The 56,664-nt window shown below is 71.0% G+C and carries 50 protein-coding genes (2 of these 50 running past the window's edge); 23 read left to right on the top strand and 27 right to left on the bottom strand.

All coding sequences use genetic code 11. The features are described 5' to 3' along the window. Window positions 1-896: the 5' portion of a D-alanyl-D-alanine carboxypeptidase gene (locus JOF43_RS11775; protein WP_209902239.1), read on the bottom strand. Its footprint begins 514 nt before the window's first position; 896 of the gene's 1,410 nt are visible here — the first part of the coding sequence; its start codon is at window positions 894-896; the stop codon falls past the left edge of the window. Between the two features lie 82 nt (window positions 897-978). Here JOF43_RS11775 and JOF43_RS11770 point away from each other — a divergent pair, with 82 nt between their 5' ends. After that, a complete protein-coding gene (locus JOF43_RS11770) occupies window positions 979-1,491 on the top strand; it encodes an inorganic diphosphatase (protein ID WP_209902237.1) in 513 nt (170 codons plus the stop codon). Between the two features lie 116 nt (window positions 1,492-1,607). Here the strand turns inward: JOF43_RS11770 and JOF43_RS11765 are convergent, their stop codons facing one another. Beyond that, window positions 1,608-2,348 carry a hypothetical protein gene (locus JOF43_RS11765; protein WP_209902235.1) on the bottom strand — a complete coding sequence of 247 codons (741 nt, stop codon included), beginning with the start codon at window positions 2,346-2,348 and terminating at the stop codon, window positions 1,608-1,610. 90 nt (window positions 2,349-2,438) lie between these two features. Beyond that, window positions 2,439-3,152 (bottom strand): peptide deformylase, encoded by a 714-nt coding sequence (locus JOF43_RS11760; RefSeq protein WP_209902233.1) that lies wholly within the window; start codon window positions 3,150-3,152, stop codon window positions 2,439-2,441. Between the two features lie 214 nt (window positions 3,153-3,366). Between JOF43_RS11760 and JOF43_RS11755 the strand changes: the two genes are divergently transcribed. The 3 genes from JOF43_RS11755 (at window position 3,367) to yczE (ending at window position 6,574) form a co-directional block, all read left to right on the top strand. After that, window positions 3,367-4,452 carry an ABC transporter ATP-binding protein gene (locus JOF43_RS11755; RefSeq protein WP_209902232.1) on the top strand — a complete coding sequence of 362 codons (1,086 nt, stop codon included), beginning with the start codon at window positions 3,367-3,369 and terminating at the stop codon, window positions 4,450-4,452. A 159-nt stretch (window positions 4,453-4,611) separates the two neighbouring features. After that, window positions 4,612-5,853, top strand: coding sequence for a DUF4032 domain-containing protein (locus tag JOF43_RS11750; RefSeq protein WP_209902229.1), 1,242 nt, complete (start codon window positions 4,612-4,614; stop codon window positions 5,851-5,853). Between the two features lie 16 nt (window positions 5,854-5,869). Then, on the top strand, window positions 5,870-6,574 hold the full coding sequence (yczE, locus tag JOF43_RS11745; protein ID WP_245354087.1) for a membrane protein YczE: 705 nt from the start codon (window positions 5,870-5,872) through the stop codon (window positions 6,572-6,574). Window positions 6,575-6,640: 66 nt separating this feature from the next. On the opposite strand, the gene rlmB is transcribed toward yczE, so the two are convergent. From rlmB to JOF43_RS11725, 4 genes are all read right to left on the bottom strand, one after another. After that, entirely contained in the window at window positions 6,641-7,603 is a 963-nt protein-coding gene (gene rlmB / locus JOF43_RS11740) for a 23S rRNA (guanosine(2251)-2'-O)-methyltransferase RlmB (protein ID WP_209902228.1), read from the bottom strand. A 62-nt stretch (window positions 7,604-7,665) separates the two neighbouring features. Beyond that, window positions 7,666-9,105 carry a cysteine--tRNA ligase gene (gene cysS, locus JOF43_RS11735; protein ID WP_209902226.1) on the bottom strand — a complete coding sequence of 480 codons (1,440 nt, stop codon included), beginning with the start codon at window positions 9,103-9,105 and terminating at the stop codon, window positions 7,666-7,668. A gap of 89 nt (window positions 9,106-9,194) precedes the next feature. Beyond that, on the bottom strand, window positions 9,195-9,677 hold the full coding sequence (locus tag JOF43_RS11730; protein WP_209902224.1) for a phage holin family protein: 483 nt from the start codon (window positions 9,675-9,677) through the stop codon (window positions 9,195-9,197). Window positions 9,678-9,736: 59 nt separating this feature from the next. Beyond that, on the bottom strand, window positions 9,737-10,927 hold the full coding sequence (locus JOF43_RS11725) for a LacI family DNA-binding transcriptional regulator (RefSeq protein WP_209902222.1): 1,191 nt from the start codon (window positions 10,925-10,927) through the stop codon (window positions 9,737-9,739). Window positions 10,928-11,085: 158 nt separating this feature from the next. Between JOF43_RS11725 and JOF43_RS11720 the strand changes: the two genes are divergently transcribed. Genes JOF43_RS11720 through JOF43_RS11710 form a run of 3 tightly spaced genes read left to right on the top strand, consistent with a single transcriptional unit; the run spans window position 11,086 to window position 13,987 of the window. Next, entirely contained in the window at window positions 11,086-12,423 is a 1,338-nt protein-coding gene (locus tag JOF43_RS11720; protein ID WP_209902220.1) for a sensor histidine kinase, read from the top strand. After that, a complete protein-coding gene (locus JOF43_RS11715; protein WP_209902218.1) occupies window positions 12,420-13,076 on the top strand; it encodes a response regulator in 657 nt (218 codons plus the stop codon). The genes JOF43_RS11720 and JOF43_RS11715 overlap by 4 nt, the downstream gene beginning before the upstream one ends. Continuing rightward, window positions 13,073-13,987: a DUF4097 family beta strand repeat-containing protein gene (locus tag JOF43_RS11710; protein ID WP_209902216.1), complete on the top strand. Its 915-nt coding sequence runs from the start codon at window positions 13,073-13,075 to the stop codon at window positions 13,985-13,987. Before JOF43_RS11715 ends, JOF43_RS11710 begins: the two co-directional genes overlap by 4 nt. A 78-nt stretch (window positions 13,988-14,065) precedes the next feature. Here JOF43_RS11710 and acs read toward each other — a convergent pair whose 3' ends face one another. From acs to JOF43_RS11695, 3 genes are all read right to left on the bottom strand, one after another. Next, window positions 14,066-16,045: an acetate--CoA ligase gene (gene acs, locus JOF43_RS11705; RefSeq protein ID WP_209902214.1), complete on the bottom strand. Its 1,980-nt coding sequence runs from the start codon at window positions 16,043-16,045 to the stop codon at window positions 14,066-14,068. A gap of 227 nt (window positions 16,046-16,272) precedes the next feature. Beyond that, the gene (locus JOF43_RS11700) at window positions 16,273-17,097 is read right to left on the bottom strand and encodes a VOC family protein (RefSeq protein WP_209902212.1); all 825 of its coding nucleotides are present in this window, start codon (window positions 17,095-17,097) and stop codon (window positions 16,273-16,275) included. Between the two features lie 10 nt (window positions 17,098-17,107). Further along, the gene (locus tag JOF43_RS11695; RefSeq protein ID WP_209902210.1) at window positions 17,108-17,293 is read right to left on the bottom strand and encodes a ribbon-helix-helix domain-containing protein; all 186 of its coding nucleotides are present in this window, start codon (window positions 17,291-17,293) and stop codon (window positions 17,108-17,110) included. A gap of 160 nt (window positions 17,294-17,453) precedes the next feature. On the opposite strand from JOF43_RS11695, the gene JOF43_RS11690 reads away from it, so the two are divergent. From JOF43_RS11690 to JOF43_RS11680, 3 genes are read left to right on the top strand one after another with little or no spacing between them, the layout of a single operon-like run. Then, window positions 17,454-18,560, top strand: coding sequence for an NADH:flavin oxidoreductase/NADH oxidase (locus JOF43_RS11690; RefSeq protein WP_209902209.1), 1,107 nt, complete (start codon window positions 17,454-17,456; stop codon window positions 18,558-18,560). Window positions 18,561-18,579: 19 nt separating this feature from the next. Continuing rightward, window positions 18,580-19,380 (top strand): SDR family NAD(P)-dependent oxidoreductase, encoded by an 801-nt coding sequence (locus JOF43_RS11685; RefSeq protein ID WP_209902207.1) that lies wholly within the window; start codon window positions 18,580-18,582, stop codon window positions 19,378-19,380. Further along, the gene (locus JOF43_RS11680; RefSeq protein ID WP_209902205.1) at window positions 19,377-20,495 is read left to right on the top strand and encodes an AMP-binding protein; all 1,119 of its coding nucleotides are present in this window, start codon (window positions 19,377-19,379) and stop codon (window positions 20,493-20,495) included. Before JOF43_RS11685 ends, JOF43_RS11680 begins: the two co-directional genes overlap by 4 nt. Here JOF43_RS11680 and JOF43_RS11675 read toward each other — a convergent pair. After that, window positions 20,476-21,870, bottom strand: coding sequence for an L-serine ammonia-lyase (locus JOF43_RS11675; protein ID WP_342592161.1), 1,395 nt, complete (start codon window positions 21,868-21,870; stop codon window positions 20,476-20,478). The two genes, JOF43_RS11680 and JOF43_RS11675, sit on opposite strands and share 20 nt — an antisense overlap. Then, window positions 21,867-23,459, bottom strand: coding sequence for a DEAD/DEAH box helicase (locus JOF43_RS11670; protein ID WP_209902203.1), 1,593 nt, complete (start codon window positions 23,457-23,459; stop codon window positions 21,867-21,869). The genes JOF43_RS11675 and JOF43_RS11670 overlap by 4 nt, the downstream gene beginning before the upstream one ends. 70 nt (window positions 23,460-23,529) lie before the next feature. On the opposite strand from JOF43_RS11670, the gene panD reads away from it, so the two are divergent. Further along, a complete protein-coding gene (panD, locus tag JOF43_RS11665) occupies window positions 23,530-23,955 on the top strand; it encodes an aspartate 1-decarboxylase (protein WP_209902202.1) in 426 nt (141 codons plus the stop codon). Window positions 23,956-24,086: 131 nt separating this feature from the next. Next, window positions 24,087-25,013 carry an AEC family transporter gene (locus tag JOF43_RS11660; RefSeq protein ID WP_209902200.1) on the top strand — a complete coding sequence of 309 codons (927 nt, stop codon included), beginning with the start codon at window positions 24,087-24,089 and terminating at the stop codon, window positions 25,011-25,013. A gap of 78 nt (window positions 25,014-25,091) precedes the next feature. Here JOF43_RS11660 and JOF43_RS11655 read toward each other — a convergent pair whose 3' ends face one another. After that, complete coding sequence (locus JOF43_RS11655) at window positions 25,092-26,306, bottom strand: ROK family transcriptional regulator (RefSeq protein WP_245354086.1); 1,215 nt, start codon at window positions 26,304-26,306, stop codon at window positions 25,092-25,094. A gap of 440 nt (window positions 26,307-26,746) precedes the next feature. Here JOF43_RS11655 and JOF43_RS11650 point away from each other — a divergent pair, with 440 nt between their 5' ends. The 6 genes from JOF43_RS11650 (at window position 26,747) to JOF43_RS11625 (ending at window position 36,016) form a co-directional block, all read left to right on the top strand. Then, window positions 26,747-27,529 carry a carbohydrate ABC transporter permease gene (locus JOF43_RS11650; protein ID WP_342592160.1) on the top strand — a complete coding sequence of 261 codons (783 nt, stop codon included), beginning with the start codon at window positions 26,747-26,749 and terminating at the stop codon, window positions 27,527-27,529. A 19-nt stretch (window positions 27,530-27,548) separates the two neighbouring features. Next, entirely contained in the window at window positions 27,549-28,472 is a 924-nt protein-coding gene (locus JOF43_RS11645) for a carbohydrate ABC transporter permease (RefSeq protein ID WP_209902197.1), read from the top strand. Continuing rightward, window positions 28,469-29,881: an extracellular solute-binding protein gene (locus JOF43_RS11640; protein ID WP_209902195.1), complete on the top strand. Its 1,413-nt coding sequence runs from the start codon at window positions 28,469-28,471 to the stop codon at window positions 29,879-29,881. Before JOF43_RS11645 ends, JOF43_RS11640 begins: the two co-directional genes overlap by 4 nt. Before the next feature lie 175 nt (window positions 29,882-30,056). After that, on the top strand, window positions 30,057-31,457 hold the full coding sequence (locus tag JOF43_RS11635; RefSeq protein ID WP_209902194.1) for an extracellular solute-binding protein: 1,401 nt from the start codon (window positions 30,057-30,059) through the stop codon (window positions 31,455-31,457). 289 nt (window positions 31,458-31,746) lie between these two features. Next, the gene (gene leuS / locus JOF43_RS11630; RefSeq protein WP_209902192.1) at window positions 31,747-34,686 is read left to right on the top strand and encodes a leucine--tRNA ligase; all 2,940 of its coding nucleotides are present in this window, start codon (window positions 31,747-31,749) and stop codon (window positions 34,684-34,686) included. A gap of 184 nt (window positions 34,687-34,870) precedes the next feature. Continuing rightward, window positions 34,871-36,016, top strand: coding sequence for a hypothetical protein (locus JOF43_RS11625; RefSeq protein ID WP_209902190.1), 1,146 nt, complete (start codon window positions 34,871-34,873; stop codon window positions 36,014-36,016). A 28-nt stretch (window positions 36,017-36,044) separates the two neighbouring features. Here the strand turns inward: JOF43_RS11625 and JOF43_RS11620 are convergent, their stop codons facing one another. Further along, on the bottom strand, window positions 36,045-38,711 hold the full coding sequence (locus JOF43_RS11620; protein WP_209902188.1) for an ATP-dependent Clp protease ATP-binding subunit: 2,667 nt from the start codon (window positions 38,709-38,711) through the stop codon (window positions 36,045-36,047). Between the two features lie 255 nt (window positions 38,712-38,966). On the opposite strand from JOF43_RS11620, the gene JOF43_RS11615 reads away from it, so the two are divergent. Continuing rightward, entirely contained in the window at window positions 38,967-40,364 is a 1,398-nt protein-coding gene (locus tag JOF43_RS11615) for a PrsW family intramembrane metalloprotease (protein WP_209902186.1), read from the top strand. Between the two features lie 81 nt (window positions 40,365-40,445). On the opposite strand, the gene JOF43_RS11610 is transcribed toward JOF43_RS11615, so the two are convergent. From JOF43_RS11610 to JOF43_RS11595, 4 genes are read right to left on the bottom strand one after another with little or no spacing between them, the layout of a single operon-like run. After that, on the bottom strand, window positions 40,446-40,859 hold the full coding sequence (locus JOF43_RS11610; protein ID WP_209902184.1) for an RNA-binding S4 domain-containing protein: 414 nt from the start codon (window positions 40,857-40,859) through the stop codon (window positions 40,446-40,448). Next, the gene (locus JOF43_RS11605) at window positions 40,856-42,313 is read right to left on the bottom strand and encodes an amidase (protein WP_209902182.1); all 1,458 of its coding nucleotides are present in this window, start codon (window positions 42,311-42,313) and stop codon (window positions 40,856-40,858) included. Before JOF43_RS11605 ends, JOF43_RS11610 begins: the two co-directional genes overlap by 4 nt. Further along, window positions 42,310-42,816: a low molecular weight protein-tyrosine-phosphatase gene (locus tag JOF43_RS11600; protein ID WP_209902180.1), complete on the bottom strand. Its 507-nt coding sequence runs from the start codon at window positions 42,814-42,816 to the stop codon at window positions 42,310-42,312. Before JOF43_RS11600 ends, JOF43_RS11605 begins: the two co-directional genes overlap by 4 nt. Continuing rightward, window positions 42,813-43,175, bottom strand: coding sequence for a GNAT family N-acetyltransferase (locus JOF43_RS11595; protein ID WP_209902178.1), 363 nt, complete (start codon window positions 43,173-43,175; stop codon window positions 42,813-42,815). The genes JOF43_RS11600 and JOF43_RS11595 overlap by 4 nt, the downstream gene beginning before the upstream one ends. A gap of 24 nt (window positions 43,176-43,199) precedes the next feature. On the opposite strand from JOF43_RS11595, the gene JOF43_RS11590 reads away from it, so the two are divergent. Both JOF43_RS11590 and JOF43_RS11585 read left to right on the top strand, forming a co-directional pair. After that, window positions 43,200-43,565, top strand: a complete 366-nt coding sequence (locus tag JOF43_RS11590; protein ID WP_209902177.1) for a DUF952 domain-containing protein — start codon at window positions 43,200-43,202, stop codon at window positions 43,563-43,565. 51 nt (window positions 43,566-43,616) lie between these two features. Beyond that, the gene (locus JOF43_RS11585; protein ID WP_209902175.1) at window positions 43,617-44,252 is read left to right on the top strand and encodes an L-threonylcarbamoyladenylate synthase; all 636 of its coding nucleotides are present in this window, start codon (window positions 43,617-43,619) and stop codon (window positions 44,250-44,252) included. Between the two features lie 60 nt (window positions 44,253-44,312). On the opposite strand, the gene JOF43_RS11580 is transcribed toward JOF43_RS11585, so the two are convergent. Next, a complete protein-coding gene (locus tag JOF43_RS11580; protein ID WP_209902173.1) occupies window positions 44,313-45,614 on the bottom strand; it encodes an MFS transporter in 1,302 nt (433 codons plus the stop codon). Between the two features lie 90 nt (window positions 45,615-45,704). On the opposite strand from JOF43_RS11580, the gene deoD reads away from it, so the two are divergent. Beyond that, window positions 45,705-46,430 carry a purine-nucleoside phosphorylase gene (gene deoD / locus JOF43_RS11575; RefSeq protein WP_209902171.1) on the top strand — a complete coding sequence of 242 codons (726 nt, stop codon included), beginning with the start codon at window positions 45,705-45,707 and terminating at the stop codon, window positions 46,428-46,430. 100 nt (window positions 46,431-46,530) lie between these two features. On the opposite strand, the gene JOF43_RS11570 is transcribed toward deoD, so the two are convergent. The 7 genes from JOF43_RS11570 to gcvT form a co-directional block, all read right to left on the bottom strand. Then, window positions 46,531-46,770 carry a hypothetical protein gene (locus tag JOF43_RS11570; protein ID WP_209902169.1) on the bottom strand — a complete coding sequence of 80 codons (240 nt, stop codon included), beginning with the start codon at window positions 46,768-46,770 and terminating at the stop codon, window positions 46,531-46,533. A 78-nt stretch (window positions 46,771-46,848) separates the two neighbouring features. Continuing rightward, complete coding sequence (locus tag JOF43_RS11565) at window positions 46,849-47,595, bottom strand: gamma-glutamyl-gamma-aminobutyrate hydrolase family protein (protein ID WP_209902167.1); 747 nt, start codon at window positions 47,593-47,595, stop codon at window positions 46,849-46,851. 189 nt (window positions 47,596-47,784) lie between these two features. Next, the gene (locus JOF43_RS11560; RefSeq protein WP_209902165.1) at window positions 47,785-48,930 is read right to left on the bottom strand and encodes a glycosyltransferase family 4 protein; all 1,146 of its coding nucleotides are present in this window, start codon (window positions 48,928-48,930) and stop codon (window positions 47,785-47,787) included. Window positions 48,931-49,035: 105 nt separating this feature from the next. Continuing rightward, a complete protein-coding gene (locus tag JOF43_RS11555) occupies window positions 49,036-50,247 on the bottom strand; it encodes a cobalamin-independent methionine synthase II family protein (RefSeq protein WP_209902163.1) in 1,212 nt (403 codons plus the stop codon). A 72-nt stretch (window positions 50,248-50,319) separates the two neighbouring features. Further along, window positions 50,320-53,295 carry an aminomethyl-transferring glycine dehydrogenase gene (gcvP, locus tag JOF43_RS11550; protein ID WP_209902161.1) on the bottom strand — a complete coding sequence of 992 codons (2,976 nt, stop codon included), beginning with the start codon at window positions 53,293-53,295 and terminating at the stop codon, window positions 50,320-50,322. 60 nt (window positions 53,296-53,355) lie between these two features. Beyond that, entirely contained in the window at window positions 53,356-53,727 is a 372-nt protein-coding gene (gene gcvH, locus JOF43_RS11545) for a glycine cleavage system protein GcvH (protein ID WP_209902159.1), read from the bottom strand. Between the two features lie 60 nt (window positions 53,728-53,787). Then, window positions 53,788-54,921, bottom strand: coding sequence for a glycine cleavage system aminomethyltransferase GcvT (gcvT, locus tag JOF43_RS11540; RefSeq protein WP_209902157.1), 1,134 nt, complete (start codon window positions 54,919-54,921; stop codon window positions 53,788-53,790). Between the two features lie 236 nt (window positions 54,922-55,157). Here gcvT and JOF43_RS11535 point away from each other — a divergent pair, with 236 nt between their 5' ends. After that, the gene (locus JOF43_RS11535; protein ID WP_342592159.1) at window positions 55,158-55,730 is read left to right on the top strand and encodes a GNAT family N-acetyltransferase; all 573 of its coding nucleotides are present in this window, start codon (window positions 55,158-55,160) and stop codon (window positions 55,728-55,730) included. Between the two features lie 24 nt (window positions 55,731-55,754). Here the strand turns inward: JOF43_RS11535 and JOF43_RS11530 are convergent, their stop codons facing one another. Further along, window positions 55,755-56,664, bottom strand: the 3' portion of a protein-coding gene (locus JOF43_RS11530) for an arginine deiminase (protein ID WP_209902155.1). It continues 323 nt past the right edge of the window; only the last 910 of its 1,233 coding nucleotides appear in the window; its start codon lies beyond the right edge, outside the window — the gene reads right to left on this strand; the stop codon is at window positions 55,755-55,757.

Below are 56,664 nucleotides of genomic sequence, written 5' to 3'. Positions count from 1 at the left end.
GTGTTGTCGGAGATCAGCAGGGTGTGGCGCACGAGCTCCGAGAGCGGTTCGGAGTGCACCTCGGCGCTCGGCGCCTCGGCGGGGGCCTCACCGGCGGTGACCTCGCCGCGCACGGTCAGGCCCTGCTCCGTCAGCAGCTGGGCGAACAGCTCCGCCGCCTCGCCGGCGGGGTCGGTCGACTTCGGGCCGTACTGCTCGCCGTCGAGCCAGCCCTCGCCCACGGCGAGCGAGGCGGTGGGCGTCACCCAGCCTCCGGCCGGCCCGTTGTCACCCCATGCGGGATTCGAACCGCCGGTGAGATAGGAGTCGTCCAGGGCCAGCGAGACAGTGGAGGTGCCCTGCTGCGCCGCGAGCTCCGCGGTCCGGGCCGCGAGATCGCGCAGCTGCTCCTCGCTGAGAGTCATGTCACCACCTCCCTGCAGGGTGACCACACCGTCCTCCACGGTGGCGCGGGTGGTGAGCACCTCGTCGCCGGTGTAGAGGCGCAGCGCGGCGGCAGCGGTCAGGAGCTTGAGGGTGGAGGCGGGGGTGCGAGCGGTGTCGGCGTCCCTCTCCGCGAGGGTCCCGCCGGTCTCGGCATCGACCACGCTGAACGCCAGGTTCCCGCCGACCACCGGCAGATCAGCGTGTGCGGACATGTGTTCCTCCAGGTCATCGGCCTGCTCGGGGCTCGTCGACGGGGCGGCCTCCGGTCCCGGGGCAGGAGCGGAGGTCCGCTCCCAGTCCTCCGCCTGCGCCCCGGGACCGGCGCCGGGGGACTCCTGCGAGGACCGGATCGTCAGCACGCCGGGGAAGGCATCGGTCAGGTCCCCGAGGAGGTAGAAGCTCGCGGGCACGGCGGCGCACAGCACCATCGCCGTGGTGCGCCAGATCCGTTCGGATGCCCGTGTCGCCATGACCTCACGATAAGGTGTTCGGGTCAGAACCAGTGCCCACTGGAAACAGAGCCCACAGGGCCGGAGCAACGGAGCGGCTGTCGTGGAATTCGACGTGACCATCGAGATCCCTCGCGGGAACCGGAACAAGTACGAGGTGGACCACCACAACGGGCGCATCAGGCTGGACCGGATGCTGTTCACCGCCACGCGCTATCCGGACGACTACGGATTCATCGAGGGCACCCTCGGTGAGGACGGTGACCCGTTGGACTGCCTGGTCCTGCTCGAGGAACCGACGTTCCCGGGGTGTCTGATCCGCTGCCGGGCGCTGGGCATGTTCCGCATGCGCGACGAGGCCGGGGGCGATGACAAGATCATCGCGGTGCCCGTCGGCGACCGCCGCCAGGTGCGTCGACAGGAGCTCACCGATGTCTCGGAGTTCCACCGCCTGGAGATCCAGCACTTCTTCGAGGTCTACAAGGATCTCGAGCCCGGCAAGAGCGTCGAGGGCGCCCACTGGGAGGGCCGCAGCGACGCCGAGGCCGAGATCCGCGAGTCCCACCGTCGCGCCGTGGGCACCGAGCACGCCAACGAGTTCACGCAGGACGTGTGAGCCCCGGCGACCGCTGAGCGGTCGACCGCAGAGGCCACCGGAGGCGCCGGACATGAGGAGAGGGCCGACCCCGCGGGGTCGGCCCTCTCCTCATGTCCGGTCCCGGAGGTCCTCAGTCAGCCCTCCAGTGAGGGCCGGTCGTCCGCGAGCTCCCCGTCGAGGGTGGGGGCCTGGGAGAAGATCTCCAGCATCGCCTCGACGACGGAGCGGGAGACCGCCCGGGCGCCGAAGCCGCCGATCACGGCGCCGATCCCGAAGGGCAGCAGACGGCCGAGCCACAGCTTGGACGTACGGGCTACCACGCGGCGGCGGACGTAGCGCGAGACCTGCTTGCTGACCAGACCCGGGAGGAAGCCGCCGCCCCCGCCGAGGACCGCGTTCCACTGCAGGCCCTGCTTGCCCATGGCCTTGGCGACGATCTCGGCGCCCCGCTCACCGCTGAGCACGCCCATCAGGACCAGGCGGCGGGTGTGTCGATCGCCCATGTCCACGTCGTGGATGTCCGCGGCGGCCAGGGTGAGGAAGGCGCAGGCCTCGGCGAAGGAGACGCCCTCGCCGACGGTGAGGCCGAGGGCCGCGGCCGTGCCCAGCCCCGGCAGGGCGGCCACGCCACCGATACCGGCACCGGTCGCGGTCATCAGCAGGGTGAAGCGGCCGGTGGCCCGCTCCAGCAGCTGGCGCTGCGTCTCCTCGGGGTGCTGGGCGCGCAGACGCTCGACATAGCTGTGGGCGAGAGGCGTCTGCACCTTCAGCGCGGCGTCGATCACGTCCAGCCAGCGCTCGTCGAGCTGTTCGCGGAACTCGCCGCTCTCCTCCTGCTCGGGTCCCGGGGTGTTCGGGTCGCTCGTGCTCACCATCGGCTCCGTTCTGTCTGAGGTCGTGATCAGGGTCAAACTATCGCGCCCGTCCGGGCGGACGAGGGAGGTGAGTGGTCCAGCCCACGAGGCTCAGCGGGCGATGATCTCGCCCGGGCCCAGCTCGGCGATCTCGCCGCGCAGTCCGAGGAGGCGCACGGCCTCGCCGAGGTCGGCGTAGTGGACCGTGTAGCCGGCCTCGACGAGGGAGCGCGGCACCATCAGGTCGTGGCACAGGGTCCCGTCCAGGTGCCCGGTCTCGTGCTGCAGGATCCGCGCGGTCCAGCCCTTGTGCTCCTCGTCGACCTCACGCACGGCCCCGTCGCCCAGCAGCTCGGTCGCGCGCAGGCGCAGCCGTCGGGCCCGCGGGACGATCGACTGCCAGCCGCTGACGGACAGGCATCCCTCCCAGGCGTAGACACGCTCGGTGCCCAGCAGCTCGATCTGCGGATCGAGCAGGACGCGCAGCGGAAGGGGCCGACGCTCGAGCAGGTCATCCTCCTCCTCGCGCCCCAAGTCCTCGACGCCGTCACCGTCCTCGTCCGGGGCGCCCGCGACGCGGTCCTCCGCCACGTACAGCGACAGGGGCAGGCCGATCTGCGGGGCGGCCAGACCCACGCCGGGGGCCTCGCGCATGGTGATCGTCATGGCGTCGACCAGCTCGAGCAGCAGCTCGGTCTCGAGCTTGCCGCGGGCGGCGACGGCGCGACGGCGCAGCGCGGGGTGGCCCGCCTGCACGATCCGCAGCGGGTCCGTCCTCTTCGCGCGGCGGTCGAGGATCTTCCGGGTCAGTTCGCTGGTGTCCACCCCCTCAGTATCCCGCAGCCGTGCACGGGTCCGCGCCCCGGTCCGGCGGGGCCGGACTCGCCGGGCGGACAGCGTTCACCGACGAGATGAGACGTGGGATACACTTCCCTTCGCCGGTGCAAGGGAGCACCTCCTCGCGAGAGCGACCGAGACCGGTGAACATCACTTCACAACGGACCGTCCGGCACGTACCTGCCGGTGAAGGAGTACCACCATGGCAACCGTCACGTTCGACAGTGCCTCGCGCATCTACCCGGGCCAGGAGCGCCCGGCTGTCGACAACCTGAACATCGAGATCGGCGACAGCGAGTTCCTCGTCCTCGTCGGCCCCTCCGGCTGCGGCAAGTCGACCTCGCTGCGCATGCTCGCCGGCCTCGAGGAGATCGACGCCGGTCGCATCCTCATCGGCGATCGCGACGTCACCGACGTCCCGCCGAAGGACCGCGACATCGCGATGGTGTTCCAGAACTACGCGCTGTACCCGCACATGACGGTGGCCGACAACATGGGCTTCGCCCTGAAGATCGCCGGCAACCCGAAGGCCGAGATCCGCAAGCGCGTCGAGGACGCCGCGGAGATCCTGGACCTGACCGAGTACCTCGACCGCAAGCCGAAGGCGCTCTCCGGCGGTCAGCGTCAGCGTGTCGCCATGGGCCGTGCGATCGTCCGCTCGCCCCAGGTGTTCCTGATGGACGAGCCGCTGTCCAACCTCGACGCCAAGCTGCGTGTGGCCACCCGTACCCAGATCGCCTCGCTGCAGCGTCGCCTGGGCGTCACCACCGTCTACGTGACCCACGACCAGACGGAGGCCATGACGATGGGTGACCGCGTGGCGGTGCTCGACCGCGGCGTGCTCCAGCAGATCGACACCCCGCGCCGCATGTACGACCACCCGCAGAACGTGTTCGTGGCCGGCTTCATCGGCTCCCCGGCGATGAACCTGTTCGACTCGAAGCTCACCGATCAGGGCGTCGAGTTCGGCGGCGCCGTGCTGCCCGTGGACCGCGCCACCCTCTCCGGCACCGATCAGAGCACGGTCACCGTCGGCGTGCGCCCCGAGGACCTCGAGCTGGTCGGTGACGAGCAGGGCGTCCCGGTGGAGATCGACCTCGTCGAGGAGCTCGGCGCCGATGCCTTCATCTACGGCCGTCGTGCCGGCGCCGACGAGACGTCCAAGCCGTTCATCGCCCGCGTCGACGCGCGTCGTCCCCCGGCCAAGGGCGAGACGGTCTACTTCCGTCCCGCCGAGGGCCACGTGCACCTCTTCGACGCCGCGAACGGCCAGCGTCTGGGCGACTGACCCTCCCCGCACGACAGCGCGACGGGCGTCCGGCCGAGAGGCCGGGCGCCCGTCGTCGTGCGCGCACCCTCACGCACCCGACGTGAGGTTCGTGGCGCAGTGCGGTCAAAAAGCTTCCAGAGGTGGGCACGTCGGCCCGGTTCAGGAGAGAATGGCGCAATGGCACCCCTGGAGATCACCGCCTCCCGGGCAGATCCCGCGCTGCTGGACCTGCCCTGGGACCAACCGCTCGAGGACTGGCCCGAGGACATCCTCGCCGCCCTCCCCCGCGGCATCTCTCGTCATGTCGTGCGCTTCGTACGCGTCTCCGGGCGGGTCCTGGCGCTGAAGGAGATCAACCATCACCTCGCCCGGCGCGAGTACGAGATGCTGCGCCTGCTGGGTCGCATCGGCGTGCCCTCGGTGGCTCCCTTCGCCGTGATCTCCGGCCGCACCACGCCGAGCGGGGAGCCGCTGGACGCGATGCTCATCACCCGTCACCTGCAGTTCTCCCTGCCCTACCGGGCCGTCTTCAGCCAGGTCTCGCGCGAGGACACCGCGCAGCGGCTGCTCGACGCTCTCGCGGTGCTGCTGGTGCATCTCCATCTCGAGGGCTTCTACTGGGGTGACGTCTCGCTGTCGAACACGCTGTTCCGCCGCGACGCCGGAGCGTTCGCCGCCTACATCGTCGATGTCGAGACCGGCAGCCTGTACGAGACGCTCACCGACGGTCAGCGTCGCTACGACCTCGACCTCGCCCGCACCAACATCATCGGCGAGCTGATGGATCTGCAGGCCGGCGAGATGTTCGACCCCGACTCCGATCCGGTCGAGGTCGGCGACCAGCTCGTCAGCCGCTACGAGAGCCTGTGGTCCGCCCTCACCGAGCGCGAGCTGTTCTCGGCCGACGAGCGGTGGCGGGTCTCCGAGCGCATCGAGAAGCTCAATCGCCTGGGCTTCGATGTGGGCGAGCTCGAGATCACCACCGACCTCGACGGCACCACGCTGTCGATCCGTCCGAAGGTGGTCGACGCCGGTCACCACGCCCGGCGCCTGATGCGTCTGACCGGGATCGACGCGCAGGAGAACCAGGCCCGCCGGCTGCTCAACGACCTCGATCAGTATCGAGCGTCGACGGAGCAGCAGGCTGAGGACGAGGAGTTCGTGGCCCACGAGTGGCTGCAGAACCAGTACGAGCCCGTGGTCCGCGCGATCCCCCGGTCGATGCGTTCCAAGCTCGAGCCGCCGGAGTTCTACCACGAGGTGCTCGAGCACAAGTGGTTCCTGTCCGAGAAGGCCGGGACCGACGCCAGCCTGGACGAGACCGTGCGGCACTACATCCTCAACGTCCTCATCCATCGTCCGGACGAGAAGTCCCTGGTCACGACCGAGACATCGGCGTTGCCGATCGCCGAGAGCTGAGCGAGCCGACCGGGACATGGGCGCGCCCCCCGACCCCCTGCTGGCGAACCTCTCCCTGCGCGCTCAGCTGCGCGTGGACCGGCTGCCACTGCGTCTGGCCCAGATGATGGTGGGCCTGACCGGCTTCGGCTTGTCGCTGGCGATGCTGCTGCGCTCCGGTCTCGGCGGTGCGCCCTGGGACGTGCTGCATGCGGCGCTTGCCGATCGGGCCGGACTGAGCGTGGGCACCCTCAGCATCACCGTGAGCTTCGTGGTGCTGCTGGCCTGGATCCCGCTGCGGGAACAGCCGGGCATCGGCACCTTCGCCAACGCGGTCTGGGTGGGGCTCAGCATGGATCTCGGGATGGCGCTGCTGCCTCCGGCGCCGGGCCCGCTGCCCGCCGCGGTGCTCATGGTCGCCGGCGTGGTGATCAACGGCGTCAGCGCCGCGGTGTACATCGGGGCGCAGCTCGGACCGGGCCCGCGCGACGGCCTGATGACCGGGCTCGGCCGGGTGCTGGCTCGTCCCGTCGGCCCGGTGCGGATCGTGCTGGAGGTGCTGGTGCTGCTCACCGGCTGGGCGCTCGGCGGCCCCGTCGGAGTGGGGACCCTGCTGTACGCGTTCGGCCTGGGCCCCGTGATCCAGCTGACCCTGCCGCACGTGGTCGTCCCCGTGCGCCGCCCGGCCGGCGCGGCGAGGGACGAGAGGCTCGAGGAGATCCCGCCGCCGGATCCGGCCTGACCTGCGGCGCGCCACGGAATCGACGCGCGCGGGCTTCAGGTGGGCCGGGCCGAGCGCTCGAACGGCTCAGGCGCGTCCCTGCTCGGCGCGGACGCCGGAGATCTCGTACAGGGCGATGGCAGCGGCGACCGAGGCGTTCAGCGATTCGGCGCGGCCGGCCATCGGGACCGAGACCACCTGGTCGCTGATCTCGCGGGCAAGGCGCGAGAGCCCCTTGCCCTCCGCGCCGATCACGAGCACGGTCGGCTGCGTGCCGAGCTCGAGCCCGCGGGTGGAGACGTCGCCGTCCGCGTCCAGGCCCAGCACGAAGACACCCTTGTCCTTGAGGGAGGTCAGGGTGCGGTTGAGGTTGGTGACCTGCGCGACGCGGACCCGGCCGGCGGCACCGGCGGCGACCTTCCACACGCTCGCGGTCATCGAGACGCTGCGCCGCTCGGGGAGGATGACGCCGTGCGCCCCGAAGGCGTCGGCGCTGCGCAGGACAGCCCCGAGATTGCGCGGGTCGGTGATCCCGTCCAGGGCGATCAGCAGCGGCGGCTCGAAGGCGTCGGCCGCGATCCGCAGCAGCTCGTCGACCTCCGCGTACTCATAGGGCGGCATGGTCAGCGCCACGCCCTGGTGGACGGCGTGATCGGTCATCCGGTCCAGATCGGTCCGGGAGGCCTCCGTGACCGGCAGGTCCTGCGCCGTCGCCAGCCGCATGATCTCACCCACCCGCTCGTCGGCGTCGAGGCGGACCATGACCGTCAGCTGCGTGGCCGGCACCTGCTCGCGCAGCGCCTCCAGCACCGCATTGCGACCGGCGACCTGGTCGGAGCCGGGCGACTTCCTGGCGCCCTTCCCGCCGGGCCCACCTCGACGGGCGGGGGCACCGGAGGCTCCCGCATACTTCTTGTGCGCGGGGCGGTCCTCGGCCCGGGGAGTCGGCCCCTTGCCCTCGAGGCCGCGGCGGCGCACTCCGCCGGAACCGGCGGTCGCGCCCTTCTTGCCCTTGCGCACCGCGCCGCGGCGCGAGCTGTTGCCTGCCATCAGGTCGGCTCCTCAGTCGTCATCAGTCGTCATCAGTCGTCATCGGTCGGGACACGGTGCGATCAGTCCTGGGTCCCGAGGCTCCAGCGGGCGCCGTCCTGGCCGTCCTCGATGCGGATCCCGGCAGCGCTCAGCGCGTCGCGCAGGGCATCGGCCCGGGCCCAGTCCTTCTCGGCGCGGGCCGCCGCGCGGGCTTCCAGCTGGGTGGTGATCAGGGCGTCCAGAGCCGCGTGCTCGGCACCGTCGGACCCCGCGGTGCTCGCCCACCGGGCCGACAGCGGGTCGAGCCCCAGCAGGTCCAGCATGGCGCGCAGTCGTCCGAGCCCGTCGGCGACGGCGGCACGGTCCCCACCGCCGGCCAGCAGCGTGTTCAGAGCGGACTGCTCGCGGTGGATGACCGCGAGCGCCTCGGGCACCGCGAGGTCGTCGTCCATCGCGGCGGTGAAGTCGGCGGGCAGCTCCACGGCACCGAGTTCCGCGTCGGGCCCGGCGAGCGGGTCCTCGCCGAGCAGCTCGGCGGCGCGCCGGGCGGTCGCGGAGAACCGCTCCCAGACCACCTCGGCCTCGCGCATCGCGGTCGCGTTGTACTCGACGGTCGCGCGGTAATGACCGCTGACCAGCGCGAGTCGCACGGCCGGCGTGGGGTGTTCGGCCAGGGCGCGGGCCGCGGTGACGAAGTTGTCGAGGCTCTTGCCCATCTTCAGGCCGTCCACCGTGAGCACCCCGGCGTGCATCCACTGCCGGGCGAAGCCGTAGCCGGCGGCATGGGACTGGGCCTGCTCGTTCTCGTGGTGCGGGAAGCGCAGGTCCAGACCGCCGGCGTGGATGTCGAAGGTCTCCCCCAGGTACTTGCGGCTCATCGCGGAGCACTCGAGGTGCCAGCCGGGGCGGCCACGCCCGAAAGGGGTGTCCCAGGAGGCGGATTCCGGCTCGCTCGGCTTGGCGGCCTTCCACAGGGCGAAGTCGTGCCGGTCACGCTTGCCCGCCTCGCTCTCCTCGCCGGCGTCCTGCATGTCCTCGAGGCTCTGGCGGGTCAGCGCACCGTAGCCGGGCAGGGAGGCGACGTCGAAGTACACCGAGCCGTTGCCGTCCGCATAGGCATGACCGCGCTCGATCAGCAGCTGCATCAGCTCGATCATCTCGGGCACGTGTCCGGTGGCGCGGGGCTCATAGGTGGGCCGACGGTTCCCGAGGTGATCCAGGACGTCCTGGAACTCGCGCTCGAAGCTCAGCGACCACGCCCACCACTGGGCCCCCACGGCCGCGGACTTCTCGAGGATCTTGTCGTCGATGTCGGTGACGTTGCGGACGTGGGTGACGTCGTACCCGCTGCGCTCCAGCCAGCGCACCAGCACGTCGAAGGCGAGGAAGGTGCGCAGGTGGCCCAGGTGGGGTGCTCCCTGGGTCGTCGGTCCGCACACGTACAGCGACACCGCCCCCTCGCGCACCGTGGTCAGCGGTGCGGTGGTGCGGGTGGCGGTGTCGTGCAGGTGGAGAGTCACGTGGACCAGGGTACTGCCCTGGCCGGGAGCGGAGGTCCGCGGCTCGCTCGGGGATCGCGCGGATCACCCCGAGCTCCCCCGGGCGCGCCTCACTCGACGCGGGCGCTGACCTTCTTGCCGTAGAGCTCCTCGAAGGTGTCGTCGTAGGAGACGGCATTGGCGCGCCGCTTGCCCTGGACGGCATCGACCGCGGACTGCGCGGTCTCGATCGTGGTCTCGGGCGCCTTGATCTTCTTGGAGACGAGGAAGGCGACCAGACCGGCGATCGCTCCGAGCAGGATGAACACGCCGGCGACGATCAAGAACGCGGCCCAGTAGGGCAGGCCGAGGGCCTCCAGTCCCGTGGCCGCGGCGAACAGCAGCATCACCCAGGCCGAGAGCAGGAGGAACAGGAGCACCGCGGCGCAGGCGGCGATGATGCCCGCCTTGATCGCGATCGCGATGATCTCCTTCTTGGCGATGTCGATCTCGTGGTGGACGACGCCGAGGAGCTCGTCCCGGATGGACTGGACGAGTTCACCGATGGACCGCTGGGTGGGCGGCGTGCTCGGATCGTTCGTGGTGTTGATCATGATCGGAGCCTATCGCAGGGGGTCGGGGTCACGGGTCGCGATGTCGTCGGTGCCGGTTCTCAGTCCACCGAGACGCGCTTGCGCTTGGTCGACTCCGGTCGCGGCCCCGCGGAGCTGGAGCGGCGCACCACGACCGACGGGGCGACCGCCACGTCGCGGGGCGGGCTCTCGAACCCGGAGACCCGCTCGACGAGGAACTGCGCGGCCAGCGCGCCCAGACGGTCGGAGTTGGGGTCGACGCTGGTGATCTGGGAGACGCCCGAGGAGGCCAGGGAGGTGTTGCCGTAGCCGGCGACGGCGAGCTCCTCGGGGACCGAGTACCCGGCCTCGCGCGCCGCCGAGAGCACCCCGACCGCGGTGACATCGTTCGCGCAGGTGACCGCCGTGGGGACGCGGCTGCCGCGCAGCAGCATCGAGCCCGCGGTCTGCCCGACCTGCTCGGTGAAGTCGCCGGGCTCGACCCGGGCCTGCTCCTCGAGGCCGTGGCGGGCCATGGCCTTGCGGAAGGCGTCGGCTCGCTCGCGGGCGACGGCTGCGCCGACCCCGCCGACGTGGGCGATCTCGCGGTGCCCCAGGCCGACGAGATGGTCGACCAGCAGTCCCTGCCCCACCTCGTCGTCGATGCGCACGGTGTCGAATCTGCCGCGGAAGTCCTGGGAGCAGCCGATGCCGACGAAGGGGCGGTCGCCGGTGGCCTCGAGCACGCTGTCCATGTCGGCGAGGTCCGAGACCATCAGGAAGCCGTCCACGCCGAGCTGGACCAACGACTCGATCGCGTCGGTGTCCGCGGCGACCGGGTGCTCGGGCACCCGGCGGCGGGTCGGCACGACGATCGCCGACCGACCGGTCGCGGTGAGCTCGATGCGGATGGCCCGGACCAGGTCCGAGATCCAGGTATTGCGCATGGTGTTGACCAGGACGGCGACGATGCCGCGGTGGTCGGTCTCCTCGCTGAGCTCCTCGAGCGGGAAGCGGAGTCGCTCGGCGGCCTCGCGCACCCGGGTGGCCATGAGGGGCTTGATCTCCTCGGCACCGCGCAGGGCCCGCAGGGCGACAGCGCTGGAGATGCCCAGGGAATCCGCGACGTCGCGCAGGGTGCCGCGCTGCTGGCCGCTGGAGTCCAGCTCCTCGGCGGTCTGCTCGACGTTCTCGACGACCTGACCGCTCTCCCCCTCGTCCCCGCGGGGTGCCCCGGAGTCGGAGGCGGGGTCGATGGTGCCATCGGAAGAGGCGCTCGCGTCACTGCTCATGGACCCATTGAACCGCATTTCTCCCCTCCGGCGTGACGCGGCCCGGGGATCGACACGCTCGGGTCCGCGGCGCACCGGGCGGACCGGGGGTTTTCCCCCGCCCGGGAGGCGGGAGGTCCCCGTGGGCGACGGGCACCGGCCCGCCTAGGCTTCTGCACATGGACGACACCACCGCGCCCCCGTCGGCGCCCCGGCGCCCCCGGCTGACCGCCGCGGCGTTCGCCTCCGTGCTGCTCGGAGGTCTGCTCTTCTGCTCCTGGTTCTGGATCAGCCTCACCCTACTGCTGACGGGGGTGGGCTCGCTCCCGGTCCTGGGGTCAGGGCTGTTCCTCCTGGTCCCCTGGCTCCTGCTGATGCAGGGCGCGGTGCGGATAGAGCGCCGCCGGGCGGTGGCCGTGCACGGTGTCCCCGTGATCCTGCCCGCCCGCCGCCGCTCCGGGCGCAGCGGGGCCGCGGGTTGGTTCCACGACCGCTGGCTCGAGCTCGGCACCGGCGCCTTCTGGCGTGGGGTGCTCCACCACCACCTCGCGATGCTCGTGGCCGGGGCGTTCTTCGCCCTCGTGCTGGCGCTGATCTGGTTGGGATGGACCGCGGGCGACATCGCCCTGCGGCACGGGCCGCTGACGCTGGGCTCGATCACCCTGTCGCGGTGGGTGCTCGGCGTCCTCGCCACGGTCTCCGCGGTGCTGGCCGCCGTCACCCTTCTCCTCGGAGCCCTCGCCGACCGGGGGCTGGCCCGGGTGCTGATCTCCGGCTCCGAGGACGATCTGCGCGAGCAGGTCGCCGAGCTCGCCGAGCGCCGGCAGGGCGCGGTCGACGCCGCGGCCCAGGAACGGCTGCGGATCGAGCGCGATCTGCACGACGGCGTCCAGCCGCGCCTGGTGAACCTCGCGATGACGCTCGGGATGGCCAAGAACGCGATCCATGCCGATCCCGACCGGGCGAGCGACCTGGTCGGGCAGGCTCACCTCGAGGCCAAGGCGGTGATGACGGATCTGCGTCAGCTGGCCCGCGGCATCCATCCGGCCGTGCTCACCGACCGAGGGCTGGACGCAGCGCTGTCCGCCCTCGCCGCCCGTTCCACGATCCCCGTCGACCTGCAGGTCGACCTCGACCGCCGCGACCCCTCCCGACTGGGTCGGGAGCGGGAGGCCGTCGCCTACTTCGTGGTCTCCGAGGCGCTGACCAACATCGCCAAGCACTCCGGCGCGAGCGCCGCCTCGGTGATCGTCACCCAGAGCCCCGAGGTGCTGCGGGTCCGGGTCGAGGACGACGGCCGGGGCGGGGCCCGCGTCCGCCGCGACGGGCTCTCCACCGGCCTCGCCGGCCTCACCGACCGCGTCCGCGCGACCGGCGGGCGGCTCGAGGTCGCCAGCCCTGCCGACGGGGGCACGGTCCTGGTCGCCGTGATCCCCCTGACCGCCGGGGCGACCCCGCCCGCACCCGCCCAGGCCGCCGACGCTGCCGCCCCGGACTTCCAGGAGGCCCTCCGATGAGGATCGTGATCGCCGATGACGCCGTGCTGCTGCGCGCCGGGGTGGAGCGTCTGCTCACCGATGCCGGGCACGAGGTGGTCGCCGCCGTGGGCGACGCCACCGCCCTGCTCAGCGCCGTCTCCCACCACCAGCCCGACCTCGCCGTGATCGATGTGCGGATGCCCCCGACCTTCACCGACGAGGGGGTGCGCGCGGCGATGCTGATCCGTCAGCAGGATCCGGACGTCGCCCTCCTGGTGCTCTCGCAGTACGTCGAGGAGCGCTACGCCTCGGACCTGATCGCCGATTCGTCGCACGGCCTGGGCTACGTGCTCAAGGACCGCGTGGCCGACGTCGACGATTTCCTCGGCGTGGTCGCCGACGTCGGGGACGGCGGCACCTGGCTGGACCCGGAGGTGGTCCAGCAGATCTTCGCGCGCTCGCGGCGCCGTCGCACCCTCGAGGAACTGACCCCGCGCGAACGGGAGGTGCTCTCGCTGATGGCCCAGGGTCGCTCCAACCAGGCGATCGCCGACACCCTGTTCGTCTCCGCCGGCAGCGTCGAGAAGCACATCTCCTCGCTGCTGACCAAGCTCGACCTTCCCCCCGTGGACGGGGAGAACCGTCGCGTGATGGCCGTGCTGCGCTTTCTGGAATCCGAGGATCGATCATGACCACCACACAAACCGCTTCGCGCCGGGGCACCGTGGCCGAACCGGGCCGACGGCTCTCCCCCTCCCCGCGCGGGGACCGCACCTGGCGCACCGTCCTCACCCTCCTCGGCGCGGCCGTGCTGGTGCTGATGCTGCTCGCCCTGAGCGCCGTGTCGGTCTCGGGCTGGTGGCTGGGGCGCGGCTTCGACGACGTCCCCGCCTCCACGGAGCTCGGCACCCCGGAGACGCTCACGCTCAGCAGCGGCGTCGGCGACGTGCGCGTCCTGCCCTCGACCGACGTCGAGGTGGTCACCCTCGCCCTGGTCGAGGAGGGAGAGACCGCGCTGCCCGAACCGGGCGAGACGGCCCGTGCCCGCGTCACCCAGCACGGTGACGCCGCCGCCCCGGTGCTCGACATCCGCCAGTCCGAGGGATACGGGCCGGTGCCGTGGCTCGACGAGCACCACGACGTGCTGGTGCTGGTACCGCAAGGTCATCAGCTCGCCCTCGATGTCACCACGGATGTGGGGGAGATCCGGGCCGACGGCGAGTTCACCTCGCTCGCCGCGCGCTCCGCCGTGGGCGACGTGCATCTCGGGCCGGTGACCGCCACGGAGTCGCTGGCGGTGCGGGCAGACGTCGGCACCGTGGAGATCGAGCTGCGAGATCCCGCACCGGCGGCCGTGGAGGTGACCGCCTCGGTCGGCGACGTGGACCTGCAGATGCCGCCGGACGCGGTCTCCGACGTGCGGGTCGACGCCGAGGTCGGCGAGAGCGCGATCGCGCTGCCCGGCACCGGACGCTGGGAGATCGAGGCCCGCACCGAGCTCGGCGAGCGGCGGATCGATCCCGGGGTGACCGGCGCCCCCGGGGCCACGACCGGCACGCTGACGGTCACCTCGGAGCTCGGTGACGTGCTCGTGACGCGCTGAGCAGGTGCTCCGCACGAGGGACGGGGCCCCGGTCCGTGGACCGGGACCCCGTCCCTCGTGCTCGCCTCGGCGAGCTGCTCAGTGCCTGCCGGACAGGCCCTGCTGGATGAGGTCCATGACCGAGGCGTCGGCGAGGGTCTGGGTGTCCCCCACCTGACGATTCTCGGCGACGTCCCGCAGCAGGCGGCGCATGATCTTGCCGGAGCGGGTCTTGGGCAGCTCCGTGACCAGCAGCACCCGCTTGGGCTTGGCGATCGGGCCGATCTCCTTGCCGACATGCCCCCGCAGCAGCTCCGCCACGGCGTCCTCTCCCCCGGCCTCGGCGATCGAGTCCTCGTGACCGGAGCGGAGGATGACGAAGGCGACCGGAGCCTGCCCGGTGGTCTCGTCGTCCGCGCCCACGACCGCGGCCTCGGCCACCCAGTCGTGGCTGACCAGAGCGGATTCGATCTCCATGGTCGACAGGCGGTGCCCGGAGACGTTCATGACGTCGTCCACGCGGCCCAGCAGCCAGATGTCACCGTCCTCGTCGCGCTTGGCGCCGTCCCCGGCGAAGTAGAGACCCTCGAAACGGGACCAGTAGGTCTCCTTGAAGCGCTCCGGGTCGCCCCAGATGCCGCGCAGCATGCTCGGCCACGGCTCGTCGAGGACCAGATAGCCGCCCTGCCCGTTCTCCACGGACTTCCCGGAGTCGCCCACCACGTCGGCCCCGATGCCGGGCAGCGGCACCTGGGCCGATCCGGGCTTGGCGGCGGTGATGCCGGGCAGCGGCGAGATCATGATCGCCCCGGTCTCGGTCTGCCACCAGGTGTCGACGATCGGGCAGCGGTCCGCGCCGATCACCCGGCGGTACCACATCCAGGCCTCGGGGTTGATGGCCTCGCCGACGCTGCCGAGCAGACGCAGCGAGGACAGGTCGAACTTCGCCGGGATCTCTTCGCCCCACTTCATGGCGGTGCGGATCGCGGTGGGCGAGGAGTAGAACTGCGTGACCCCGTACTTCTCGATGATCTCCCACCAGCGGCCCTGGTGCGGGGTGTCCGGGGTGCCCTCGTAGATCACCTGGGTGGTGCGGTTGGCCATCGGGCCGTACACGACGTAGGTGTGCCCGGTGACCCAGCCGACGTCCGCGGTGCACCAGTAGACGTCGCTGGAGGGCTTGAGGTCGAACACGTCACGGTGCGTGTACGCCGACTGGGTGAGGTACCCGCCGGTGGTGTGGACGATGCCCTTGGGCTTCCCCGTGGTGCCGGAGGTGTAGAGGATGTAGAGCGGGTGCTCGGCCTCCACCCACACGGGCTCGTGCTCGGCCGAGGCGCTCTCGCGGGCCTCGTGCCACCAGACGTCGCGTCCCTCGGTCCACTCGACGTCGCCGCCGGTGCGCCGGACCACGAGGACCTTCTCCACGGAGTCGCCGCCGGAGGCGAGGGCCTCGTCGACCGCGGGCTTGAGCGGCAGCTGCTTGCCGCGACGGTTCTGCCCGTCGGCGGTGATGACCACGCGGGCCTCGGCGTCCTCGATCCGTGAACGCAGGGCGTCGGCGCTGAAGCCGCCGAAGACCACGGAGTGGGGCGCCCCGAGGCGGGCGCAGGCCAGCATCGCGAACACGGTCTCGGGGATCATCGGCATGTAGATGGCGACCCGGTCGCCCGTCTTGACGCCGAGGTCGGTCAGGACGTTCGCCATCCGGCTGATCTCGTCCTTGACATCGGCATAGGTGAACGTCGCGTCGGAGCCGTCCTCGTACTCCGCGAACAGGGCGACCTGCTTGCCGTGCCCGGACTCCACGTGGCGGTCCACGCAGTTGTAGGCGGCGTTCAGGGTCCCGTCCGCGAACCATCGGGCGAAGGGGGCGTTCGACCAGTCGAGGGTCTCGGTGAAGGGGGTCTTCCAGCTCAGCAGGCTCGCCCGCGCCCTCCAGAAGGCCAGACGATCACGCTCGGCCTCCTCGTACAGGGAGGGGCGAGCGACCGCGTTCTGGACGAACTCGGAGGACGGGGAGAACGTGCGGGTCTCCTGCGAGAGATTCTCGATCCCGGTGGCGGCGTCGTCGGACATCACTTCTCCTGCTTCGTGGGCCCCAGATCGCTCCGGGGCGTGGCTGACACCTTCACCGTATCGCAGGAGACCCACGTCACGCGCATCGTCCACCGGTCGTCACGACCCGCCGCGCACGCACCCGGGGCGCCGTGCCCGGTACCCCGGGGGACCCGGTCGTCGCCGGCCAGGATCCCGGGACACCCGACCTCTCGCGGCGACGGCCGGAGCGTCCCGTCGGCCCGCTCTCAGCGCCAGGAGCGGGGGTGGATCTCCACGTGCTGGCCGTCGGGATCGATCACGTGCACGCTGCGCACCCCGTCAGCGAGGACCACCCGGGCCGCGTGCCCGGCGGCGTCGAGCCGCTCGGCGAGCGCCTCGAGGTCCTCGGTGGTCTCGAAGCCGAGGCGGACCAGCGAGACCTCCAAGCCCGGATGCCCCGGGTCGCCGCCCGGCCGGTGGGCCGCCTCGCCGTCGGCCGGTTCGTGCAGTCCGATGGTGCCGTGCCCGGGGTTCGCGAGGGCGCGGTACCAGCGGTCACCGTCGTCGACGGGGGTGAAGCCGAGAGCAGCGAAGAACTCGACGTCGCGCTCCCGCTGGGGACCGTCGGCGCTCGCCCGCACGGCGGTGACGGAGAGGCGCTGGTCGGCGTCGGTCCCGTCGTGGGCGAGGTAACCGTAGTGATCCTCCTGGTCCTCGTTGATCCCGACGGCCTCGCCGTGGGGTCCGGTGATGTTCCCCTGGAGGCCGTAGCTCTCGTCCCAGACGACGACCTCGAGGTCCATGCCGCGCAGATGCTCGGCCGCCGCATCGGCTGCGGCCACCGCGGTGCTCAGCTGGGTCTCCCCCGCGGGGGCGCCGGTGGCGGAGGCCGCGCCGGCGGCGTGCACCATCACCCGGCCGCCCCCGCCGGCCACGAGGTCGGCGAAGCCGCCCCTCTCGGTGGTGATCAGCGGTGCCATGCCGAGGGTGCGCAGGAAGGAGATCAGCGCGGCCGGATCGGCGGTGAAGCGCAGGGGGAAGACGGTGAAGGCCACCGGGTCGGCGGCGGGGTGATGGGTGTGCTCTGTCATGACGGACTCCTCAGGCATCGTCGCGGTGGGATTCGGAAGGGGCGAGGTACTGCTCCAGCGCGGTCTCGACGAGGGCGCTGAGGCTGGTGGACCCATCGATCGCGCGGTGTTTGACCGCGACCACGAGATCCTTGGGCAGGTACACGTTGAACTGGACCTTGGGTGAGGGTGCACGAGCACCGGGGGCTTCTACCATGCTCGAATGCTAGCATTCTTGCCGTCGTCGTCACACGGTGATCCTCGGTGCTCGCGTCCGGGCCCCTGCACATGCTGCCGCCACGGCCTTCGATCCGGTCTCGGTCCTCTCCGTGGTCGCTCGCACGCTCGTGCAGGTCGGGCCGCTACTGTGAGTTCCCATGGTCCGAGACTCCGCCACGTCCCAGCCGACGCTCCTCGCCCCGGCCCATCTGCGCGACCTCGAGATCCGCAATCGCATGTGGCTCGCCCCCATGTGCCAGTACATGGTCGAGGCGGAGGACGGCGTCCCCACCGAGTGGCACCTGGTCCATCTCGGCGCCCGCGCCACGGGCGGCTTCGGACTGGTGATCACCGAGGCGACCGCCATCAGCCCCGCCGGGCGCATCAGCCCGCGCGACACCGGCCTGTGGAACGACGAGCAGGCCACGGCCTGGTCGCGGATCGTGGACTTCTGCCACCAGCAGGGGGCGAGCACGGCGGTGCAGCTCGCCCACGCCGGCCGCAAGGCGTCCACCTGGCCCGCCCTGCCCGCCTACTCGGCACGGCGCGGCACCATTCCCGAGTTCGCCTCCGGCTGGCGGACCGTCGGCCCGACCACGGACCCCTTCCCCGGGCTCGATGCACCCGACGCCCTGAGCACCGAGGACATCGCCGCCGTGGTCCAGGAGTTCGTGGACGCCACCCGGCGTGCCGAGCAGGCCGGCTTCGACGCGGTCGAGCTCCACTTCGCCCACGGCTACCTCGTCCACGAGTTCCTCTCCCCGTTGGTCAACACCCGGCAGGACGAGTACGGCGGCGACGGCGCCGGCCGACGACGACTCGCCCGCGAGATCGCCGCGGCCGTCCGCGAGCAGTGGCCTGCCGATCGTCCCGTCATCGTGCGGATCAGCGCCACGGACTGGATCGACGGCGGCTGGGACATCGAGCAGTCCGTCGACCTCGCCCGGGAGCTCGAGGCCGCCGGGGTCGACGCGTTGCACGTCTCGACCGGAGGCGCCGTCATCGCGGACATCGCCGTCGGCACCGAGTACCAGGTGGGCTTCGCCCGGACCCTGCGCGAGGCCGTGTCCCTGCCGGTCGCCGCCGTCGGACTCATCACCGAGCCGCTCGGCGCCCAAGGGGTCCTGGACCGCGGGGACGCCGACTTCGTGGCCCTCGGCCGTGCCGCGCTGCGCGAGCCCGGCTGGCCGCAGCGCGCCGCTCATGAGCTCGGCGTCCGCGATGCCTCGCTCTACCCGGGCGCCTACCACCGCGGCTCCTGGTGACCGAGAAGTGGATCCGACCATGATCGTGCTCACCGGGGCGACAGGCGGTGTCGGCCGCGCCGTCGCGACGGCGCTGGCCGAGCGGGGCGCCCATCTGGTGCTGACCGCCCGGGACGGCGAGGCGCTCGAGGCCGTGGCCACGATGGTGCGCGAGCGCGGGGGCCGGGCGGTCGCGCACCCGTGCGATCTGCGGGACCAGCAGGCCGTCGCCGAACTGGCCGAGCGCATCCTCGCCGAGGACGGCGTCCCCGAGGCGGTGCTCAATCTGGCCGGCCACTGCGTGCACCGGGATCTCGAGGCGACCTTCGGCCGCCCCCACGACCTCGTGCGCCTGACCGGGACGAACCTGCTGGGTCCGGCCGCGCTGATCCTCGCCCTGCTGGCGCCGATGTGCGCGGCCGGACGAGGCCGGATCGTCGCGGTCACCAGCGCCTCCACCCGGATCCCGGCCCCGGGGTGGGCTGCCTACGGCGCCTCGAAGGCCGGCCTGGACTCCTGGTTGCGGGCGATCCGTCCGCAGGCCGAGGCCCAGGGCGTCGGGGTGGCGATCGTCGAGTTGCCGCTGGTCGCGACCTCGATGGCCACGCCGACCTACGGCTCCTCGCCGCGCGGCGCCCTCGAACCCTCGCAGGCCGCCGCCCGGGTGCTGCGAGCCCTGGACTCCCGGCGCACCCTGGTCTCCCCACCCTGGTCCCGGCTCGGTGCGGTCCTCTCCCAGGCCGCTCCCGCCCTCACCGCGCGCGCCGCCGGTGCCGGGTCCCGGGTCGCGCAGCGTCTCTCCCGGCGCGAGACCGGATCCGGAAGCGGGTCCCTGCGATGAGACTGCTGCGGACCTCCACCGCCCTGCGAGCCCGCGTCGCGCTGCGGTCCCGGGGCGTGGTGCTCGTCGACCGTTTCGGGGAGCTGACCGCGGCGGAACTGCTGGATCAGGTCCGACTGCTCGGGCACCGCCCCGGCCGCGCCCCGCATCCTGGTCACGCGCGCGGCCTGGCCACCCTGCCGTCCACCGCCTCGCTGCGACAGGTGCTGGTCACGGCGCTGGCCGGCGACGGCACCCTGGATCTGCGCTCGAGCGGCACCACGGGCGACCCCCGTACCCTGCGGCGCGGCGCGCTCTCACCCGCCCAGCTCACCACCCTCCTGGATCTCGCCCGGCGCATCGGCCTGCGTCCGGGCCGGCGGGTGGCCAGCCTCGCACCGGGGGTGCACGGGCACGGGCTGCTGGTGGCGCTCGGCGCCCTCGCACTGGGTGCCCCGTTGATCGACCTCTCCCACCTGCCGGCGCCGGAGCGCGTCGCTCTGCTGCACCGGGCGCCCCCGGCGCTGCTGACCGGGGTTCCGGTGCACCTGGTGGACCTCCTGCACGCGGATCAGGAGGGCGCCGGCAACCGTCCGCTGCGGATCCCGCGCATCGTCTCCGGCTCCGACCTGCTCGCCGAGCCCCTGCAGGCGGACCTCGCCCGGCACTTCCACGCCCGGGTCCACGACGTCTACGGCACCACCGAGACCGGTCCCCTGGCCGTCGACGGGCGGCCGCTGCGCGGCGTGCGGCTGCGTGAGCGGGACGGCCTGCTGCGCGCCCGGACCTCCTTCACCCGGGGGCGCACCCTGATCACCGATCGGGGTCGGATCGGCCCCGACGGAGGGATCGAGGTGACCGGTCGGGCGGACGGCGCCGTCTCCTCGGGAGGGATGCTCCATGACCCCGGGGCGGTCGCCCACCTGCTGCGCATCCAGCCCGGGATCACCGCGGTGCAGCTGCGGGTGGTGCACGATCCACGGGTCGGCTCCCGCACGATCGCCGAGGTCACGCTCGCCCACGCAGTGACCTCGAACGCCTCCCCGGGGCCCGAGGAGCTGCGGGCGCTGGTACGCGATCGGCTCGGCGCGGCGTCCGTGCCGCGCGAGGTGCGCATCAGCAGTCCGGGACGCTGACCGGGACCGCGGTGACCGCGAGCCCGCCCATCGCGGTCTCCTTGTAGCGCGCGCTCATGTCCGCGCCCGTCTGGCGCATGGTCTCGATGACCGTGTCCAGGGAGACGAAGTGCTCGCCGGTGCCGCGCAGCGCGAAGCGGGCCGCGGTGATCGCCTTGACCGCGGCCATGGCGTTGCGCTCGATGCACGGCACCTGCACCAGGCCCCCCACGGGATCGCAGGTGAGGCCGAGGTTGTGCTCCATCGCGATCTCGGCGGCGTTCTCCACCTGGGCGGGCTTGCCGCCCATCGCCTCGCACAGCGCGGCCGCGGCCATCGAGCAGGCAGAGCCCACCTCACCCTGGCACCCGACCTCAGCGCCGGAGATCGAGGCGTGCTCCTTGTACAGCGAGCCGATCGCCCCGGCCGTGAGCAGGAACCGCACCGCGATCTCGTCGGGGTCGACGCCCTCGATGTAGGTGGTGGCGAAGTGGAGCACGGCGGGGATGATGCCCGCCGCGCCGTTGGTGGGTGCGGTGACGACCCGGCCGCCGGCGGCGTTCTCCTCGTTGACGGCCAGCGCCGCGAGCGAGACCCATTCGAAGGCGTTCATCGGCAAGCGGACGGGATCCTCGGCACTCAGGGCGTCGTACCAGGACGACGCCCGTCGCTTGACCTCCAGCCCGCCGGGGAGCAGGCCGCTGGTGGTGATGCCGCGTTCGATGCTCTCGCGCATGGCGTGCCAGATCGCGAGCACGCCGGCCCGGATCTCCTCGTCGCTGCGCCATTGGCCCTCGCGCAGCAGCATCGCCTCGGAGAGGGAGATGCCGCGGTCCTCGCACACCCGCAGCAGCTCGTCACCCGTGGTGAAGATGGCTCGCCCCTCCCCTTCGGCCGCGACCTCGGCGATCGAGCGGTCCATGTCGGCCTCGTCGACCACGAAGCCGCCGCCGACGGAGAACATCGTTCGACGCTGGACCTCCTGGCCCTGCGCGTCCAGTGCCAGGAAGGTCATGCCGTTGGAGTGCTGGGGCAGGACGGTCAGCGGATGCAGCGTGATCGAGGACGGCCGCAGTCCCACCTCGAGCACCCCGTCCAGGAGCAGCCCGCCCTCGGCCTCGATCCGCGCCACCCGCTCCCGACCCGCCACCGGGTCCACGGTCTCGGGGTCGGCGCCCTCGAGCCCCATCACCACGGCGTCCAGGGTGCCGTGCCCTTCGCCGGTCGCGGCGAGGGAACCGTACAAGTCCACGGCGACGTCGGCGACCCGGGGCCCGAGGTGCTCGTCGGCGAGGAGCTCCCGGGCGAACTGCGCGGCGGCGCGCATGGGACCGACCGTGTGGGAGCTGGAGGGCCCGATCCCGATCTTGAACATGTCGAAGGTGCTGATGCTCACCGGGGGCCGCCTCGACGACGGCCGTCGCTGCGGCCGCCCGCGCCGCCCTTGCCCGAGCTCCCCGTGCCGCCGCCTCCCTTGCCGGAGCCTCTCTTGCCGGCGCCTCCCTTGCCGGAGCCTCTCTTGCCGGCGCCGCCTCGGCCGGAGTTGCCCTTGCCGGCGCCACCTCTGCCGCCGCCCTTCCCGGCGCTGCCCGCGCCGCGGCGCGTGCCCGCGCCCCCGCGGCCCGCACTCCTGCCCCGGCGGGGTTCGGGCTCCTCCTCCCAGGAGGCCCTCCGCTCCTCGTTGGCCCGCCGTTCCTCGGCGCGTCGGGCATCCGCTCCGCCGCGGCGGGAGAGATCGAGCTTGCGCGGGGCACCCTTGTACTTCACCAACGTCGGGTCATCGGCCGGCTCGCCCGCCGGAGTACGGCCGCCGAGCTCCTCGAGCGCGGGATCCGCGGCACTGGCCACCTCGGCCCAGCCCGCTTCGACGTCGGCCTCACCGACGACGCGACGGGTCTTCGAGGTCTGATGCGGCAGGGCCAGGGTGACCACCACGCCGGCGGCGCCGGCCCGGGCGGTGCGGCCGGAGCGGTGCACGTACTCCTTGACGTCGTCGGAGGGGTCGACGTGGACGACCATGCCCACGTCGTCGATGTGCAGCCCGCGCGCCGCGACGTCGGTCGCGACCAGCACCGGGAACGCACCCTCGCGGAAACCGGCCAGCACGTTCGTGCGCAGTCCCTGCTGCTTGTTGCCGTGCAGGGCCGCGGCCGGCACCCCGACCTCCACCAGCTCCTGCGCGACCCGCTCGGCGCCGAGCTGGGTCCGGGTGAACATCAGCGTGCGCCCCGGACGGGCTCCGAGCTGCGCCGTCACCTCCCGCTTCGCGGAGGGCTCGATGGCGAGCACGTGATGGTCCATGGAGGCCACCGCCGCGGCGACGGGCGTGGTCTCGTGGCTGACGGGGTCCACCAGGAAGGCGTCGACGATCTCCTCGACCTGGCCGTCGAGGGTGGCCGAGAACAGCATCTTCTGCGTGCCCATGGGGGTGGCGGCCAGGATGTCGCGCACGTCGGGGAGGAACCCGAGGTCGGCCATGTGATCGGCCTCGTCGACGACGGTGGTCTCCACCAGATCGAGCTGCAGGGCGCCGCGCTCGGCCAGGTCGATCAACCGGCCCGGTGTCGCGACGATGATCCCCACGCCCCGGGCGACGGCGTCGGCCTGCTTCTCGATGTTCATGCCGCCCGAGACCAGCTGCGCCGTGAGTCCGACCGCGCGGGCGAACGGGTGGATGGTGTCGACGACCTGGACCGCGAGCTCACGGGTGGGCACCAGCACCACGCCCAGAGGCCGCTTGCGGTGCACTTTGCGCCCTCGGAAGCGGGAGGTCATCGCCAGGGCGAAGGCGAGGGTCTTGCCGGAACCGGTCTCGGCGCGGGCCAGCACGTCGCGGCCGGCGAGCGCATCGGGCAGGATCGCGGACTGGATCTCGAAGGCATGCGCGAGCCCCTGTTCGGCGAGGACGCCGAGCAGCTCATCGGGCAGCGCCATGTCCTCGAACCGCTCCGAGCGGTGGGCGGAGCGGCGACGGGCCTTGGGCATGGTGATCCTCCTGACGATGCGGACCCGCCCATCATCGCGCATGTGCGGGACATGGGATAATGGCAGGACGATGTTGCGCACTCTCATGACCTCGAAGATCCATCGGGCCACGGTCACGCAGGCGGACCTGCACTACGTGGGCTCGGTGACGATCGACCCCGACCTCACGGAGGCCGCGGGTCTGGTCGAGAACGAGCAGGTCTCGATCGTGGACATCACCAATGGTCATCGCCTCGTCACCTACGTGATCGAGGGCGAGCGCGGAAGCGGGGTGATCGGGATCAACGGTGCGGCCGCCCATCTGGTCACCCCCGGCGACCTCGTGATCGTCATGGCCTACGGGCAGCTCGACGAGAGCGAGATCTCCACCTACCGCCCCCGCGTGGTCCACGTCGACGAGAGCAATCGCATCGTCGCGCTCGGGGCCGACGGCGCCGAGCCGGTGCCCGGCATGCCCGACCAGGTCTGCGGACGCGCCTCGCGCGGCATCCGCTGAGGTCAGCTCCCCCCACCCTCCGGCGCCCCTCGCCGAGTCCCCGGCAGGGCAACCCGTGGACACCGGAAGCCCCTTTCCTGCATGCCCTCTAGGATCGACCGAGTGATACCGCCTCGTCCCCGCCGCCTGCCGTGACCGGGGTCCTGGCCGGCTTCTTCATCGTCTGGTCGCTCATCGCGGTGGGCTGGGTGGCCGGCCGCACCGGCGTCCTCGGCCCGCACGGCCGGTACGTCCTGAACCGGACGACGTTCTTCATCGCCTCTCCTGCGCTCGTCCTCATCGGTCTGCTGGAGGCCGACGTCCGTGAGGTGCTGTCGGTCCCGATGGCCGTGGCCGCGATCTCCGGCCTGACCACCGGGGCCCTGCTGGTGCTCGTGCTGCGGGTGTTCACCGCCCGCCGAGGCACCGAGCTGCTGGTCGCAGCGATCAGCGGCTCCGTCGTCAACGCCGCGAACATGGGCTTCCCGATCGCCGCCTACGTGCTCGGGGACATCTCCCACGCGCTGCCGGTGATCCTGTTCCAGATGGGCGTGTACAACCCCCTGTACCTGTTCGTGCTGCACCAGCGGAGCGAGAAGGAGTCGATGGGACCCGGCGGGGTGTTCCGCAGCATCGCCGCGAACCCGACGATCGTGGCCGCGGCGATCGGCCTGGTCCTCACCCTGGCCGGGGCGCAGATCCCCGAGGTGGTGCTCGAACCGGTCCAGTCGCTGGCCGACATGGCCATCCCCGCCATGCTGCTGGCCTACGGACTCTCCCTGCACGGCTCCCGCCCGCTCGCGAAAGACGACGGGTATCGCGGCCTGATCGCCGTCGCCTCGAGCGCGAAGCTGCTGGCGATGCCGCTGATCGCGCTGGGCGTCGGCCTGCTGTTCGGGCTCTCGGGGCATTCCCTGTACGAGGTGGTGGTGATGGCGGCCCTGCCCACCGCCCAGAACGTGTACGTCGCGGCGGCCCGCTACCGCGCCGCCGAGAACCTCGCGCGCGACACCGTCCTGATCACCACCATCGGCACGGTGTTGGTGCTGCTGCTGATCTCCGGCCTGCTCGGGGTCTGATCCCGGGCGGGCCCGGGGACCGGTCGTGGGTGCGCTGCCCGCGAGGCCCCGACGGGCACCGCTGACCGTCGGCCGCGCCTACGCCGTTCCCGGCGCCACGGTCCCGGGGGCGAGCTCCTGCTCGAGGAAGAGGCTGGCCGCCCCGATGGCGCCGACGTCGTCGCCCAGGTGCGAGGACTCCACCACGCCGCCGCTGCTCGCCAGCCAGTCCCCCAGAGCGTCGCGGACCTCCGCCTCACCGACATCCCGCAGCGCGGGCCAGGTGGGTCCGCCGATGATGATCCGCTGCGGGTCGTGCACCCCGGCGAGGATCCGCATCGCCTCGCCGAGCGCGCCCGCATGGGAGCCGATGATGTCCCGGGCCGGGGCTGAGCCGGCAGCGGCTGCGGCCGAGAGCGCCTCGAGTGCCGCTGTGGTCCCGGAGGACTCGGACACCTCGACCCCTGCGTCATGGGCCGCGCCGACCAGCACGTGCGCATCGGTGTACAGGCACAGGCAGCCGTGGCGGCCGCAGATGCAGTGCTGGTCGGCGCGCCCGATGGGCAGGTGCCCGATCTCCCCGGCCTGGGTCGTGCCCCCGCGGTGGACCCGCCCACCCCCGCTGACCGCCGAGCCCACCCCGTGACCGACGTACATGTACAGCACGGTCTGGGAGGTCTCGAGGTGGCGTGACCAGATCTCCCCGGTCAGTGCGGCGTTGGTGTCCTTGTCCAGCGTCGCGGGCAGTCCGGTCACCGCGCTCAGCGCATCCACCACGGGCACGTCCCGCCAGCCCGGGATCCAGGGCGGGTCCCGCAGGATCCCGGCATCGGCGTCGAGCCCGGCAGGGGCCGCGATCCCGATCCCCAGCAGACGGCGGTGGGTGGAGGGCTCGCCCTCGCCCGGTGCCGGAACGCTCGCCCCCAGCGAGCGGCTCAGCTCGGCGATGGCCGCGGCGACCCGTTCGAGGTCCGCACGGGGATCCTCCGTCGGCGGCGCGAGCGTCGTACGGGCCACCGGGCGCGCCGCCAGGTCGCAGATCACCACCGCGATGTGCGCGGGGTCGAGGTGCACCCCGATCGCCAGCCGGGCGTCCGCGACCACCCGCAGCAGGGTGTGCGGCTTGCCCGGTCCCGAGATCCGCCGGCCCGCCTGCTCCACCAGGCCGTCGGCCATCAGGCGCCGGGTGATCAGCGAGACCGCCTGGCGCGAGAGATGGCTGAGCCGGACCACGTCCGACTGGCCGATCCCCTGCGGGGCGCTGCGGATCGTCTGCAGGACCAGCTTCTCGTTGAACGCGCCGATGTCCGTCATCGATGAGCCGCGCACAGGACCCCCCTCTCCGACCGCCGAGGCGAGTGCTTAAGCGGTTATTGCATTAGTCCATCGGTGTGAGTAACCTACCTCACACGGGACGACGCGGCCCGGATCTCCAGTGCGACCGCGAGGGCACCGACGCCCACTGTTCCCGCATCACCGCACCGATAGCGGTGCGGCGAGTACCGAAGGGAGAGCGATGAGCGTGAGCGACGCCGTCGCGGCGGACACCCCCCCGGGCCGGATCATCCGGTTCCGCCGCTGACCTCACTGCACGGAGCGGGCCAGGGGCCCGCGACGGCACCACGGGAGGGGCCACGGGCAAGCGGAAGCTCACGGGGCGGGAGAAACGGAACCTCCGGACCGGACTGCTGTTCATCTCGCCCTGGATCATCGGGGTCGCGGTCTTCGTCATCTACCCTCTGATCTACTCCTTCGTGATCAGCCTGACCCAGTACTCCGGCATGCAGTCCCCGACGTTCATCGGGTTCCAGAACTACATCGCCGCCTTCGTCGATCCGCTGGTGCACACCGCGGTCGGCAACACCGTGTACTACATGCTCCTCGCCGTGCCGATCGGACTCGTGGTGGCGCTGCTGCTGGCGCTGGCGATGAACCGCAACGTGCGCGAGGTCGCGCTCTACCGCACGCTGCTCTACCTGCCCTCGCTGATCCCGATGTTCGCCCTGTCGTTCATCTTCATCGTGTTCGTGAACCCGAACTTCGGCATCGTCAACCAGTTCCTGGGGCTGTTCGGGATGCCGGCCACAAACCTGCTGGGCGAACCGCGCTACGCGAAGATCGTCATGATCGTGATGGCCCAGCTCGGCGCCGGCAATGCAGCGCTGATCTATCTCGCAGGGCTCCGGAACATCCCCGACACCTTGTACGAGGCCGCTCGCATCGACGGTGCCGGCAGGTTCCGCCAGTTCATGTCGATCACAGTCCCCCTGCTGACCCCGACGATCCTGTTCAACCTGATCACCGGTGTCTCCGGCGCGATGATGGTGTTCACCGAGGCCTTCATCATGACCGACGGCGGCCCGGACAACTCCACGCTGTTCTACATGCTGTACCTCTGGCGCAACGCCTTCTCCTACGGGCAGTTGGGCTTCGCCTCCGCCCTGGCCGTGCTGCTGTTCCTGTTCGGCATGCTGCTCGCCGGACTCATCTACTGGCTCTCACGCCGGTTCGTGAACTACGACGTGTCGGCCGGCTGAGGAACTGAGGTATATCGATATGGCTCTCAACACTCTCGACTCCGGGACCAAGGACCTCGGCAGCGCCCCGAAGCTCAAGTCTCGCTCGAACTACGGGCGCAATGCCGACGGCTCCCGCCCCACTGGCGTCAGTGCCTGGATCTCACGCCTGGTCATGCTTGCGGTGCTGCTGCTGTTCTCCCTGCCCCTGTATTGGATGCTCATCTCGGCGCTGAAGACACCGGAGGAGCTGGCCCAGTTCCCGCCGACCCTGTTCCCCACCGAGTTCAGGTGGGAGAACTTCTCCGACGCGGTCACGGTGATGCCGTTCTGGACCTTCTTCCGCAACAGCGCGATCATCACGATCAGCGTCGTCGTCTTCAGCGTGGTCTCGAACTTCGTCGTCGCCTACGGTTTCGCGTGCGTCGACTGGCCGGGGCGCAACAAGGTGTTCTTCGTCGTGCTGGCCACGCTGTTCCTGCCCTTCCCGGTGACCCTGATCCCCATGTTCGACATGTGGGCGGCGCTCGGGTTCGTCAACACCTGGGTCCCGCTGATCGCCCCGGCGCTGTTCGCCGGAGGATTCTTCACCTTCCTGCTGCGCCAGTTCATGCTGCAGACCCCGAAAGACATGCTCGACGCCGCGCGGGTCGACGGAGCCAGCGAGTGGACGATCGCCTGGCGCATCGTGTTCCCCACGGCACGTCCGGCCGTCACCGTGATCGCGATCTTCTCCGCGGTGGGCACCTGGAACGACTTCATGGGCCCGTTGATCTACCTGCAGGACCAGAGCAAGCAGACGCTCTCCATCGGTATGGAGGTCTTCCGCTCCGTGAACTCACAAGACGTCCAGTTCAACCTGCTCATGGCCGCCTCGTTCCTGGTCCTGCTGCCGTTGGTGATCCTGTTCTTCATCTTCCAGCGCTACTTCGTCAGCGGCATCACCCTCGGAGGTTTCAAGTGATCGATCGTCGAACTCTGCTGCGCGCCCTCGGCGCCGGCGCCAGCGTCACCGTCGCGGGCGGCTCGATCGTCGGCTGCACGAGCCGTCCTGTTGGCGATGACCGGGATCCCAACACCGTGCGCGTCTGGGGCATTTGGGCCTCCGACGCCGAGAAAGAGGCCCAGGTCGTCGAGGCATTCACCGAGCAGAACCCCGATGTGAAGATCGAAATCTCCCAGGTGCCCTCGAATGGCCAGGGCGACGCCTCCAGCGCGATCACCGCCGTGCGCGGCCGCACCGGTCCGGACGTCTACTTCATGGACCGGTTCAATGGAGCTCAGTTCGCCTCCCTTGGTCTGCTCGAGCCCCTCGACGGCCTCATCGAGGAGCACGAGGACGTCAGCGTCGAGGAATTCATGGCCGGTTGGGTCAAGTTCGCCACCGACGAGCTGTACTACGACGGCCAGTACTACGGGCTTCCGATGGATACCGACACCCGCGGGATGTACGTGAATCTGGGACTGGCCGACGAGGCAGGCATCGACCGGTCGCTGCTCGACCCGGCCAACGGCCCTATGTCCTACGAACAGCTGTGGGAGATCAACGATGCCTTCAACGTGCAGGACGAGCGTGGCACCTATGAGCGGGTGACTTGGGTCCCCTGGGACGATCAGGCCTCTCTGCTGATGTGGGCCATGGCCAATGACGTCACCTTCTTCTCCAACGAGACCTGCCATACGCTGCTGGACTCCCCGGAGATGCTGGGCGTGGCAGAGATGTACGCCGGCTGGATCGAGCGACTGGACTTCCCGCGGCTGGATGCGTTCAAAGCGACGTACCAACCGGAGAACGCCCCGCCGACGCAGACCTCCTTCTTCTCGGACCGTCAGCTGTTCCAGATCACCGGCCCCTGGGGCGTGCAAGGGCAGGCTGACTACAAGCCGGACATGGAGTACACGGTCACCCACCTGCCGGTTCCGAATGAGGGCGACGAGCCCTTCACCTGGGCGGGCGGCTTCGCCCTGACGATGCCCAAGGGGGCGAGCATGTCCAAGGCCGCCTGGGACTTCTTCAAGTTCTACGCCGGCTATGAGGGCCAGAAGATCCTCATGCCGCAGATCAGCCGCATCCCCACGAACATCGAGACCGTCAAGGATCCGGAGGGCTGGAACCGGGACATCAAGTTCTTCGTGGAGCTGCTGGGCGTGGCCAGGTCGCGGCCGCCGTTGCCAGTGGGGACGAAGCTGTGGGACGCCATGATGACAATGCAGGGCAGCCTCAACCAGGCCTCGGACACTCCGGAGAACCTGGTGAAGGAAGCTCAGCAGTACGTTGACCCGACAATGCAGCAGTTCTGTCCGATCACGCTCCCCGAGGGCTTCGGGGAGCCGGACCCGAATTTCCCGGTCGAAGAGGTACCAGGCTCCTGATCGTCCGTCCGCCCGCCTGGTCTTGGCCTCTCAGCAGGATCCGGACCGCCGCCCCGCCGACGGGTTGTTTCAGACGCGATCCGAAGTGCGACCGGAGGAGAGGCCCGTTGCCGCCTTCGCACGCGTCGTCGGCGACTCACTTCCTCATCAGCGACATCAGACTTGGAGAGTAAGAGTGATCGATCGTCGATCCCTGCTGCGCGCCATCGGCGCCGGCGCCGGTGTCACCATCGCGGGCGGCTCGATCGTCGGGTGCAGTAATCCCGTCGGTGAGGACCGCGACCCTAACACCGTGCGACTTTGGGGCATTGGAGCTGCAGATTCGGACAAAGAAGCTAAGGTCATCGAGGCTTTCACCGAACAACATCCGGACGTGAAGATCGAGGTGTCCCAGGTGCCGTCCAACGGCGAGGGTGACGCCTCCGGAGCAATCACTGCTGTGCGCGGCAGAACTGGTCCGGACATCTACTGGATGGATCGCTTCAACAGTCCACAATTTGCCTCCCTCGGACTCCTCGAACCCATCGACGGCCTCATCGAGGAGTACGAGGGAGTCAGTGCCGAGGAGTTCATGTCCGGGTGGATCAAATTCGCCGCCGACGAACTGTACTACGACGGCCAGTACTACGGGCTGCCAGTAAGTACCGACACTCGTGCCGTGTACGTGAACATGGATCTAGTGAATGACGCCGGCCTCGACCCCGTACTCTTCGACCCGAAGAACGGACCGTTGTCCTATGAGCAGGTGTGGGAGATCAACGACTCCTTCAACGTGCAGGACAAGAACGGAACCTACGAACGGGTGACCTGGATCCCTTGGGACGATCAGGCGAAGCTGATCGTCTGGGCGATGGCCGCTGACGTCCCCTTCTTCTCCAACGAGACCTGCCGCATGCTGCTGGACTCGCCCGAGATGCTGGCCGTGGCAGAGATGTACGCCGGCTGGATCGAGCGACTGGACTTCCCGCGGCTGGATGCGTTCAAAGCGACGTACCAACCGGAGAACGCCCCGCCGACGCAGACCTCCTTCTTCTCGGGCCGCCAGTTGCTCCAGATCACCAATCCATCGGGTGTCCAGGCTCTCGCGGATTACAAGCCCGACATGAATTATGCCGTCACTTACCTCCCCGTCCCCGACGAGGGAACCGACCCCTACAGCTGGTCGGGCGGATTTGCTCTTTCCATGCCCAAGGGATCCAGTATGTCCAGGGCCGCCTGGGAATTTCTCAAGTTCTACGCAGGACCAGAGGGACAGAAGATCCTCACTCCACAATTGGCCAGCATACCCACCCATCTTGAAACAATCGCCGATCCCGCGGGGTGGAATCCTGACATAGCGTTCTTCGTAGAACTCTTGGACGTCACCAGATCCAGGCCCCCACTGCCAGTCGGTACGAAGCTCTGGGACGCGATGGAGACGATGCAGGGCAGCCTCACCCAGGCCTCGGACACTCCCGAGCACCTGGTGAAGGAGGCCCAGCAGTACGTGGACCCGACGATGCAGCAGTTCTGCCCGTTCCGGCTCCCGGACGGTTTCGGCGAACCTGACCCGAACCTACGGATGCCCAAGCGCTGAATCCTCTGTGGAGGCAACGAGCCCCTCCGACGAGCCGGTGTCCCCGCACCCCTGCCGAGACCCTTCCTCGGGTCGCGGCAGGGGCACGGTAGGATGCAGGCGTGACTCGACGGCTCCTGCTTAGGCAGCCGCATCGGACAAGGCCCGCGCCGGCCCTGCGCACCTGAAGCGCCTGCGGTGCGCACCTGTGGGCACCGGTGCGGCTCCCCTCGCCTGCGCGGGGGTTTTTTCATGTCACGAGACGCCTGGCGGCACCTGCCGCACTGATCCTCCGGAGGACGATTCACTCATGAGCGAGGCCCCGCACCGTTACACCGCCTCGGTGGCCGACGAGATCGAGCGGCGCTGGCAGCGGCGCTGGGACGAGGACGGCACCTTCCACGCCGACAACCCGGTGGGGTCCCTGCGCGGCAGCGCCGAGACGCTCGAGCAGGCCGCGAGCGCTGCCTCCGGTGGCCATGCCGAGAAGATGTACATCATGGACATGTTCCCGTATCCCTCGGGGGCGGGGTTGCACGTGGGCCATCCGCTGGGATACATCGCGACCGACGTGATCGCCCGCCACCAGCGCATGCTGGGCAAGAACGTGCTGTACACGATGGGCTACGACGCCTTCGGGCTGCCGGCCGAGCAGTACGCGGTCCAGACCGGGACGCATCCACGCACCACGACCGAAGCGAACGTGGCGACCATGCGCCGCCAGCTGCACCGCCTGGGGCTGTCCCATGACTCGCGGCGCTCCCTGGCCACGACCGATCCGGAGTTCGTGAAGTGGACGCAGTGGATCTTCCTGCAGATCTTCGACTCCTGGTACGACCCTTCGGCCCCGAACGCCGACGGCATCACCGGGAAGGCGCGTCCCATCGCGGAGCTGCGCGACGAGCTGCGCGCGGGGCGCGTCGACCCCTTCGCGCTAGCCGACCGCCAGGGCGTCGAGCTGCCCGCGGCCTGGGCGGGGCGTGCGGCCGCGGACGTGCCCGGCGCCACCGAGGCGGAGATCGCGGACCTGGCCCATGCTTTCCGCCTGGCGTACATCTCCGAGACGCCGGTGAACTGGTGCCCGGGCCTGGGCACCGTGCTGGCCAACGAGGAGGTCACCGCCGAGGGACGCTCCGAGCGCGGCAACTTCCCCGTCTTCCGCAGCCGCCTGCGCCAGTGGAACATGCGCATCACCGCCTACGGCGACCGTCTGATCGATGACCTGGAGCGGGTGGACTGGCCGGAGTCGATCCGCACGATGCAGCGCAACTGGATCGGTCGCAGTCACGGTGCGCAGATCACCTTCCCCGTCCCCGCTCTGGAGGACGCGACCTTCGACGTCTTCACCACCCGCGCGGACACCCTGTTCGGGGCCACCTTCTGTGTGCTCTCGCCGGAGCACCCGCTGCTGGCGGACCCGTCGGCGCTGCCGGCGCAGTGGCCCGAGGGCACCCACGAGGCCTGGACCGCGGGCGCCGCCGGTCCGCGCGAGGCCGTCGAGGCCTACCGGGTGCGCGCCGCGGCTCTGGGCGAGGAGGAGCGCACGGCCGAGGGCCGGGAGAAGACCGGGGTGTTCACCGGCGTGTTCGCCACCAACCCGATGGACGGGCGGGAGCTGCCGGTGTTCACCGCGGACTACGTGCTGACCGGCTACGGGACCGGCGCCATCATGGCGGTCCCCGCCGAGGACGAGCGCGACTTCGAGTTCGCGACCAGGTTCGAGCTGCCGGTGATCCGCACAGTGCGCCCGCCCGAGGACTTCACCGGCGGCGCCTGGACCGGGGACGGCGTGAAGATCAACTCCGCCAGCGCCGGCCTGGACCTCAACGGCCTGGACAAGGACGAGGCGAAGGACCGCGCCACCGAGTACGCCCGGAGCGAGGGCTTCGGTCGCGCCCGCACCACCTACCGGCTGCGGGACTGGTTGTTCTCCCGGCAGCGGTACTGGGGTGAGCCGTTCCCGATCGTCTACGACCCCGAGCGCCCCGAGGTGCCGATCGCGCTGCCGGAGTCGATGCTGCCGGTGGACCTGCCGGAGGTCCCCGACTTCTCCCCCAAGACCTTCGATCCGATGGATGCGGACACCGAACCCCAGACCCCGCTGTCGCGGGCCACCGAGTGGGCCGAGGTCGAGCTGGACCTGGGAGAGGGGACCAAGCGCTACCTGCGCGAGACGAACACGATGCCGCAGTGGGCGGGATCGTCCTGGTACCACCTGCGCTACATCGACCCCACCGAGGACGACGTCCTGGTGCGGCCGGAGAACGAGGAGTACTGGCTGGGCCCGCGCACCTCCGGCGGCGTCGGCGGCGTGGATCTGTACGTCGGCGGGCAGGAGCATGCGGTGCTGCACCTGCTGTACGCGCGCTTCTGGCACAAGGTGCTGTTCGACCGCGGCATCGTCTCCAGCCAGGAGCCGTACCACCGCCTGTTCAACCAGGGCTACATCCAGGCCTACGCCTACACCGACTCCCGCGGTGTCTACGTCCCGGCGGAGGAGGTCGTCGTGGGCGAGGACGGCACCTACACCTACCAGGGCGAGCCCGTCACCCAGGAGTACGGGAAGATGGGCAAGTCGCTGAAGAACGCGGTGGCCCCGGACGACATGTACGAGGAGTACGGCGCGGACACCCTGCGGGTGTACGAGATGTCGATGGGCCCCCTGGACCTGTCGCGGCCCTGGGAGACCCGGGCCGTGGTCGGCTCGCAGCGGTTCCTGCAGCGGCTGTGGCGCCTGGTGGTCGATGAGGAGACCGGTGAGCTGTCGGCCTCGGACCAGCCGGCGGACCTGGCCACGAAGCAGGCCACGCATCGCACGATCGACGGCGTGGCCCGGGACATGTCCCAGATGCATTTCAACACCGCGATCGCGAAGCTGATCGAGCTGGTCAATCACCTGACCAAACTCGGTGCGTCTCCGCGCGAGGCCGTCGAACCCCTGGTGCTGATGGTCTCGCCGATGGCTCCGCACCTGGCCGAGGAGCTGTGGTCGCGACTGGGCCACGAGGGCTCGATCTCTCGGGCCGCCTACCCGGTCGCCGATCCCGAGCTGGTCAAGGCCGACGCCGTCACCTGCGTCATCCAGGTCAAGGGCAAGGTGCGCCACCGGATCGAGGTCGACCCGGAAATCTCCGAGGCCGATCTGGAGGCCCGGGTCATGGCCGAGGAGCGGGTCCAGGAGCTGCTCGAGGGACAGAGCATCCGCAAGGTCATCGTGCGCGCCCCGAAGATCGTGAACATCGTGGTCTGAGACGACGCCCGCGCCGCGCCCGACGGCTCCGGTCCCTGCGGGATCGGGGCCGTCGTGCTGCCGGGGCGCTGAATCGCGAGGCGCCACGGGCCGCCGACCGTGATCCTTCCTCCCCACACCGCGTTCATCCACAATCCGGGGCCGGCCCCGGCGCTGGGCATCCGGCTCTGTCTACGGTCACCGCATGAACACCTTCTGCGGATGCGACACCGAGAGCCTGGACGCGCTGGCCGAGCGCCTCCTGGCCGGGGCCGAGCGGATCGGCGGAGCGATCGAGCGGATACGTGCGACCTCCGCGGCGGTCGCCTGGTTCGGGCCGGATGCCATGGTGCATCAGCAGGCCACCGGTGCCGTCGCCGGCGAGGCCGCAGACCTCTGCATCGAACTGCGGGGCCGCGCGAAGCAGCTGCAGGAGGAATCTGCCCAGCAGACCGTCGCCTCACAGAGTGAGGGCGGTGCAGGTGAGGACCCTGTCGCGGCGGCGCAGGCCACGTGGCTCGCGCTGCTCACGGGCCCCCTCCGCCCCACGGGACCTCAGGACGGGCCCGAGATCGGTTTCCGGGCGCCGTTCGACGTCGAGGACATGCCCACCGTCACCTGGCCGGAGGGCCTGGGCGCCCCCGGGCCGTGGATGGGCGGGCCCTTCTCTCGTCAGGAACCGATCGATCCGTCCCGCTCGCTGCCCGAGGGCGAGGAGTTCGGCTTCACCGAGGAGGCTCTCGCCCACGGCCACGACTGGCGCCGCACGTTCTACAACACCAACCGGTACACGGCAGCGGCGCAGACCTTGATGGACGGTCACGACCTGATCGGCGAAGGACTGGATCGAGCCGAGTCCGCTCTGGTGGACGACGGCCACGAGGAGTTCGTGCCGCTGGTCGACCTGGCGCGGGTCCCCCACGACGTCTCCTCGCTGGTCGCCGGGGAGAACTCCCTGGTCGGCGACGTCACCGAGGGCATCGAGCACGTACTGGCGAACGGACATCAGACCAGCACCGAGGTGGCCGACGCCCTCGGGCACGGGGATGTCCTGGGCGCCGTGCGGGCCGGCGAGCGCGGCATCTACCGCCACCGGGGCGCCGTCACGGAGATCGCCCTGGCCGGCCAGGGCCCGCACATCCCCGCGGTCCTGGCCGACACGACCGGGCACACCGCCGATGCGATCGCTCCGATCAGCCCGGAAACCGCGGAAGGGCTGCGAACGGTGCAGGAGCGCAGCGAGGCCGTGAGCACCCGGCTCGAAGGGCGCCTCGAGGCCGCCACCGATACGGAGCAGTGGTACGACGCCCGCCGCCGCTACATGCCCATGCCGTGGGACCCGCAGGGGTGAGGCCCGCGCCCCGTGCCCCGCGGCGGTCTCACGCCTCCTCGGCGTACTCCGCCCCGCCCTCGGCATCCGCCGGCTCACTGTCCTCCTCGAGGACGGTGAGCTCGAGACCGCGACCGTCCGCGTCCGCGTCGACCACGACACTCTGGCCGTCGTGGACCTCACCCTTCAGGATCAGACGTGCCAGGGCGTCGCCGATCTCCTTCTGGACCAGCCGCTTCAGCGGGCGCGCCCCGTACATCGGGTCGAAGCCCTCGGCGGCGAGCCAGCGGGTGGCCGGTTCCTCGACGTCCAGGCTGATCCGCCGGTCCCTCAGACGCGCCGCGACCTCGGCGACCTGCAGGGTGACGATCCGCGAGAGCTGCTCGCGCGAGAGCGCATCGAACATCACGACGTCATCCAGGCGGTTGAGGAACTCGGGCTTGAACGACGCCCGCACCACCTGCATCACGCGCTCCTGCTTCTCGGCCGTCCCGAGCGTCGCATCCTGCAGCACGTGCGCCCCGAGATTCGAGGTGAGGATCAGGATCGTGTTGCGGAAGTCCACGGTGCGGCCCTGACCGTCGGTCAGGCGCCCGTCGTCGAGCACCTGCAGCAGCACGTCGAACACATCGGGGTGGGCCTTCTCGATCTCGTCGAGCAGCACCACCGAATAGGGACGTCGTCGCACGGCTTCGGTGAGCTGACCGCCCTCGTCGTAGCCGACGTACCCGGGAGGTGCACCGACCAGCCGGGAAACGGTGTGCTTCTCCCCGTACTCCGACATGTCGATGCGGATCATGGACCGCTCGTCGTCGAAGAGGAAGTCCGCCAGCGCCTTGGCGAGCTCGGTCTTGCCCACGCCCGTCGGACCGAGGAACAGGAACGAGCCGGTGGGACGGTTCGGGTCGGCGATCCCGGCGCGGGAGCGGCGCACCGCGTCGGAGACCTCCGCGACCGCACGCGTCTGCCCGATCAGCCGCCGGCCGATGATGTCCTCCATCTCCAGCAGCTTCTCGCTCTCGGCCTGCAGCAGGCGGCCGGCGGGGATGCCGGTCCAGCTGCCCACCACGTCGGCGATGTCATCCGGCCCGACGTGATCGGAGACCAGCGGCCGATCGCCGTCGAGGCCGCCGGCTGCCTCCTTCTCCTCGGCGTCCACGAGCTGCATCTTCAGTTCGGGGATGTCGCCGTAGAGGATCTTGGAGGCGGCCGTCAGATCGCCCTCGCGCTGGGCGCGATCAGCCTGCATGCGCAGCTTCTCGAGCCGGGCCTTGAGGTCGCCGACCAGGTTCAGTCCCGCCTTCTCCCGTTCCCAGCGGGCCGACAGCGTCGTCATCTGCTCGGTGCGGTCGGCGAGCTGGGAGCGCACCGACTCGAGCTGGGCGATGCTGCCGGCGTCCTCGCTGCCTTCCAGCGCCAGCTCCTCCATCTTCAGCCGGTCCACCTGCCGGCGCAGGATGTCCAGCTGCTCCGGCGAGGAGTCCAGCTCCATGCGCTGGCGAGAGGCGGCCTCGTCGACCAGGTCGATGGCCTTGTCCGGCAGCTGACGCCCGGAGATGTACCGATCCGAGAGCGTCGCCGCGGCCACCAGCGCGGCATCGGTGATCGAGACCTTGTGGTGGGCCTCGTACTTGTCCTTGAGGCCGCGCAGGATCGTGATGGAGTCCTCGACGCTGGGCTCGCCGACGAGGACCTGCTGGAACCGTCGCTCCAGGGCCGGGTCCTTCTCGATGTTCTCGCGGTACTCGTCCAGGGTGGTGGCTCCGACCATCCGCAGTTCGCCGCGGGCCAGCATCGGCTTGAGCATGTTGCCGGCATCCATCGAGCCGTCGCCGGTGCCCCCGGCACCGACCACCGTGTGGAGCTCGTCGATGAAGGTGATGATCTGCCCGTTGCTGGTACGGATCTCGTCGAGCACGGCCTTCATCCGCTCCTCGAACTCGCCGCGGTACTTCGATCCCGCCACCATCGAGGAGAGATCCAGGGAGATCAGGCGCTTGCCGCGCAACGAATCGGGGACGTCCCCGGCGACGATGCGCTGGGCGAGGCCCTCGACGACGGACGTCTTGCCCACGCCGGGTTCACCGATCAGCACGGGGTTGTTCTTGGTGCGGCGGCTCAGCACCTGGACGACACGGCGGATCTCGGCGTCGCGGCCGATCACCGGGTCCAGCCGGCCCTCCCGGGCCTGCTCGGTGAGGTCCACGCCGAACTTCTCCAGGCTCTGGAAGGTGCCTTCGGGGTTCTGGGAATCCATCTGGTTCATACGCTCATCTCCTGGGGTCAGTCGGGTCACGGCATCGCGGAGGGCGGACGGCGTCGCGCCGAGGTCGGCCAGCAGGCGTGCGGCCTCGTCCTTGCCGAGCGCGATGCCGATCATCAGGTGCTCGGTGGACAGGTAGGTCCGGTGCTGGGAGTCGGCCTCGTGCCGTGCCGCCTCGAGGGCGTCGAAGCCGGTGCCGACGAAGGTGGGTGTGGAGCTCGCTCCGGCCCCGCTGACCTGCGGGAGGGCGTGGACGGCCTGCTCGGCGCGAGCGGCGACGTCCTGGGGGTCCGCACCGACCTCGGCGAGCACCGAGCGACCGATGCCGTCGGGCTGGGTCGCCAGCACCCACAGCAGGTGCATCGAGCTGATCTGAGGGTTGCTGAGCTGGGCGGCCTTCTCCGCCGCCGCGGTCACGGCCTCCTGCGAGCGGGTGGTGAACTGGAACTCCACGATGCTCCTTCCCTGGGTCTGTGTGGTCTCGTCGGATGCAACGAAGCCAAGGTTGAGTCTATTCCGCTCAACTCTGTGCACGTCGGGCGGCCGTCCACATCCGCGCCGAGGCCCTCCCCGGATCGGCGATGATGAGGATGCGCCCCTGTAGCATCGCAGGGGACCAGGGCGCCGTCGCGTGTGGGGGCAAAGACGTCGGCGCGCCCCGGGCTCCCTCCCTGACCCCCGTCTCCCGCAGCCGAATCCGAGGCCCTCATGTCACAGACCCCGTACCAGCCGCCCGGTGGCCAGTACATGCCCAACGGGCGACCACGTCCCGGCGCCCCCTCCTCCGCCCCGGCCTCCCCGTCCTTCCAGTCCGACCCCCGGTACGTCGACTACGGCAACCCGCGCGCCTACGACACCTCCGTGCGCCCGGCCTCCGGGCTCACCGCGGCCCGCTACGCCCCCGCGCAGATCCAGCGGCCGGAGCAGGCGCAGCCGCAGTCGGCCTGGTCCACGCAGATGCGTCGGGTCCAGGAGGTCGCCCAGCACGGCTCCAAGCTCCCGACGGTGAGCATCCTGGTCTGGATCGCGGCCGTGGTCCTGGGCATCGCCCTGCTGCTGGTGCTGGGCTTCTTCTTCCTGCTGTTCGTCACCACCTCCAGCGCCAACCCCGTCTGGTGGCCGGTCACCGCCTTCATCGCCTCGTTCTCGCTGGTCGTGATCGCGCTGGTGATGACACTGGCGGACCGGTGGGATCCGCAGCCGTTCCCGCTGTTGGTCATCGCCGTGTTCTGGGGCGCCGCCATCGCCGCCTTCTCCAGTTACTGGATCAACTCCTTCAACTCCTGGCTGACGTGGATCGTCACCGGGAGCGAGGTCGCGGTGGCCTTCGTCGGGCCGGTGATCAGTGCTCCGCTGGTCGAGGAGACCACCAAGGGCCTGGGCCTGCTGCTGCTGATGGTGTTGGCCCGGCGGTACTTCAACGGACCGCTGGACGGGCTGATCTACGGCTCCTTGATCGGCGGAGGATTCGCCTTCACCGAGAACATCATCTACTACACCCGCGGGCTCGAGGAGGCCGGGGGTGCCGGCGTGCTGGTCATGTTCATCATGCGCGGTGTGCTGAACATCTTCGGCCACGCGATCTACACCTCCGCCACCGGCATCCTGGTCGGCTTCGTGGCCCGCAAGTGGGGCACCGCCATGGGCTTCCTGGTGTTCATCCCCGCACTGATCCCCGGCATGCTGCTGCACGGGATGTGGAACCTGGGCGCCACTGTCGGGGGCGGTCTGCTGTTCACGATCGTGCTCTTCGGCCTCGAGGCGGTCCTCTCCCTGCTGTGGATGGGCGTGATCGTCGCACTGATCTGGGACGAGTCACGACTGACCCGAGTGCGGCTGGGCGATTACGCCAATCAGGGCTGGCTCACCCACGAGGAGGTCGACATGCTCGCGACCTGGAAGGGACGGCGCGAGGGCAAGCGCTGGGCGAACCAGATCGGCGCCAAACCCGTGATGAAGAGATTCATCCGCGAGAGCGCGGATCTCGCCTCGATCCGCCAGAGACTGCTGGCCGACGGTGCGAATCCCAAGGTCACCTCCACCGAGACGCATCTGCTGGGGCGACTGACCAGCAACCGTCAGGAGCTGCTCTCCCACACCCGCTGAGCGGCGGCTCGGCACGACGGCCCGGGGTAGCGGCCCCGGGCCGTCGTGCGTTCTCGACGCCCTGGGACCTCGCGGCCGCGCTCAGTGGCGCGGGTCCTCATCCCGTCCTCGCAAGCGGTCGAAGGCCCGCCGCTCCCGCTTGGTGGGGCGCCCGGTGCCGCGCTCACGGCGCGGGGGCGCGGCGGCGAGCTGCAGCGGTGGCTCCGGGCTGTGGTCCTCGTAGGCCTCCCGCGCGACCGGGTATCCCACCCGGGTGGTGAGGATCCTGGTGACGACCACGATCCGTTCGCGACCCGGCGAGCGCAGGCGCAGCTCGTCGCCGACGACGATCCGCTGCGCTGCCTTGGTCGGCTCCCCGTTACGCCGCACGTGGCCGGCACGGCAGGCGGCGGTGGCCGCGGAGCGGGTGGGCTGCAGCCGCGCACTCCACAGCCACACGTCCAGCCGCACGGACTGCGGGCCGGCGGTCTCGGGCGCCACGGCGGGCGGGGTCATAGGGCCGGCTCACGCACCAGCGGCCAGGGGTCGTGCTGCTCGAGCTGGGCGGCCAGCTGCAGCAGCAGCGCCTCGTCGCCGCGGCGGGTCGCTCCCAGCTGCACGCCGAAGGGCAGTTCGATCCCGTCGACCTGCTCGCGATGGATCGGCACGGACAGCGCGGCGTCGCCGGTCATGTTCCACGTGCTGGTCCATGGGGTGAACTCCCGCTGGGCATCGAAGTCGGCGGCGCCGTCGGCCAGCTGCAGCTGCCCGGGGAGGGCCGGCGGGCCGGACAGGGCGGGGGTGAGCACCGCGTCGAAGGGGGCGAAGGCCTCCGCGGTGCGGCGGGCCAGGGTCTGCACCCCGCCCAGGGCCAGGGCGAGGTCGACGCCGCTGTAGGTGCGGCCTCGCTCCCGCAGCCAGCGGGTGAGCTCGAGCAGCTGCTCCTCCTGCGGCCCGCTGAGCTCGAGGGTGGCGGCGCCGACGGTCCACAGCGGCATGAAGGCCGTCCAGTCCTCGGCGGTGAAGGGGGCGGGGATCGCCTCAGCGCTGTGGCCCAGTCCGGTCAGCGTCTCCACGGCGCGCTCGAGTCCGCGCAGGGCGGCGGGGTGGACCGTGGTCTCCGCCGCGAGCGGTTCCTCGAGCACGCCGATCCGCAGGGGCCCCGAGGGCTGCTCGATGGCGTCGAGGTAGCGGGAGGCACGGCGCGGCAGGGGCATGAAGTCCCCGGGCCGACCACCGGCCAGCAGATCGAGGCCCACGGCGACGTCGCGCACGCTGCGAGCGAGCACGCCGTCGGTCACCAGGCCCATCCCCTCGGTGGAGTACGGACCGACCGAGACCAGTCCGCGGGAGGGCTTCAGCCCGAGGACCCCGCAGCAGGCCGCGGGGATCCGGACCGACCCTCCCCCGTCGGAACCGTGCGCGAGGGGCACGATGCCCCGCGAGACCGCCGCCCCGGCGCCCCCGCTGGACCCGCCGGCGGTGCGCCGCAGATCCCAGGGAGTACGGGCCGGAGCACCGGTAGCGGGCTCGGTGTAGCAGGGCATGCCGAACTCGGGGGTGGTGGTCTTGCCGATGGTCACGGTGCCGGCCTCCAGGATCCGCTGGGCCACGCCATCGGTGACCTGCGCGATGTTCCCCCGCAGCGCGAGACTTCCGGCTTCAATGGGCTGCCCGGCGATCTGGGTGAGGTCCTTGATCGGCATCGGCACCCCCAGCAGCGGGGAGCGGGCGGCGAGCGCCTCGAGCTCCCCCGCGCGCCGGGCCGCGGTCAGGGACTCGGCGGCGTGGTGCGCTTGCTGACCGGAGAGCTCCTCGAGGAGGTGGGCGAAGGCGCCGACCTCGGCGCCCGCGATGCGGGCCGCCTCGAGGGTCCGCTCGGTGAGGTCGAGGGCATCGATCTCTCCGGTGCGGAGGGCGGCGGCGGTCGCCAGGGCGCCGCGGTCCCCGGGAGTCGTCGGCCCGGTCATGGACGTGCCCCGGCCCGTCCGCGGCTCTCCAGCGCGGCGCGTACGTGCTGGATGATCCCGGGGACGGCCTCGCTGATCTGGTCCCAGGCCAGATCGAAGCCGCTCTCGTCACCCCACCAGGGATCGCGGATACCGGTGTCCTCGACCGGTTCGGGGGCGAAGTCTCGCACCATGTGCAGCCGGCCGGCGAGCTCCCGTCCGCCGAGGCGGTGCAGCGGGCGGACGTGGTCGTGGTCCAGGGCGAGCACGAGATCGGCCTCGTGCAGGTCGGCGGCGCTCAGGTGCCGGGCACGATGCGCGGAGGGGTCGAGACCATGGGAGCGCAGGAGCGCCCCGGCGCGCGGGTCGATCGGATTGCCGACCTCCTCGCGGGTGGTGCCGACGGACGCGACCTCGACCTGTTCGCCGAGCCCGGCGCGCTCCAGGGCCTCGCGCAGGATGTACTCGGCCATCGGCGAGCGGCAGATGTTCCCGGTGCAGACCGTGAGGATGCGATAGGTCATCGGGTCGCCCTCCCCTCGTCCTCGGCGGGATCCTCGCGCAGGTCGGCGTGCTCGGGACGCTCGAGGATGCCCCGGGCGAACCAGCAGGTGGCCCGCACCCGGAGGCCGCGGTCGCGGGCGTCCTCCAGGGCGAAGCGGACCAGTGCGGTGCCGACACCGCGGCCCGAGCGCTCCGGCGCCACCACGGTCGAGCGGAGGTCGCGCACCGTGGTGCTCGCCACGCCGGCCCCGGCCGCCGGCGTCTCGTCGCCGTAGTAGAGGACACCGACCACCTCGGCGCCCTCGAGGGCCTCGTAGCGTTCACGGTCGTCGTCGTGGACCAGGCGCACCGCGCCCGGCCCGGCGGAGCTCTCATCCATGCCGGTCACGGTACACTGCCGCTCATGCCCGCGCCCCTGATCTGGCACATCACCGAACTGTCCGCCTGGGAGGCGGCGGTCCGGGAGGGCTCCTACACCCGGGCCACCCGGGATCGGGAGCTCGCCGACGTGGGATACATCCACGCCTCCTGGCCCGAGCAGGTCTCGATGGTCGCCAAACGCGTCTACCCCGACCGGCCGGCGGACCTCGTCATCCTCGAGATCGACGTGGCCCGGGTCGAGGCGGCCGGGGTCGCGGTGGACATCGAGGCCGACTCCGACGGTGCGGGGCGCGGTTATCCGCACATCAAGGGACCGCTGCCCGTCTCCGCCGTGCTGCGGCTGCGTCGCACCAAGTGGATCGGCCGCGAGTTCGTCGTCGTCGCCTGAGAGGCCGGCGCCCTCATGGCGTCCACAGCATCCCGAGACGTAGCATCGAGCATGGCCAGATCCTCACCGCGTGCCCGCTACCTCGACATCCACCCTGTCGACCCGCAGCAGCGTCTCGTCGACCAGGCCGTCGACGTGCTCCGTGACGGCGGTCTGATCGCGTACCCGACCGACTCCTGCTACGCCCTGGGCTGCTCCCTGGGAGCCGCCGAGGGGCTCGAGCGGATCCGTCGCATCCGCCAGGTCGACAAGAACCATCACTTCACCCTGGTGTGCGCGGACTTCGCCCAGCTGGGACAGTTCGTGATCGTCTCGAATCCGACGTTCCGCCTGGTCAAGAGCGCCACCCCGGGGCCGTACACGTTCATCCTGCCGGCCACCAAGGAGGTACCGCGCAGGATGGCGCACCCCAAGAAGCACACCGTGGGCGTGCGGATCCCCGACCATCGGGTCGCCCACGCGCTGGTGGAGACCCTCGGCGAGCCGATCGTCTCCTCGACGCTGCTGCTGCCCGGTCAGGAGGACCCGCCCTCGGAGGGCTGGGTGGTCCAGGACCTCCTCGGCGAGCAGGTCGACGTGATCATCGATTCCGGGGAGGTCGGCATCGAGCCGACGACGGTCGTGGATCTCTCGACCGGGGAGCTGGAGATCGCCCGCGAGGGCGCCGGGGACATCACCCGCTTCTGACCCTGCTTCCGGCACCCGCCCCGCCTCCGCGCGACCCGCTGCTGCGCGATCGGCTTCGTCTCAGCGCGCCTGCCCGGCCGGGTCGCCGCCTGCCGTCGGGCTCCTCCGCCGCCACCGGGTCTCCAGGACCCCGGAGAACAGCAGGATGCCGACCATGTATACAGGCACGATCCACAGGGCATAGCGCAGCGTGACCGCATCGCCCAGCGCCCCGACGATCGGCGGGGTGACGAAGAAGCCCAGCCGCGCGAACCAGCCCACGACGGTGATCCCGACCCCGTGCGGCACGCCCGGCATGTCGTCCGCCGCGCGGAAGGCGGAGGGGAACAGGGTCGCCACGCCCCACCCGGCGGCGGCGAAGCCGATCAGCGCGGTGGCCGGGTGGGGCAGCAGCAGGGCGAATCCCATGCCGAGGGCGCCGATCAGGGCGCCCAGGCGGGCGGTGGCGCGGTCCCCGATCCGGTCGACGACGGCGTCCCCGGTGAAGCGGCCGATCGTCTGTGCGCCCTGCAGGGCGACGAAGGCCATGCCGGCGAAGAAGGGCGTGGCCTCGAAGGTGGAGGTCATGAACAGCGCGCCCCAGGTGTTGCCGGCGTCCTCGGTGGAGCCGGCGAACACGAGCACCATGCCGAGCGCGGCGACGAGGCCGAGGGCGCGCAGACTCATCCCTGCGATCCGCAGGCCGCTCGGGGCGATCTGGGCGGGCACCTCCGCGCCGGAGCCGGCCGAGGGGCCCGCGGCCGCGGGCGCGCGCTCGGTGGCGTCGTGCCCGGGGAGCATGGAGCGCAGCGAGACCGCCGCGAGGACGCCGAAGACGACGAGCCCGAGCACACCCTGGACCCACAGGGGCAGGCCGATCTGCGCGAACGTCGAGCCGATCAGGCCGCCGGCGACCGCGCCGAGCGACCACCAACCGTGATAGCTGTTCATGATCGAGCGCCGGTAGCGCCGCTCTACCCGCATGCCGTGGGCGTTCATCGAGATGTCGGTGATGGAGTCGGCGGCCATGGCCAGCACGAGCGCGGCCGCGAGCCAGAGCCAGGAGCCGGAGAGGTACACGGCCAGGTGCGTGGTCGAGGCGACGAGCTGGGCGAGGACGGCGACCCGGGCCGAGCCGAAGCGCCGCATCAGCCCCGCAGCGCCGAGTCCGGCGATCAGTCCGCCGACCGGGCCGATGCCCACCGCGAGCCCGAAGGCGGTGTTGGACAGCCCGATGCTCTCGACCAGCTCAGGGTACCGCGGCATGATCGCGCAGAAGGAGGCGCCGTTGAGGAAGAACAGCAGGGAGATCGCCCACCGGGCCCGGCGCGCGTCGAGGGCGACGGCGGGGGTCTGCGGGCCACCGGTGGAGTGAACGTTCACGGGCACCTATTGTCCGGCAGCGGGCCCTGGATGCCAACCACCCGGGCCCGTCTGCGCGCCGCGCATCGTGGGCGGACGTACGCTGACGCCATGTCGACGCATATCGGTGCCTACTCCGACCAGATCGCCCCCTACGTGCTCATGCCCGGCGACCCGTACCGCGCCCGATGGATCGCCGAGACCTTCCTCGAGGACCCCGTCCAGTTCAACGATGTGCGCGGGATGCTCGGGTACACCGGCACCTACGCGGGCGTGCGCGTGTCCGTCCAGGGCTCCGGGATGGGACAACCCTCCCTGGCCATTTACGCCCAGGAGCTGTTCGCCGACCACGACGTGCAGGCCATCATCCGGGTGGGCACCTGCGGCGCGCTCTCCGAGCGGGTCTCGGTGCGCGATGTGATCCTCGGGGTGGCCGCTTCGACCGATTCCGCGATGAACGTCCCGCGGTTCCGCCACGTCTCCTACGCGCCGGCCGCCGATTTCGACCTGCTGCGGATCGCGTCCGACGTGGCCGAGGAGAAGCTGCTGCCCCTCGTCCCCGGGGGCCTGTTCTCCACCGATCAGTTCTACGACCCCGATCCCGCGGTCACCTCGACCCTCGCCGAGTACGGGGTGCTGGGCGTGGACATGGAGGCCGCCGCCCTCTACACCCTCGCCGCGCAGTTCTCCCGGAGGGCGCTGGCGCTGTGCACCGTCTCCGACCACCTGGTGACCGGGCAGGAGACCAGCGCGCACGAGCGTCAGGAGACCTTCGAGGACATGATCGTGGTGGCGCTGGAGTCGGTGGTCCGCTTGGAGGGAGCTCCCCGGAGCTGAGCGCGGACCCCTCGCGCGATCCGGCGGTCCTGCCGCTCCTGGAACGACTCGTGCCCGGCCGCCGTTCGGCGACCGGGCACGAGTCATGTCCAGGGGCGGATCAGGTGAGGAAGCGCGGCACCAGGTCGAAGGTGAGGTACAGCGCGAACAGGCACATGCCCAGCCCGACGACGAAGGTCACGGTCGTGAACAGGCTCATGACGTAGAGCCCGCCCGCGAAGAGCCCGAACAGCACGAGGAACAGCACGATGCTGAGCAGCAGGTTGTTACCGTGCGAGGTCTGGTTCTCCTCACGGCGCTCCGTGGTCTCGACGGTGCTCGTGACCTGCTCGTTGCTCATGGTGGTTCTTCCTCCGTGTCACCTGATCGTTCCGCCCGGTCCAGGTCTCGGACCGGGACGCGGACGGCCGATGCCATCTTAGACCAGTGAGGGGCGAGGTGCCGACTCGGCGCGGTGGCGGATCGCCGTCAGCAGGGACGCGAAGACCGCGTCGCCGTCGGCCCCGTCGATCTCGGGGTGCCACTGCACGGCGAGCACGCTGGACCCGGTCGAGGCCTCGACCGCCAGCGGCAGGGAGCTCTCGTGGCGGGCGACGACCCGCAGGTCGCCGGCCACAGCGGCGACGCCCTGGTGGTGGAAGGCGGTGACCTCGGCGCGGGTGCCGAGCGCGAGGGCGAGGTCGCTGTCCGCGTCGACGGAGGCCTCCACCCGGGTGGGCCGCTCCCCCGTCGCGGGATGCGCGGGAAGATCCACGGGCAGGTGGCGGTGGAGCTCGCCGCCCTCGGCGATCACGATGATCTGCAGACCGCGGCAGATGCCCAGCACCGGGACGTCGGCACGCCGGGCGGCGCGGTACAGGGCGGTCTCGAAGGCATCGCGCTGGGGGTCCGGGGTCATGTCGGTGGGCAGGGCGTTCCCGTCCCAGGCGGCGGGGTCGAGATCGGTGCCGCCGGTGAGGACCAGGCCGTCGAGCTCGGCGATCTCCTCGTCGCTCCACTCGTCCTGCGGGGCGAGGAGGACGGGGCGGGCGCCGGCCTCGCGGACCGCGCGGACGTAGTGCTCGGTGACCACCACGGCGTCATGGCCCGCCCAGGCGCCGGTCATCATGGTGCGCGTCCCTGCGGTCACGCCGATGAGCGGGCGACGGGTGGTGCGCTGCGCCATGATGGTGGTCCTTTCCGCGGGAATCCGTGCCGCCGGAGCCGGCGACAGGACACAGTCCATCCCGCGGAGAGGGGGCGTGACGAGCTATGTGGCTGAATATGACGGGAGCCGCGAACAACCACGGGGAGCCGCGAACAGCCGGAGAAAGCCAGGGGCGGCCGGCCCTGCGGCCGCAGCGCCCGGCAGCGCTCAGTGAGCCCCGAGGGGCGTCCGGTGGCGCTCCATGGCGGAGAGGTAGTACGCGCGCAGCTGCTCGGCGAGCACCGGCCAGGTGCGCTTGTGCACGCTCTCCAGCGCCGCCCGCCCGAAGGCTCGCCGCTTGGAGTCGTCGAACAGGAGGTCACCGGCCTGCTCCCGCAGCTCATCGAGCATCCCCGGGGTGTAGAGCCAGCCCGTGCGGCTGGGGGCGATGAGGTCGACGGGCCCGCCGCGGCGGGGAGCGATCACCGGCAGACCGGAGGCCATGGCCTCCTGGATGGTCTGCCCGAAGGTTTCGAGCTCACCGGGATGGATGAACAGGTCGGCGCTGGCGAGGTGGGCCGCGAGATCCGTCCCGGAGCGGAAGCCGGCGAAGCGGGCCCGGGGCATCCGGCGGCGCAGCGCCTCGCGATCGGGGCCGTCGCCGACGATCAGCAGCCGCACCCCCGGCATGTCGTGGATGACCTCGAGGTCCGCGACCTGCTTCTCCGGGGCGAGGCGGCCCATGTAGACCACGAGCTTCTCGTCGGGGTCCGCGTACCGTGCACGCAGCTCCGGATCGTGCAGGGAGGGCGAGAACAGCGAGGTGTCCACGCCGCGTCGCCACAGGTCCACCCGTTCGATGTCGTGCTCGATCAGCTCGTCACGGGTCCGGGTGGAGGGGGCGAGGGTGAGTGTGGCGCGATTGTGGACGTCGCGCAGGGCCCGCCAGGAGGCGCTCTCGAGGAACGGCATCCCGTAGCGGGCGGTGTACCCGGGGATGTCTGTCTGGAAGACCGCGACGGTGGGCACTCCCGCCTTCTGCGCGGCGACCACGGCCCGTCCGCCGAGGATGGTGGGCGAGGCGAGGTGGACGACGTCCGGCCGGAACTCCTCGATCCGGCGCCTCAGCGCGGCGGCGCTGGTGGCGGCGATCCGCACGGCGGAGTACCCGGGCAGCGGGGCCGACGGGACGCGATGCACCGGGACGACGCGGCCGCAGGCGGTGCGCACCGAGGTCTCGGCGCGCGGCCACTGCGGCGCGATGATCGCGAGCTCGTCGCCGGTGGCGGCGAAGTGATCGACGACGCGGAGCACCGAGTTGGTGACTCCGTTCATGTGGGGCAGGAACGATTCGGCTACGACGAGGATCCTCACGCCCTCGATCATCGTCCCCGCGAGCGGACTCGGTGCCACACCCGCGTGACAACTTCGCGACGTCGAGGTGAACACTTCGACGCCCCGGCGCTCCGAGGGTCGCGCTCAGAGCCGGCTGGAGGCGATCGCGGCGCCCTCGACCAGGGAGGAGAGCTTCGCCCAGGCGATCTGCGGGTGGATGCGTCCGCCCAGGCCGCAGTCGGTGGAGCCGATGACCCGCTCCGGGCCCACCGCCCGTGCGAAGCGCTCGAGGCGCTGGGCGACCAGCTCGGGATGCTCGACCACGTTGGTCGCGTGGGAGACGATGCCCGGCACGAGCACCTTGTCTTCGGGCAGCGCGAGGTCCTCCCACACGGTCCACTCGTGCTCATGGCGCACGTTGGCAGCCTCGAAGCTGTAGTACTTCGCGTCGATCTCGAGCAGCAGCGGCGCCAGATGGCGGAATTCGATGTCGGTGGTGTGGGGCCCGTGCCAGGAGCCCCAGCACAGGTGGAAGCGGGTCTGCTCGGTCGGGACGCCGGCCAGCGCGCGGTTCACCGCGTCGACCCGCTTGCGGGTGAAGGCGAGATAGTCCTCGACGCTCGGCTCGGGGTTGATCTGATCCCAGTTCTCGGCGATCGACGGGTCGTCGACCTGCACCGTGAGCCCGGCTGCGGCGATCGCCTCGTACTCGGGGCGCATCACCTCGACCCAGGCGTCGAGGAAGGCGTCGACGTCGCCGTAGTGGCCGTCGACGATGCGGCTGCCTGAGCCGGGCGAGAGGGAGTTGAGGAAGCCCTGCTCGTAGCCGGCGGATCCGAGGGCTGCCTGCACGTTCGTCACGTCCTGGGCGACCAGCTCGCGCCCGGTGTCCGAGTAGGCGATCTCGCCGGTCGCGACCGGGAAGGTGGGCTGGGAGCCGACGGTGACACCCGAGTTCGGGTCCTGGTAGGCCTCGGCGAAGATCGTCCAGTCGCGGCGGTCGGGGAAGGTGGTCAGGCGCACGTCGCCCGGGCCGGAGCGCACCGGCTCTCCGGAGAAGTGGTCGTCGCCGGTCAGCTCCAGGCCGCTGACGCGGTCGAAGATGTAGGACCACCACGAGCCGTAATTCACGGCCGAGCCCATCAGGTGCCCGTACTCCCCGTCGTTGGGGATCGAGATGCCGATCTCACGCTGCCTGGCGACCACGTCGACGACCGCCTGGCGCAGCACCTCGCGGAACTCGTCAGTGGGCGCGGGGGTCAGCCCGTCCTCGCCGACGGGGCGTGCCGCATTGGCGGCGATCAGCTCGGCGCTGCGAGGGAGGGAACCGGCATGGGTGGTGAGGATCTCGGTCATGGTACGAGGGTAGGAGCAGCGACGCCCCGGTTTGAAACCGGGGCGTCACAGCTGTTCACACGACTCGCGGGCTCAGTCCACCGGCCAGGTCGGCACCAGGTTCCGATCGCCGTGGGCCTGATCGATGCGACGCACCGGCGGCCAGTACTTCGACTGGATCCGCATCTGGGCGCTGTCGTGCGTCGACAGGTCCTCGGGGGTGGTCCAGCTGCCCGGATAGACGGCGACCTCCCGCGAGTAGGGGTGGGTCCACTCCCCCGTCGCGATCGACGCCGCGGTGTGCGGGGCGTTCACCAGCGGGTTGTCGTCCTTCGGCCAGGCGCCCTCGACGACCTCCTCGGCCTCCGCGGCGATCATCAGCATCGCGTCGACGAAGCGGTCGATCTCGGCGAGGTCCTCCGACTCCGTCGGCTCGATCATGAAGGTCCCGGCCACCGGGAACGACATGGTCGGGGCGTGGAACCCGTAGTCGATCAGGCGCTTGGCGACGTCATCGACGGTGATCCCGGTGCGCGCGGTGAAGGGGCGCAGGTCGACGATGCACTCGTGGGCGACCAGATCGTTCTCCCCGGTGTAGAGGATCTCGTAGGACTCGGCCAGTCGCCTGGCCATGTAGTTGGCGGCCAGCACCGCCGAGGCGGTCGCGTGCCGCAGCCCCTCAGGGCCCATCAGGCGGATGTAGGTCCACGAGATCGGCAGGATCGACGGGGAGCCGTACGGGGCCTGCGCGACCGGGGCGCCGCCGTGGGGCTGCGCCTGCTGGCCGAGAACCGGGTGCTCGACCTGCTGGATGGCGGGGTGGCCGGGCAGGAACGGGGCCAGATGGGCCTTGGCCGCCACCGGACCGACGCCCGGGCCACCACCGCCGTGGGGGATGCAGAACGTCTTGTGCAGGTTCAGGTGGGAGACGTCGCCGCCGAACTCGCCGGGGCGGGCGACCTGCAGCAGGGCGTTGAGGTTCGCGCCGTCGACGTAGACCTGACCGCCGGCGTCATGGACCAGCTGGCACACGGTGCGCACCTCCTCCTCGTACACGCCGTGCGTGGAGGGATAGGTGATCATCAGCGCGGCGAGCTCGTCGCCGTGGTCCTTGATCTTCTGCTTCAGGTCGTCGAGGTCGATGTTGCCCCGCGCGTCGGAGTCGACGACCACCACGCGCAGTCCGGCATTGACCGCTGACGCGGCGTTGGTGCCGTGGGCGGAGCTCGGCACCAGGCACACCTGGCGTCCGCTCTCGCCCCGGGAGGAGTGGTACGCCCGGATCGCGAGCAGTCCTGCGAACTCCCCCTGGGATCCGGCGTTGGGCTGCAGGGAGACGGTGTCGTAGCCGGTGAGGTCGGCCAGCCAGGTCTCCAGCTGGGTGATGAGCTCGAGGTAGCCGGTCACGTCCTCTCGCGGCGCGAAGGGGTGGACGGCGTTGAACCCGGCCCAGGAGATGCCGGCCATCTCGGTGGCGGCGTTGAGCTTCATGGTGCACGAGCCCAGCGGGATCATGCCGCGGTCCAGGGCGAAGTCGCGGTCCGCGAGCCGGCGCAGGTAGCGCATCATCGCGGTCTCGGAGCGGAAGGAGGAGAACACCGGATGGCGCAGGAACGGATCCTGGCGCGCCAGGGTCCCCCACTGCGCGCCGGAGGGCACTGCGGCGAGCTCGTGCCCGGGGTCCGGGGCGAAGCCGTCCAGGACCGCGGCGATCGCCCGCAGGTCTGAGTCGGTGACGGTCTCGTCGAGCGAGAGGTGGACGAGGTCGTCGCCGACGGTGTGCACGAGGTACCCGGCCTCGGCCGCCGCGGCGGCGATGTCCTGGGCGAGTCCGGTGGCCCGGATCTCGAGGGTGTCGAAGAAGGACTCCCCGGCCAGTTCGAAGCCGCTGCGCACGAGGTGGTCGGCCAGGGACGCGGTGCGGTCGGCGACGCGGCGTCCGATCCGCGTCAGCCCCTCGGGCCCGTGGTAGACGGCGTACATCGCGGCCATCACGGCGAGCAGCACCTGGGCGGTGGTGATGGAGCTGGTCGCCTTCTCGCGGCGGATGTGCTGCTCGCGGGTCTGCAGCGAGAGGCGGTAGGCGGAGTTGCCGTCGGCGTCGACCGAGACGCCCACCAGGCGGCCCGGCAGCTGCCGTTCGAGGCCCTTGCACACGGCGACGAAGCCGGCGTGGGGGCCGCCGAAGCCCAGCGGGATGCCGAAGCGCTGGGAGCTGCCGATCGTGACGTCCGCGCCGAGGGTGCCCGGGGAGGAGAGCATCGTCAGCGACAGCAGGTCGGTGGCGACGATCGCGACGGCCTTGGTGGCCCTGACCTCGGCGATCACTTCACTGGGGTCCCAGACGCGACCGGAGGCACCGGGGTATTGGATGAGCGCGCCGAAGTACTCGCCCTCGCCGACGCCGTCGGGGACGCCCTCGGTGGCGAAGTCGACCTCGCGCAGTTCGATGCCGAGCCCGTCGGTGCGACCGCGCAGCACGGCCTTGGTGGCGGGCAGGGCATCGGCGTCGACGAGGAAGACGTCGCCGTGGCGCTTGGCCGTGCGGCGGGCGAGCATCAGCGCCTCGGCGGCGGAGCTGGCCTCGTCGAGGGTGGAGGCGTTCGAGACGTCCATCCCGGTGAGATCGCAGATCATGGTCTGGAAGGTGAGCAGGGCCTCGAGGCGGCCCTGGGAGATCTCCGGCTGGTACGGGGTGTAGGCGGTGTACCAGGCGGGGTTCTCCAGCACGTTGCGCTGGATCACCGCAGGGGTGTGGGTGCCGTGGTACCCCAGGCCGATCAGGGAGCGGCGCACCGTGTTGCGATCGGCCAGCTGCTCCAGCTCGGCCAGGGCCGCGGGCTCGGTGACCCCCGCCGGGACCTCCGAGGCGGCGTCCCTCCCTTCGCTCTCCAGCAGGATCGCGCGGGGCACGGCCGCTTCCAGCATCTCGTCCAGGGTCTCGTAACCGAGGAGCTCGAGCATGCGGCGCTGCGCATCGGTGTCGGTGCCGACGTGGCGGCGGACGAAGGAGTCGTGCTCGTGCACGGGCGAATCGGTGGAGTCGGTCGGGTCGATCGCATCGGTCATGGTGGAGGGGTGCCCCTGGTCTCGCGGTTCTGGGTGGGTGCGTGCGCCCTGCGGCGGAGGTCAGGACTCGGTGAAGGCCTTGTAGTCCGCGGCGCTGAGCAGGTCCTCGGGCAGCGTCTCGAAGCTCGCCGTCAGCAGCCAGCCCTCGTCGAAGGGGGACGAGTTGACCAGCTCCGGGGTGTCGACGACGGCCTGGTTGATCTCGGTGACGGTGCCGGTGAGCGGGGAGAACAGGTCGGAGACGGACTTGGTGGACTCGATCTCGCCCATCTCGGAGCCGGCGATGAGGGCGTCATCGGTCTCGGGCAGATCGACGTAGACGACGTCGCCGAGCTGCTCGGCGGCATAGTCGGTCACGCCGATCACGGCCACGCCGTCGGAGACGACGCGGACCCACTCGTGGTCCTTGCTGTAGAGGAGCTCTGCGGTCATGGGGGTGGTCCTTCCTGGAGGGAGGTCGGGGTGGGGGGGTGTGCGGGGCGGACGAGCGGGTCAGGCGCGGGAGTAGAACGGCAGTGCCACGACCCGGACCGGGAGGTCCTTGCCGCGCACGTCGACGACGAGCTCGGTGCCCGCCTCGGAGAGATCGGGCCGCACGAAGGCCATCGCGATGGGGTGGCCGAGGGTCGGGGACAGCGCGCCGGAGCTCACGGTCCCGACGTCGGCGCCGTCGGGCCCGCGCACCGCGGAGCCGGCGCGGGCGGCGCGCCGCCCCTCGGCCACCAGGCCCACCAGCACCGGACGGTCCTCGACCTCGGCGTTCTCGATCGCTGCGCGGCCGACGAAGTCCCCCTTGGTCCTCAGCGCGGGGAGCCGGCCCATGCCCGACTGCGCCGGGTGCAGATCGCGGCCGAGCTCGTGGCCGTACAGCGGCATGCCCGCTTCGAGGCGGAGGGTGTCGCGGCAGGCCAGGCCGCAGGGGGTGAGATCGTCGCCGCCCGCAGCGGTCAGCTGTTCCCACAGGGAGGGAGCCAGGTCGGCGGGGACGTACAGCTCGAAGCCGTCCTCGCCGGTGTACCCGGTGCGGGCGATCAGGAGCTCCTGGCCCCGATAGGTGCCCGCGGCGAAGCGGTAGTTCCTCATCCCCGTGAGGTCCTCCGCGAGAAGTCCCTCGACTCCCGGATCCGTCCCCTCGAACCACCGCAGCAGGATCGCCTCGCTGCGCGGGCCCTGGACGGCGATCAGGGCGGTGCGCGCCGAGGCGTCCTCGACCTCCACGTCGAACCCGGCGGCGCGGGCGGTCAGCTCCTGGGCGTCGATCTCGGCGTTGGCGGCATTGGCGACCGTCAGGAAGTGGTCCTCGGCCAGGCGGTAGGTGATGACGTCATCGATCACACCGCCGTCCTCGGTCAGCAGCAGCGAGTACTTCGCGCGGCCGACGGACAGGGCGGACAGCTTCCCGGCGAGCGCATTGTCGAGGGCGTCGCCCGCCTGGGGGCCCCGCAGGTGGATCTCTCCCATGTGGCTGAGGTCGAACAGTCCCGCGCGCTCGCGGACCGCAGCGTGCTCGGCCAGGTCCGAGGCGTAGCGCACCGGCATCCGCCAGCCCGCGAAATCGGTGAAGGTCGCTCCCAGCGACTCGTGCGTCGCTTCCAGTGCCGTGCTGCGCAGGGCCTGCTCGACCATGGTGCTCCTTCTCGTCACGGGGCGGGATCGCCGCCCCTCGGCATCCGCGGCACGTTCCCGTGAGCCGGCAGTTCGCGGCACCTCGGCGTGCCGCAGGCCTCACCATACCGTCCGTCCCCGCCGCAGGAGGCACTCGGGCGCCGCGCCGTGGAAACCGCAGGCAACCGCCGGGGAGCCCGTGCGTGATCGCGCGCCGGCGGCCGGGAGCACCGGTGCGCACCTTGTACGGTGTAGCCGTGACGAAGGAAGGCACGAGCGACTGGCCGGTGCGCATACGCAGCCCACGGCTGGTGATCCGTCCGCCGGGCGACGAGGACCGAGCGGCGATGATCCGGCTGATGACCGATCCCGTCACCCGTGAGTACCTGGGCGGGTCGGTGGACTACGCCTCCCGCCAGGCCCTGGAGCTCTCCCCGCTGGGACTGAGCTGGGGCCGCTGGGCGCTCGCCCTGGCAGGCGACGACACCATGATCGGCTCGATCACGCTGGACTACGACCGCGATGAGCTCGAGCTGTCCTATGCGCTGCTGCCGGAGTGGACCGGGCAGGGCTTCGCCGCGGAGTCGTGCATCGCTCTGCTGTCCTGGGCGCGGTCCGAGCTCGAGGACGAGCACGTGATCGCGGTCAGCCAGACCCGCAACAAGCGCAGCGTCGCCCTGCTGCGCAAGCTCGGCTTCACCGTGCGCAAGGGGCTGGAGGAGTTCGGCGCCCAGCAGCTGCTGCTCGAGCGCTCGCTGACCGAGCCGCTTCCGCAGCAGGCGCGAGCGCTGCAGACGGAAGCCGATCCGCCGCCACCCACCCGGCGCTGAACGGCTCGGGTCCCGGGCCAGCCTTCAGCCGCGGGCGACGGGACAGCTCATGCAGCGCGGTCCGCCGCGGCCCCGGCCGAGCTCGTCCCCGGCGAACTCCAGCACCTCCACGCCCTGCGAGCGCAGGTACTCGTTGGTCGCCGCCGCCCGCTCGTAGGCCACCACGCGACCCGGGGAGATCGCCAGCACGTTGCAGCCGTCGTCCCACTGCTCGCGGGCTGCGGTGTACGGGTCCAGCGGAGGGCTGAGCACCCTCAGGCGGTCGACTCCGAGCCCCCGCGCGAGCACGGCGTCCATCTCGTCGGCCGCCCGGGCGCGCGAGACGAGCCGGCCGGCGGGGCGCCGGATCTCGAAGGTCTCGAGCGACCCCAGCGGGCCGTAGCGCAGCATCGACTCCTGGTCGACGACGCTGGTGACGGTGTCCAGGTGCATCATCGAACGCCGGTGCGGCAGGGCGATCGCTATCACCCGCTCGACGGGGCCGTGCTCGAGCAGGTCGGCGGCGAGCCGCTCGACTCCCACGGCGCTGGTCCGTTCCGAGAGTCCCACGGCCACCACCTGCGGCGACAGCACCATCACGTCTCCACCCTCGACGGTGGCGGCCCCGGCTCCGTCCCGGCCCAGCAGGCGTCGTGGGGCGGCGGGCCCGGCGAAGGAGGGGTGGTGGCGGTAGATCGCCTCCAGATGCAGGCTCTCGCGGCGCCGGGCGCCGTGACGCATGGGGCTGACCGAGACCATGTCGCCGATCCAGGCCGAGGGGTCGCGGGTGAACAGGTGGTTGGGCAGCGGATCCAGCACGAGGTGCTCCTCGGCCACCCGCTGCAGCGCGATCGAGCGGGGACTGACCCCCAGCCCGCGCACCTCCGCGACCGTGATCCCCGCGATCATCACCTCCGCCAGCCGCGTCGAGGGCATCTCGCCGAGCGCCTCGGTG

The organism is Brachybacterium sacelli, assembly GCF_017876545.1.
Classification (GTDB): domain Bacteria; phylum Actinomycetota; class Actinomycetes; order Actinomycetales; family Dermabacteraceae; genus Brachybacterium; species Brachybacterium sacelli.
This window is presented reverse-complemented; position numbering and strand designations above follow the sequence as displayed.

Bases quoted from the DNA above. Each gene is read 5' to 3' on its own strand.
- gcvT (WP_209902157.1), bottom strand. From the start codon at position 54,921: ATGGTCGAGCAGGCCCTGCGCAGCACGGCACTGGAAGCGACGCACGAG.
- JOF43_RS11695 (WP_209902210.1), bottom strand. From the start codon at position 17,293: ATGGTAGAAGCCCCCGGTGCTCGTGCACCCTCACCCAAGGTCCAGTTC.
- JOF43_RS11750 (WP_209902229.1), top strand. From the start codon at position 4,612: ATGGCACCCCTGGAGATCACCGCCTCCCGGGCAGATCCCGCGCTGCTG.
- JOF43_RS11710 (WP_209902216.1), top strand. From the start codon at position 13,073: ATGACCACCACACAAACCGCTTCGCGCCGGGGCACCGTGGCCGAACCG.
- JOF43_RS11655 (WP_245354086.1), bottom strand. From the start codon at position 26,306: ATGACGGACATCGGCGCGTTCAACGAGAAGCTGGTCCTGCAGACGATC.
- JOF43_RS11600 (WP_209902180.1), bottom strand. From the start codon at position 42,816: ATGACCTATCGCATCCTCACGGTCTGCACCGGGAACATCTGCCGCTCG.
- JOF43_RS11690 (WP_209902209.1), top strand. From the start codon at position 17,454: ATGGTCCGAGACTCCGCCACGTCCCAGCCGACGCTCCTCGCCCCGGCC.
- JOF43_RS11610 (WP_209902184.1), bottom strand. From the start codon at position 40,859: ATGACCCCGCCCGCCGTGGCGCCCGAGACCGCCGGCCCGCAGTCCGTG.
- JOF43_RS11645 (WP_209902197.1), top strand. From the start codon at position 27,549: ATGGCTCTCAACACTCTCGACTCCGGGACCAAGGACCTCGGCAGCGCC.
- gcvP (WP_209902161.1), bottom strand. From the start codon at position 53,295: ATGACCGATGCGATCGACCCGACCGACTCCACCGATTCGCCCGTGCAC.
- JOF43_RS11595 (WP_209902178.1), bottom strand. From the start codon at position 43,175: ATGGATGAGAGCTCCGCCGGGCCGGGCGCGGTGCGCCTGGTCCACGAC.
- acs (WP_209902214.1), bottom strand. From the start codon at position 16,045: ATGTCCGACGACGCCGCCACCGGGATCGAGAATCTCTCGCAGGAGACC.
- JOF43_RS11730 (WP_209902224.1), bottom strand. From the start codon at position 9,677: ATGATCAACACCACGAACGATCCGAGCACGCCGCCCACCCAGCGGTCC.
- JOF43_RS11725 (WP_209902222.1), bottom strand. From the start codon at position 10,927: ATGAGCAGTGACGCGAGCGCCTCTTCCGATGGCACCATCGACCCCGCC.
- leuS (WP_209902192.1), top strand. From the start codon at position 31,747: ATGAGCGAGGCCCCGCACCGTTACACCGCCTCGGTGGCCGACGAGATC.
- JOF43_RS11590 (WP_209902177.1), top strand. From the start codon at position 43,200: ATGCCCGCGCCCCTGATCTGGCACATCACCGAACTGTCCGCCTGGGAG.
- JOF43_RS11570 (WP_209902169.1), bottom strand. From the start codon at position 46,770: ATGAGCAACGAGCAGGTCACGAGCACCGTCGAGACCACGGAGCGCCGT.
- JOF43_RS11555 (WP_209902163.1), bottom strand. From the start codon at position 50,247: ATGACCGAGATCCTCACCACCCATGCCGGTTCCCTCCCTCGCAGCGCC.
- JOF43_RS11755 (WP_209902232.1), top strand. From the start codon at position 3,367: ATGGCAACCGTCACGTTCGACAGTGCCTCGCGCATCTACCCGGGCCAG.
- JOF43_RS11565 (WP_209902167.1), bottom strand. From the start codon at position 47,595: ATGGCGCAGCGCACCACCCGTCGCCCGCTCATCGGCGTGACCGCAGGG.
- deoD (WP_209902171.1), top strand. From the start codon at position 45,705: ATGTCGACGCATATCGGTGCCTACTCCGACCAGATCGCCCCCTACGTG.
- JOF43_RS11605 (WP_209902182.1), bottom strand. From the start codon at position 42,313: ATGACCGGGCCGACGACTCCCGGGGACCGCGGCGCCCTGGCGACCGCC.
- rlmB (WP_209902228.1), bottom strand. From the start codon at position 7,603: ATGGCAGGCAACAGCTCGCGCCGCGGCGCGGTGCGCAAGGGCAAGAAG.
- JOF43_RS11615 (WP_209902186.1), top strand. From the start codon at position 38,967: ATGTCACAGACCCCGTACCAGCCGCCCGGTGGCCAGTACATGCCCAAC.
- JOF43_RS11765 (WP_209902235.1), bottom strand. From the start codon at position 2,348: ATGGTGAGCACGAGCGACCCGAACACCCCGGGACCCGAGCAGGAGGAG.
- JOF43_RS11720 (WP_209902220.1), top strand. From the start codon at position 11,086: ATGGACGACACCACCGCGCCCCCGTCGGCGCCCCGGCGCCCCCGGCTG.
- JOF43_RS11700 (WP_209902212.1), bottom strand. From the start codon at position 17,097: ATGACAGAGCACACCCATCACCCCGCCGCCGACCCGGTGGCCTTCACC.
- yczE (WP_245354087.1), top strand. From the start codon at position 5,870: ATGGGCGCGCCCCCCGACCCCCTGCTGGCGAACCTCTCCCTGCGCGCT.
- panD (WP_209902202.1), top strand. From the start codon at position 23,530: ATGTTGCGCACTCTCATGACCTCGAAGATCCATCGGGCCACGGTCACG.
- JOF43_RS11670 (WP_209902203.1), bottom strand. From the start codon at position 23,459: ATGCCCAAGGCCCGTCGCCGCTCCGCCCACCGCTCGGAGCGGTTCGAG.
- JOF43_RS11685 (WP_209902207.1), top strand. From the start codon at position 18,580: ATGATCGTGCTCACCGGGGCGACAGGCGGTGTCGGCCGCGCCGTCGCG.
- JOF43_RS11680 (WP_209902205.1), top strand. From the start codon at position 19,377: ATGAGACTGCTGCGGACCTCCACCGCCCTGCGAGCCCGCGTCGCGCTG.
- JOF43_RS11585 (WP_209902175.1), top strand. From the start codon at position 43,617: ATGGCCAGATCCTCACCGCGTGCCCGCTACCTCGACATCCACCCTGTC.
- JOF43_RS11625 (WP_209902190.1), top strand. From the start codon at position 34,871: ATGAACACCTTCTGCGGATGCGACACCGAGAGCCTGGACGCGCTGGCC.
- gcvH (WP_209902159.1), bottom strand. From the start codon at position 53,727: ATGACCGCAGAGCTCCTCTACAGCAAGGACCACGAGTGGGTCCGCGTC.
- JOF43_RS11715 (WP_209902218.1), top strand. From the start codon at position 12,420: ATGAGGATCGTGATCGCCGATGACGCCGTGCTGCTGCGCGCCGGGGTG.